This is a genomic window from Prevotella heparinolytica (genome assembly GCF_004342845.1).
GTDB classification, from domain to species: Bacteria; Bacteroidota; Bacteroidia; order Bacteroidales; family Bacteroidaceae; genus Bacteroides; species Bacteroides heparinolyticus.
In genome coordinates this window covers 1-57,671 of sequence record NZ_SLXB01000009.1, presented here as the reverse complement: position 1 = coordinate 57,671, position 57,671 = coordinate 1, and the positions used below count along the sequence as shown (strand labels likewise).

The window sequence follows — 57,671 nt, the reverse complement described above, 5'->3', positions numbered from 1 at the left end:
ACGGATGATTCTTGTCTCGTTCGTACATGTTCAGTGTACGATCGATGTGCGCATTCATGAAGAGTGAGTTATTTCCCAGAGTTCCTCCAAGACGAAGGTCGTAACCCATGCCGTGACTTTCAATGTTGGCTTCGTCGATTACGTACATGCCATATTCGTCGCAAAGCTCGTAGAAGCGCTCTTGTTGTGGATAGTGGCAGGTACGTATGGTATTGATGTTATATCTCTTCCAAAGCTCAAAGTCCTTTTTCATCAAATCCTCCGTGACATAATGTCCTGTATACTCGTTGTGCTCATGATAGTTCACTCCTTTCACGAGAATGGGCTGCCCGTTTATCAACAGTTGCTTGTTTTTTATTTCCACGGTGCGGAATCCCACTTTGCAGCTGGTGGCTTCAATCACGTCACCGTTCGGACGCTTCAGGCTGATGATGAAAGTGTATAGATTGGGAGTCTCGGCAGTCCATTGCAAAGGCTCTTTAATACTCTTTGTGGCAAACTCCACTTCGGTTTGTCCGATGCCCGTCTGTATGGAAGACTGTGCTACCTGTTGGTCTTTGTTGTCCAGCAACCGGTAGGATACGATCAAAGGAGAGTTTTGTCCGCTTTCGTTGGTAAACTGTGCCTTAACCTTCAGGACTCCATTTTTATAGTGTTCGTCCAAAGGAGTTTCCACTTTGAAGTTCGTAAGATGAACTTGAGGCTGGGCATAGAGATAGATGTCTCGCTCTATACCACTGATGCGCCAAAAATCCTGACATTCCAAGTAATTGGCATCGGAAAAACGATGTACTTGTATGGCTATGGTGTTTTTTCCCTTTTTAACAATGGTGCTGACATTGAAGCGTGCCGGTGTCTTGGCGTCTTTGCTCATGCCTACGAACTTGCCGTTGAGGTAATAGAAAGCGGCTCCACGTACGCCATCGGCACTCAGGAAAATGGATTTGTTCTCCCAATCGTTCGGCAGCGTGAATTCACGACGATAAGTTCCGGTAGGATTCCATTCCTTGGGGACATAAGGAGGATTGGGTTTATCCCAATAAGGAGCATAGCCTGCCGAGCAAAACTCATAAGGCAGGTTCACATAAATGGGAGTGCCGAAACCTTGCAGTTCCCAGTTACCGGGAACATTGATCTCGGGCCAGCGACCTACATCTGCCCGTTCTGCCATAAAATCCGTAGGACGGTCAGTAAAGTTCTCCACATAGTTGAATTTCCATTTTCCGTTAAGAGATAAACGGAATGTACCGTTCTTACGGTCATTGATGACAGCATCGGCTTCTGTAATGTAAGAAGTGAATGTGCTTCGTGCAGGCTCTCTGTTGATGCTTGTCAGATTAGGATTGGTTATGTCGTCGTAGCGATTGCTGCTCTGTGCTGATAAGGCAAGCGGAATTACTGCGAGGAAACCAAATAGTAAATGATGCATTCTCATAGAAATAATGTTGTTAAGTTAATGGAAAAACTATTATTTGGTTTTCATGGAAGATTTTATAAAGTAGCATATCAGGATGGCGTATGCGCCCAATGCCAGCACTTCCGACCATGTGTTCTGCACCCATGCCTCATTCACCAGATTGATTCCTCCGAAGCGCATGGCTGCACTTACCACGCCCATCAGAGCACCGCCTGCAATGAAGCCGGAGGCAAGCAATGTTCCTTTTTCTCCACGTTCAGCATTGAGAGCAGTGTCTTTGCTGCGACCGGTCACGTACCAGTTGACAGCACCGCCCACAACAAGCGGAACGTTTAGTTCCAGAGGGATGAACATGCCTAATGCAAAGGCCAGTGCCGGAATCTTGAAGAAGTTCAAAATAACGGCAAGTACGGCTCCGATGGCGTAGAGTAGCCATGGAGCGCCCACACCGTTCATCAACGGTTCGATAACGGCAGCCATGGCGTTAGCTTGAGGAGCAGCCAACTGTCCGCTGGTAAAGCCGTATGTCTTGTTCAGAATAATCATCACACCGCCTACGGTAGCAGCTGAAACAAGAGTACCGAGGAATTTCCATGTCTCCTGCTTGGCAGGTGTGCTGCCCAGCCAGTAACCAATCTTCAGGTCGGTGATGAAACCTCCCGCCATAGACAGGGCCGTACAGACAACACCGCCCATTACAAGGGCTGCCACCATTCCTTCAGGTCCTTTCAGTCCGACGGAAACCATTACTACCGATGCCAGAATAAGTGTCATCAGCGTCATGCCGGAAACGGGGTTAGTACCCACAATGGCAATGGCGTTGGCTGCCACGGTGGTGAACAGGAATGCAATGCCTGCCACAAGCAGGATGGCAACGACGGTATGTGTCAGATTGCCTTGCATCACGTCGAAATAAAAGAACAGAACAACCAGCAGCAAGGTGATGATGGAGCCGATGGCAATAATCTTCATGGAAATATCTCGCTGCGTGCGTTTTACTCCGGCCTCCGCATCTGCTTTTCCGCCCATTTCCTTTGCGGCCAACCCTACGGCACTCTTGATGATGCCCCACGACTTGATGATGCCGATGATACCCGCCATGGCAATGCCGCCGATGCCGATGCTCTTGGCGTAATACTTGAATATCTCTTCGGGAGACATTGAAGCTACGGTAGTCGTGATTTCAGGATTCCATTGGTTCAGCACTGAGTCTCCCCAAAGCAGAGACATACCAGGGATGATGATCCACCAGACAGCCAGCGAACCGGCGCAGATGATGGAAGCATATTTCAGTCCGACGATGTAACCCAGACCCAGTACGGCAGCACCAGTATTGACTTTGAATACCAGCTTGGCTTTTTCGGCCATCATTTCGCCGAAACCGCATACGCGGGTGGTGAAATTCTCGTTCCACCAACCGAAAGTGGCCACTACGAAGTCGTACAAGCCTCCGATGATACCTGCCATCAACAATGGCTTGGCCTGGTTGCCGCCTTTTTCGCCGGATACAAGTACCTGTGTGGTGGCCGTGGCCTCCGGAAAAGGATATTTGCCGTGCATGTCGCTAACGAAATACTTACGGAACGGAATGAGAAAAAGTATGCCCAGTATACCTCCCAGCAAAGAACTGACGAATACTTGAGCAAAAGTCACTGTAATCTCTTGGGGATATGTCTCTTGGAGAATATAAAGTGCCGGAAGGGTGAAGATGGCTCCTGCTACGATGACACCCGAACTTGCACCGATAGACTGTATGATCACATTCTCGCCCAAAGCATTCTTGCGCTTGGCCGCGCCTGATACGCCTACGGCGATAATGGCAATGGGGATGGCTGCTTCAAATACTTGTCCCACTTTTAATCCCAGATAAGCGGCTGCGGCCGAGAAGAGGACTGCCATCAGGATGCCCCACGTCACCGACCATACATTGACTTCTGCATACTTCTTTTCGGGACTCATCAACGGATTGTACACTTCTCCCGGCTTCAATTCACGGAACGCATTTTCCGGCAATCCGGTAATCGGTTCTTCTTGTTCTTGTTTCATAGGTTTTGTAGTTTGATGTTTTTCTTTTAAGCCTCCAAAGAAAGCAAAAAAAAAGGAGATTTAAAAAAATCTCCTTCATTCAATGTCGCAAAGTGTATTATTTCTCATTCTTTCGCGGTCATGTCTCCTTCAATAAACAGTCGCATGATTTCAGTTTTGGCATTGGTGCGCAAAGTGATGGACTTTTTGAAGTGTCCGGGGAATCTTCCGGCTCCGTTGTACGTCACTTTTACAGTTCCTGTTTTTCCGGGCAATATCGGTTCTTGCGAATATTCGGGAACCGTGCATCCGCAGGAAGCTACTGCTTGATGGATGACCAATGGTGCATCACCTATGTTGGTGAATTTAAAAGTATAGTTTACCACCGGGTTGTTTTCGGAGAATGTACCGAAATTATGTTCAGTCTTCTCAAATTTGATGTCTGCCTGACCTTGTGCATGAGCATGGCCGATACTCATCACTAACAACATTATATAAAAAGCGATTTTCTTCATATTCTTATTCCTTTTAATGATTATACGCGGCAAAGGTAAACCTTTTTCTCGAAAAATGTTTTTTATTATTGCGAAAATGTATTAATAGCTTGTTCCTTATCGGTGTTTTCCGATCGACGGACAATGAGCATGGAGAAGTAGGGGAACGGACGAGAAAGAATCTGGTCGGGGCATTTGAGATACACATCGTCAGCAGTGCCCACGTTTTCGAAATAGTGATAATCGTATTCCGGATACAGCCTGATGAGTTCGTGCATGTTTTGCGCGCACTTGGAGAGTTTCATGATGACGACGGCGCCTTCTCGTTCTATGCAGCGGGTCACTTCACCGGCTGTGGCTGTGCCGGGAAGTACGGTCAGCGTTTCAGTTCTGCTCACGAGGTGGATTCCTGCCCGTGCTCCGGCTGCAATAAATGCAGGCACGCCGGCAATATGCTCTACCGGGATGCCTCTTTTTCGCAGTCGCTCGTACACGTAATGTATAGAAGCGTAGAAGCCCGCATCGCCTTCGGCGGCTACGCATATTTTCTTTCCATCGGCATGCTGTTTCAGTATTTCCGCATAAAGACTGTCGTAAGCCGATAAGGCTTTGTCACGCTGCCTGCTCATCGGAATGTCAAAGCGGATGATACACTTTGCCTCGATTTCCAGTCGGTGAAGGATGGCGGCCGCACGCGAGCTGGCCGGGGATGTTGCGGAGTTTTTATTCATTGTCTCCGGACAGAAGATGCTGTCGGCGGCTTGCAAGGCTTTCAGCCCTTTTACGGTAATCAGTTCCGGATCGCCGGGGCCGAGAGATACGAATAGAACAGGATACATTTTGTCTTGATGGATTGAAAATTAAATGAAACGAAATCTTAAAAACGGCTACAAAAGTGGTGAAATAATTCATAGAAAACAAAATGTGGCATGGTTATCATGAACAAAATATGCTAACTTGCTGTTTGATGGGGAAATAAAAAAGATGTATCACTAAAAGTAAAAGAAAGATGAAAGAAAAATTGCAAAATTTGTTTGTAACTGCGTTGACTTGGGCTGCTTCGGCACAAAAAACAGGTATCAACTTGATTCGTGTGGCCATTTTGGTCATCTTTGTGTGGATTGGCGGACTGAAATTCTGGAATTATGAGGCGGAAGGTATTGTGCCTTTCGTAGCCAACAGTCCCTTTATGAATTTCTTTTATACGCAGGATGCGCCGGAATACAAGGATTATAAATTGCGAGAAGGTGAGTTTGACGAAGTAAAATACCATTGGCATGTGGAAAACAACACTTACGGTTTTTCTTATGGCTTGGGTATTCTTATCATGACTATCGGCGTTTTAACTTTCTTGGGAATATTCTTTCCTAAAATAGGTTTGGTAGGAGCCATATTAGCCATTGTCATGACCATCGGCACGCTCTCTTTCCTGATTACGACCCCCGAAGTATGGGTGCCCGATTTGGGAAGCGGGGAGCACGGTTTTCCTTTGCTGACCGGGGCAGGGCGTCTGGTCATTAAAGATACAGCCATACTTGCCGGCGCCATCGTTGCCTTGTCTGATAATGCAAAAAGCGTGTTGGGTAAGATGAAGCGGAACAGTTGATTTGTCCAGCTTCTCCATCGTAAAATTGATATGATGTCATTAGAGTTCGGAGAAAATCGATGATTTTTTCGGACGAAATAGTTATAAATCACATGGAGTTCTCCTATGAAGAAAATAACCCAAGACGATAATGCCCTTAAAAAGTTGCATTGAAAATGAGGGTTTTACACTTGTACAAGTGTTGCTTCTCACTTGTACAACCGTAAGCCTTCACTCATACAGGCGTATCCTCTCACTTGTACAAGTGTAACTTTATGCTTGTACAAGTGCTATTTCACATGCGTAAAAGCGCCTGCCCGCATCCTTTAGTTCTACGGAAAAATATTGATTCTTTCGTAAGATTTCCCGAAAAGATAATCATCTCTTTCTTTTGGCATAATCTTTATTGCTCTTATTGACAAAAACTCATTGCCGGATGCACGAAACAGGCACAGGTAGTAGGTTGTTTCCCATGTTGCTTATAGTGGGTTCAAGGTATCTCTTTACCCGTTTTTCCCGCATTCCATCGGGAATGGCTTTTGCTGGAGAAAGCCGAATATTAGTCGTTTTTATAAGGAAAGCTCTTGCGTATTTCCTCAAAAATGACGAATATTGTACTCGAATTTTATAAAGCTCTCATAATCATGATGCGAATATCGGCCATAGGCATTGCTTTTTGCAGTATTTTATGTATAACTTCCTGTGGATCAAAATCAAAACATGCTTCCGGACAAGATACCGCCGCGACAGATTATCTCGTTGCTGCGACAGACACGGCAGCTATTGTTACTCCCGTTTATGCAAAGGGATATGTGGTGAAACATCTTCCGGGAAATGTGCGTTTGGTCGATATACACGACCCTCAGAAAGAGAGCAGCAATACTTTTCACTATGCTTTGGTGCCCAAAGGGACGAAGCCTGCCGGCATTCCCCATGACTATACGGTCATCGAAACATCGGTGCGGCACGTCATCTGCATGACCTCGTTGCAACTCTCCAACTTCATCCGCCTGAATGCCTGCGATTGCGTGGCAGGCATCACCAGTACCCGGCATCTTTTCAACAAAGAGATGAACGAACGCCTGAAGACGGGCAAGACTGCTAAAATCGGCATCGAGGGGAATTTTGACAATGAGGTGATAATAAGCATGAATCCGGACGTTATCTTTATTTCTCCCTTCAAACGGGGAGGGTATGACGCCATGCGCGAAACCGGCATTCCGCTCGTTCCACATTTGGGATATAAGGAGATGACTCCGTTGGGACAAGCCGAATGGATTAAATTCATCGGCATGTTTATCGGGAGGGAGGCGGAAGCGAACGAGGTGTTCGCCGCGATAGAGAAACGATATACCGAATTGAAACAACTGGCTGCCGGCGTGAAGAAACGCCCGGTGGTGTTCAGCGGAGAGATAAGGGGAGGAAACTGGTATGCCGTGGGAGGGAAGAGCTTCCTTGCAGAGTTGTTTCGTGATGCCGGTGCGGACTATTTCCTGAAAGACGACCCCCGTTCGGGCGGTGTGACATTGGACTTTGAAACGGTGTACAGCCAAGCGGAAAGTGCCGACTTCTGGCGCATAGTGAACAGCTACGACGGTAAGTTCTCTTACGATGCCTTGAAGTCGCTCGATCCGCGCTATGCCGATTTCCGGGCCTTCCGCGAAAAAAAAGTCGTCTACTGCAACATGAGCGATAAACCTTTCTACGAGAGCATGCCCATGCAGCCCGAAGTGGTGCTCGAAGATTTGATACATGCTTTCCATCCCCATTTGCTGCCCGATTACAAACCTGCCTACTACGAACTGCTGAAAGAATGAAAAGACCTGTACTGCTGTCGATGCTGCTGATATTCGCGTCGATTCTCCTGTTTTTCCTGCTGAATCTGTTGTTGGGTTCCGTACACATCCCGTTCCGCTCGATATGGAGAATATTGTGTGGAAGCACGGACGAATCTGTGGTTTGGCAGAACATCATCTGGAAGTCGCGCGTGCCGCAGGCGCTGACGGCCTTGGTGGCAGGGGCGGGGCTCTCGGTCAGCGGGTTGCAGATGCAGACCGTGTTTCGCAATCCGTTGGCAGGGCCTTCGGTGCTGGGCATCAGTTCGGGAGCCAGCCTGGGAGTGGCTTGCGTGGTATTGTTGTCCGGTGCCATGGGCGGTGCGGCATTGAGCCGGTTGGGATATATGGGCGAGGTGGCATTGTCCGTTGCCGCCATTGTCGGTGCGCTGGCCGTCATGGCGCTCATCGTCTACGTATCCCGGAAAGTGAAGGGAAACGTCACGCTGTTGATTATCGGCGTGATGATAGGCTATGTGGCGAATGCCGTCATCGGTGTGCTGAAATATTTCAGCGTGGAGGAAGACATCCGTGCATACGTCATCTGGGGCTTGGGCAGCTTTGCCCGCGTCTCGGGCGACCAGATGATGCTGTTCGTATGTATCATGGCCGCATTGCTTCCGCTCTCTTTCCTGTTGATAAAGACGATGAACCTGCTGCTGCTGGGCGACGGCTACGCGCGCAATCTGGGACTGGACATCAAGCGGGCACGGTTGCTGGTCATCTCGTGTTCGGGTGTGCTGGTGGCCATTGTGACGGCCTATTGCGGCCCGATTATGTTCATCGGGCTGGCCGTGCCGCATCTGTGCCGTGCCATTTTCCACTCTTCGGACCACCGGATACTGATGCCTGCCAGCCTGCTGACGGGCGCCGCCTTGGCACTGGCATGCAATCTGATAGCCCGCATGCCCGGTTTCGAGGGAGCCTTGCCGGTAAACTCGGTCACGGCATTGGTGGGAGCGCCCGTAGTGGCTTCCGTGTTGTTCAGAAAGAGGAAAAGTGAAGAGAATGAATAGAATAAGTGGAAAAATGAGAATGAAGAACGAGACGATACATATAGAAAGACTTTCCATCGGCTATCCCGGCAAGGGAGATGTCAAGGTGGTGGCGGAGGGCATCTGCGCCGGAATCAACAGCGGAGAGCTGACCTGCCTGTTAGGTGCAAACGGGGTGGGGAAGTCTACCTTGCTGCGCACGCTGTCCGCCTTCCAGCCGAAGCTGGACGGGGAGATATTCATCCAAGGAAAAGAGATAGACACTTATACCGACAAGCAACTCTCGCGTGTCATCAGTGTGGTGCTGACGGAGAAATGCGACATACGCAATATGACTGTCACCGAGCTGATAGGCTTGGGGCGAAGCCCTTATACCGGTTTCTGGGGAACGCTCTCGAAAGAAGACAAGGCGGTGGTGGGCGACTCCGTCTCGCTGGTGGGCATTTCTCATCTGGCACACCGCATGGTGCACACCCTGAGCGACGGCGAGCGGCAGAAGGTGATGATAGCCAAAGCGCTTGCACAGCAGACGCCCGTCATCTACCTGGACGAACCGACGGCTTTCCTCGATTTCCCCAGCAAGGTGGAGATGATGCAACTGCTGCACCGGCTCAGCCGGCAGACTCATAAGACCATCTTCCTCTCCACGCACGACTTGGAGCTTGCCTTGCAGATTGCCGATAAAATCTGGCTGATGGACAAGGTGAACGGAGTGACTATCGGTACGCCGGAAGACCTCTCGCTGAACGGCAGCCTGAGCCATTTCTTCGCCCGCAAGGGCATCGTTTTCGATTTGGAGACGGGACTCTTCAGGGTGGACAACGAATACACCGATGAGATACGTCTGGCGGGGCACGGACAGAAGTACGCCATGGTGCGCAAGGCGCTGCAACGAAACGGTATCCTGGCAAACCGCAACGTGGAGTCGGCAACGTACATCGAAACCGGAGACTTGAAAGACGACGGCAGCTTTGTTTTGCACAGACCGGACAAGGAGCCGGCCACCGCACGTTCCATCGAAGAATTGCTTGAACTCGTGATACAGACTGTAGACATTAAATAGATATACTGATGAAAAGAATCGCATCCATCTTGTTTATTCTTATACTTTCGGCAGGAAGTGTATGTGCCGATAGTCCCGCCGACTCCATACGCCGGGAGATGAAACGCCTCGGGGGAAAAGAACTCTTGCAGGCGCACAGCGACCTTTGCCGCTTGGCGGCCATCCAAGACGATATGCAGTATGAGTTGCGCTGCATCCGCGAATATCTTGCGGAGGCCCTGAAACAAAAGGACGCGGAAGCCGAAGGGATGGCACGTGTCAGGCAGCTGTATTGCTACTACAACTACGACGAACCGGACAGCATCCTCTTCTACCTGCCGGAGTCGCTCAAGTCTCTGAAGAAAAACAAGACGTGGGACTATTACTACAATGCGTGGAGCGTCTTGGTGGAGAGGTATATTTACGAGGAAAAACTGCAGACCGCCTTGCTCGAGGCACGGAAGATGTATGCCGATGCGCACACTGCCAATAGCAACTACGGACTGGGCGTTTCCTCATACGATATGGGCAGCATCTACCAGACGATGGGACGCTTTCGCGAGGCCGAAAAATCCTTAACGGAAAGTATTGCCGCGCTGTCTAAGGAAGAAAACATCACGCAGCTGCTCTCCGCCTACAATGCCTTGGGCGAAACCCTCGACGGATTGGGCGAGTATGACAGACTGCGGGCAACAGCCGGGAAATGGAAATCCGTCATCGACAAATATCGGGAGGAGGCACTGCGCAAGGGCGATACCCCGCCGCTGAACGGGCGTTACCTCTACTGCACACTGGCTGCCGCCGTTGCCGAGATAGAGACGGCAAATTATTCAAAGGCCGACAAACTGCTGAAACAAGCAGAGATATACGCCGAGGGACGCAAGGCTGTCGCACGGTTCAAGCTCCTGCAAGTGAAGGCGCGCTACTATGCGGCGACAAGACAATATGACAAGGCGATAGCCTGCAACCGCAAGAACATGGAAATCATCGCTGCCTCGGGCGACTCCGTGAGCCTGCTCACCGTGCAGACCCAGCAGGCGGAATTTCTCCTGAAAGCCGGGCGATATAAAGAGGCGGCCGAACTCTACAAGGAGATACTTCCCCACAAGGACAAGCTGCGCACCACGGAACTTGCCAATCAGCTCGACGAACTGCATACCATCTTTGAGGTGGATAAGCTCACGCTGCGCAACGAAGTCATCACCACACGTTTTTACCTGTCCCTCGCCATCGGAGCGTTGTTGTTGCTTGCCGTCATTCTATACATTGTATATACGCGCAGGCTGCGCCGTAAGAACAGAGCTTTGTACGACTCCATTCTGCAATACCGGCGTGTGCAGGACGAAGTGGAGAGTTCGGCAAGAGCTATCCCCGAAGAACAACTCGACCGAGAAGGCAGGATTTATCGTCAATTGTGCGAATTGATGAGGACTGAGGAGGTTTTCAAGGATGCAGCCTTGAATCGCGACGTTTTGGCCGAACGACTCGGCACGAACTCCGTTTACCTTGCCGATGCCGTGCGCAAATATGCCGACGGCGCCACCGTCAACGAGTTTATCAATAGCTACCGCCTGCGCCGTGCAGCCTCCTTGCTGACCGGCAATCTCAATCTGAACATCAATGAGGTGGAATTCCAGTCGGGATTCAACTCCCGTGCCACCTTCAACCGATGCTTCCGGGCCTGTTACGGCATGTCGCCCTCCGAATACAAAGCCATCGCCAAAGAAAAAAAGGTAGAAAAGTAACAATTATATCTTCTTATATCTTCTTATATCTTCTTGTTTTGCAGCGTTTTCCATATATGATACACATTATTTTCAAATATGATACATCTCCTGTAAATTAGTTCTCTAATTTTGCGTCATCATCAAACGAGACAAGAATTGAAAAATAACATGTCGGGATATTTTGATGTAACTAATAATATGAAAATGAAAAAGCGAGTCAAAGCATCCTTAGTGATGATGGTATTCTGTCCGCTGATGGTTGAAGCACAAAAACAACAGATAAATCATCTTGCACTGACTTTAAAAAGTCATGCAAGATGTGTACATATCATTTCGCTTTTAGAAAGCCTGAGAAGGTGGATTTTTTTGTGGGGGGAGATGGCCTTATAACGTTTTGTTTTGTTTGAGTTAATAGCTTAAGGTTGCATCTCCCTCTTTTTTTATGATTTGTGCAGACTACAAACCTCTTCAACGCCAGAGAGAGGATGGTTTAATCGCTTATTCGTTGGCGGGGTCTATGCTGACAGGCCGGAATTGATAATATCTTTTGATAAAAGGGCAATGTGCCCTGTGAAATAAGTTTTCATGAAACTTCAATGAACTTCTGATTGTAAAATCGGATTTTACAGAAAAACTGGTGTTAGGTTCTCTCCTTTAATAGTATTGCCCATAAAATCGGGCGATACTTTGGAGGGGAGATGTTTTCAGATTTATATCGTCATCAATGGAGGAGGAGAAGAAGAATGAAGATAATGTATTGGGTATATATAACGGAGGATAACGAAGGCAAAATAACCATTGGTTTTTCTGCTGAAATGAACAAGACGTTCTTTGAACTTTCCGCGCGAGGAGGAAACTTTTCCTATCTCCGTTCCTTTTCCATTCTATTCGATGCTTTGGCACATAAACATCTGCTTGAGGCTCTCTCATTAAAAACAATCAGGAGATTTATACGAACCTATCAGGCGGAGACAAAGCGATGTCGCGACAGACTTTTAATTAATTATGATGAGAAGCAAACATTCTAAATTAAAACAAGATATGAATTATAAAAGAATCATGCCGGCGGTGCTGCTCGGAGGAGCGATTCTCCAAGCCTATGCACAGGAGGTTCTGAAAGAACCGACTACGGTTCGGGATTACCCAATGAGACCAATGAAACCAATAAAGAAACAACTTTAGTTATTCAACCCTATATTAATTTAACCAACATGAAGAAAAAGATTCTTTTCGCTGCCGCACTGGCAGCCGTTGCACTGGCAAGCTGCAACAACGACAACGAACAGGCGCAGTCGCAGACCAAGCCTGAGTACATCACCGTGAGCACCTCCATCGACAACCTGACGCGCGTTTCCACCACGGGAAACGCCTCCCGGTTCGACGAAGGCGACAAAATCAGTGTCTATGCCTGGACAGGCACGGCCGACGAGGTGGCCGCCACCAACCTCGTAGTGAACAACTCCGTCAACGAGCTGAAAGGCGGCAAATGGCTGCCTACGCCCCTCATGAAGTGGGTGGACATGGCCACGCCTCACTTCTTCCTCTCCGTTTATCCTGCACGCAACGTGGCCGACTTCAAGGCCGACCCCGTGAAGGTAGACCCTGCGAAGCAGATGGAGAGCGACCTGCTCGTGGCCGTCAATACGGGCCAGGGCAAAGCCGGGCTGAAAGCCACCGATAACCCCGTGCAGCTGCGCTTCGACCACATGATGTCCAAGCTCGTGGTGGAACTCACCTTCCGCAACGAGTTCGACGGAACACCCGCCGTGGCTTCGGTAAGCACGGAGGCCAAGAACCAAGGCACCATCGACTACCTCAAGGGCGTGATTACGCTCGGCGGGGCTGCCGCTCCATTCCACCTGCAGCCGCAGAAGGCCAACGAGGTATACGCCTCCGTCATCATGCCGCAGGAGGTGCAGAAGTTCACGATAGCCATCGACGGCAAGAACTACGTCTACACCCATCCCGCACCGCTCGCCCTCGTAAAGGGCAAGAAGCAGACCGTGAAGCTCATTGTGGGGCGCAACCGCATAGAGCTGGACCAAGTGGTGATAAACGACTGGGGAGCTGCCGAGGACATCACGGGCGGAGAAGCGGTAGATTGAATAGCACTGATTAAGAAACCAATTTCAAAGAAAAGAACATGAAGAAACTCTTTTTCATCTCGATGCTTGCAGCGGCGGCCCTCCTCGGGGGGCTGACCGCCTGCAACAACGAACTTGGCGAGCCGCAGGCAGACCGAGTTCCCGAAAATGCCGTGCGGATTACGGCAAGTATCCACAACCCCTTTGCCGCCACCCGCTCCATGCCGTTAGGCACGGAGGACGAGCAAACCAAGTTCAAGGCGGGAGACGAAATCTTGGTGAAAACCGACTACAGCGACCAGCGTGCCACCTATCGTTTCGATGGCTCTGCCTGGACGCCCAAAGACGGCAAGTACCTCCTTTGGAAATACGACTGGCCGGAGTCTTTCAGTGCCTTTTATACCGTCGAATATGGCTTGCCTACTGTTGGTGGGGCACCATATGTTTTTCCAACAGACCAGAGCAGTACAGACAAAATCGCTAAAGCAGATATAATGTTCGCGAATCTTAACCCAGAAAAGACGAAAGAGGTGTTGCACTTTACGATGCGACGCCAGACGGCACGCCTTATTGTCAAGATAGCCGGCTTCAACTCCGAATTTCCTGCCGATGCCAAGGTGGAGAACGTCGAGTTTCATAACAAGAGCAACGCAAGCGCCCCTCAAGTAACATACACACCCTATGCCGATGGCGAGGGCAAGGCGGGCAGCACCTACACGGTGCTTGTTCCCTGTGATGCTGCGAACCATACGGTTTCCCTTACCGTAGGTGGCAAGGCGATGACTGCCAAGCTGCAGGACTATTCGTATGATGTCGGCAAGAGCTACACCTACCGCCTCACCGTGGGCAAGGAGAAACTCGAGCCGGGCGAAGTGACCGTGGCCGACTGGACAGGCAGCACTGTCATCACGGGCGGAGAAGCCAAGGCGGATTAAGGCACCCTCGCGCCGGCACTTACAGTACGGCTACAGTCGAACTTACAGTACGGCAACAGTCGAACTTACAGTACGGCAACAGTCGAACTTACAGTACGACCACAGCCGAACTTACAGTACGGCAAGAGTCGAACTTACAGTACGGCAAGAGTCGAACTTACAGTACGGCAACGGTCGAACTTACAGTACGGCAACGGTCGAACTTACAGTAAAGAAAAACAAAGATATTAATCACCAAAAAACAGTAAAAATTATGTTGATTCATCAAGTTAAAAAAGAGACTGCCTATATAGGCAAGAACAAGGGTAAGACCGTTTACTACGCGGCCCCCATGGTACAGGACAAGATTACCACCCGCCAGGTGGAAGACCGCATCATCAACGCCACGGCGCTCTCGCGCGCCGATGTGCGCAGTGCCATCACCGCCCTTGCCGAAATCGTGCGCGAAGAGATGTTTGCCGGACGGGCGGTAGACCTCGCCGACCTCGGCTCGTTCAAAGTCGTTTCGATAGGCAAACGCGTGATGACGGAGAAAGAAGTCACAGCCGACACGCTGAAAGTGCCCCGCATACAGTTCTTCCCCAAAATGGAGATGCGCAATCAGGCCAAGAACATACAGCGCATCGTGCTGCGCAGCGGAGAGAGCGTACCCGAACAACCCGGCGGCACGCCTACGCCCGGCGGCACACCGTCGCCCACGCCCGGGGGAAATCCGTTGGGTTGACCCCCCGGAGAGGGAAAACATTTTTCATTCATCAACAGTAATCATTCAATAACAATAAAATAACAAAGAAAATGAAGACAATCAAGAATCTGGCAATGCTTGCCGTTGCCGCACTGACCGCTGCTTCGTGCAGCCACGACGAAAACCTCGTTGCTCCCGCCGACCACTTCCCAGCCGACGGCATCATCCGCGTAGCTACCGACGTAACCCGCCCGCAAACCCGTGCGGGAATGGAAACAGCCAACCTTCAGGCGTTCCGGCTGCGGGTAGAGAACACCGCCAACGCCAACTATTGCTACAACGCCCTGATGAAGCTGGAAAGCGGCGAATGGGTGAGTTACGATAACGCCGGCACCGATAAACTGAAGATGCTCTGGCAGAACAAGACCCAAAAGGTGAACGTAGCCGCCGTATGCATCCCCTCGGACATCACGCTGACCGACGAGAATTGGCTGGCCACCGGCGCCACGCCCGTGAACATCAAGGTAGAAGCCGACCAGAGCACTGACGACAAGCTGAACAAAAGCGACCTCCTCGCGATGAAGAACCACGTGGTAGACCCTGCCAACGACCTGACCCCGCAAGGCAAGATGAAAGTGGAACTCAAGCACCGCCTGGCCAAGCTCAACCTCACCGTGCAGCTCGGCACGCAGTTCAACCTGGACAACAACGGCAACGGCACCGCCACCAACCCCATCACCGCAGTGAGCGTGGAAGGCACGAAGACCGAGGCCACATGGAAACTCATTGAAGATGCCATGACCGAACAGGGCAGTGCGACCCCCGTCAAACCCCTGACGGGTATCTACACCCCCGGCCAGGGCGAAACGAAGAGTGCCGTGGCGAAGTACGAATGCATCCTCGTGCCGCAGACCATCGCCGCCAACGGCTTCCAGGTGAAGATTACCATGGCAGGCAAGACGTATACATGGAAGTCCCCGACCGAAGTCACCCTCGCGTCCGACACGCAGCACGGCCTCACCCTCACCGTGGGCAAGGACGTCGTAATCGTCGGCAGCTTCTCAGCCACCCCATGGACCGATGGCGGCACGCAGAGTATCGAAACGGAATAAACTTTTTGATGCAATGAGACTTAAAGTAACCATAACACTTGCAGCGGCGGCCCTCCTCGGGGGGCTGACCGCCTGCAACAACGAACTTGACGAGCCCCGGGCAGACCAAGTTCCCGAAAATGCCGTGCGGATTACGGCCGGTATAGCCAACCCCTTTGCCGCCACCCGCTCCATGCCGACAGGCACGGCCGAGGAGCAAACCAAGTTCAAGGCGGGAGACGAAATCTTGGTGTACGCTCCCAACAGCGACCAGCATGCCACCTATCGTTTCGATGGCACTGCCTGGAAGCCCAGAGACGGCAAGTACCTCCTTTGGAAAAGCGACCAGGAGGATTTCAGAGCCTTTTATCCCGCCGAATGGGGCTCGGTACATATAAGTGGGGCGCCATATGATTATCAAACAGACCAGAGTACTGAAGAAAACATCGCTAAAGCAGACCTAATGGTAGGGGATCTTAATCACCAAGCAAAGACGAAAGAACCGTTGCACTTTACGATGCAACGCTGGATGGCACGCTTCATTGTCAAGATAGCCGGCTTCAACTCCGAATTTCCTGCCGATGCCAAGGTGGATAACGTCAGGTTCCTTAACAAGATAGGCTCAAGCGGCCCTCTGGTAACATACACACCCTATGCCGAGGGCCGGGGCGAGGCGGGCAGCACCTACACGGTGCTTGTTCCCGATAATGCTTCGGACCATACGGTTTCCCTTACCGTAGGCGACAAGACGATGACCGCCAAGCTGCGGGATTATACGCCTGATCGGGGCAAGAGCTACACCTACCACCTCACCGTGGGCAAGGAGAAACTCGAGGTGGGCGAAGTGAAGGTGGCCGACTGGACAGGCAGCACAGTCATCACGGGCGGAGAAGCCGAGGCGGACTAAGGCACCCTCGCGCCGGAGTTGCCGTGCGGCTTCGGTCGGAGTTGCAGTGCGGCCTCGGTCGGAGTTCCCCGCGCTCCTCTCCCTTTCCGGCGGGAACAGCGTTACACAGGCAGCGTGGCCGGAGAAAACTCGCTTCAGCCCGCTTCCCGGTTTGAAACCTGAACCTCCTTAAAGGCCCCAAAAGAAAGAGTCGTACCATTGCTCGAAACAGCGCTTGGTACGACTCTTTCTTTGGTTTTGCAGTTATCATCTGCAGTTAAACGGTGCCCGTCGCCGGTCGGTGGTGCTGATTGCCGTCAGTCGGTACGCATGCCTGCCGCCGGTCACCGCTTACCGAAACCGGTATCCTAACGTGAAGAAAGAAGCGAAGTTCTTGGGCAGGTATTCCCTTGCTCCCGACAGTTCCGGCAGCCGGTTCATCTGCCTGTTCACCGTCACCAGCCCCACCTGCGCTTCCGCACCGAACTCGAATCTTTTGTATTCAAGAGCGATGTTTACAACAATACCGGCATCGAAACGATTATTACCTATCTTGCCGTCTATCATCTTGCCGAAAGTCTCTGCCTTGAAACGAGAGGCGGGACGACTGCTGCTGGGATTGTATATTTCGCCCGATGTTTTACCGCCCACGCCCAGGGCCGCGTATGGCCCCGCAGCCAACGAGGCATGATAGTTCTTGTCCAAGTGGAGGCGGGCTGCCAAAGTGACGGGCACTTGCAGATACAACTCGTTCATCCGGGCGTCATGTATATGTCCTATCTCGTCTTGTCCGCCTATGGAGACGAACTCCAGGGCCGACTGTACCACCCATGTCCTGTTCAGGGCATATTCCGCACCGATGCCAGCTTTGCAGGCTATCTTCGTTTCGCTGTTCGCGCCTTTCCCGTGGAAGCGCGACGTTCCTATCCCTGCCTTGGCATAGAAAGACAGGAGGCTTTGCGCCGGGCAGCCCGATGCAACGACCGCCATGCAGAGGATTGCGATTGTCTTCTTCATAAGTAAATATCTCCGTTTTCGTTTATAAGTAATACGGTCAGTTCTCCGTTCGGCAACAGCGGGGCGCAATACCGATGACAATGCTCCACCAGTATCCTGCCGAACTCTTTCAAGACGTCTTTCGGTATGATGTCCCACAGTTCGCGTGCCAGCGTCATTTGCCCGATGGCGGCCAGGGTTTCGCTTCCGCATCCGGCCCGGCGGGCAATGTCTTGAATGAACGCCTTGTTCATGGTCACTTTCTTGCTGTGGGTGTCCGGATTCCCCTCTGCCAGTTTCACTGCCTTGCCTATCATCACGCCGAGGACGACGCGGGCCACCTCTTTCTCGTCCGCTATTTTCAGAGTCTCGCCGATGAAGTTGCCGTAATGTACAAAGGCTTGGGGCGGGAGGTCGGGATAGCGGGCTTTGATGTGCCGCTCGCTCTTTGCTCCGGAGCTGATGACGATGCGAGGGCTCTTCGTTGCTTTGGCCACCTCCATGGATTTGCGGATGGAGTGGATGAAGGCTTCCGAAGAGAATGGTTTCACGATGCCTGATGTGCCGATGATGGAGATGCCTCCTTCTATGCCGAGGCGAGGATTGAAGGTACGTCGGGCTATCTCTTCTCCTCCGGGAATGGAAATGGTGACGACCAAAGGAAGAGACGGTTCGGCTAAATGAAGACGCTCAAGGCAGAGCCGGACGTTCTGCTTTATCATTTCGCGCGGCGTATTGTTGATGGCAGGTGCGCCCGGCTCCAGTCCCAAGCCCGGCAGGGTGACGGTGCCTACGCCTTCTCCGCCGCGGATGATGATGCGGGGAGCTTCTCGAGCAGTCTCTTCCCGCAAAGCGTCGGTCATGCAGGAGGGTGCGGCCACATGTGCCACAATCTTCATCCCGTCGGTGATGTCGGGGTCGTCGCCGGCATCCTTGATGACGGTGGCGCTTATTCCGCGGTAACTTTCCCCGTCGTCCTGCAATACCGGCCGGGGGGTATCTTCTTGAGGTTGCACGGGCACATAAATGGTTTCTCCGCTGGGCAATACCACCGGAAACTCTTCCGGGCGCTCTGCGGAGTTGCTGTTGAAGAGATCCCATGCGGCAGCCACAGCCGCAGCGGTGGCACATGTGCCGGTGGTCAGTCCGCTGTGCAGGGGGAAGAAGTCGGGCAGAAGCTTCTCGACCATGCGGCGCAGCCCGTGTTCACCGTTCACACAGATAAACTTGCGGGATGTGTCGGGGCGGCAAAGGGCGAAGATGCGTATGCCCAGTTGGCGGGCGGCTGCCACCTTCTCGTCGAATCCGCCGGACGTTCCGCTCTCTTTGGTGAGGATGGCTTCGGGGCGCAGTTGTTGCAGCAAGATGCGTTCGTCTTCCCCCTGACGGTAGTAAAAGAGACGCTCCGAGGGAAAACCTTGTTCATGAGCAAGTCGGCGCGAGCTGTCACGGTCGAGAATACGGAAGTAGCACTTGTTGTTGTTCTGCCAAAGCGGTTTCAGCTTTCCGATGGTTTGCACACCGGTAAGTACGAGTAAGGTAGCAATGTTTTCTGCCTCTATCCGCTGTATGGCATCGTCGTAATCCCTGCACCAAGTGATGTGCTCCTCATCCCGTTCGGGAAAGATGCGTTCAAAACGGATGACGGGAATACCTGTCTCCGATGAGACTTGCTCTAGCGTGTGGTGCAGCTGGGTGGCAAAGGGATGTGCAGCATCCACTATCAGTTTGATGTCGTGGCGGTGGCAGAATGCAATGGCCTGCCCCGCATCCATGGCTCCTTGCAGACGGATGCCGTTGTGCAGGAACACTTCCTGCTCATCTCCTTTTGTAGAGTAGTAGAAAGGTTTCCCGGCCTCTTCGAGCGTTTGGACGGAGATGCGTCCTTCGGTTGTTCCGCCGAATATCAATATCATAACGTGCAGTGGTTTTTATTTTCTGAACAAGTGCTTGAACTCGTGCGCATAGAGGCGCGACAGCCCCTCGCGGTTACCGATGGCTTCGCCCACCACAATCAGGGTGGTCAGTGTCAGCTCATTCTCTTTCACTATCTTGGCAAGGTCTTTCAATTCGCCCCGGAAAATACGCTCGTCTTTCCACGTCAGGTGGTAGCATACGGCCACGGGCGTGCTCTCCGGATATTCCTGCAGCAACTCTTCCTGCGCCTGAGAGGCAATGCCGGCACTGAGGAAGATGCACATGGTGCTTTGCGAACGCGCCATGAGGTGCAGCTTCTCCCGTTCGGGCATGGGGGTACGTCCTTCGCCGCGGGTCAGGATGATGCTCTGCACCTTCTCGGGGATGGTGAATTGCGATTTCAGGGCGGCGGCAGCGGCTTGGAAAGAAGAGATGCCGGGAGTGATGTGATAGCTCATGCCGTGTCGGTCGAAGTAGTTCATCTGTTCCTGAATGGCGCCGTAGATGCAAGGGTCGCCCGTATGCAGGCGCACGATGAAGAGACCTTTGTCATAGAATGCTTTCATCACCCGGAATTGCTCTTCCAAATCCATGGATGCCGAACTGAGCACGGTGGCGCCCGGTTTGGCGCAATGCGTCAGTTCGCGGGGAACGAGGCTGCCGGCATAAAGAATGAGGTCGGCTTTCTCTAATAATCGGCGTCCGCGCACGGAAATCAGTTCGGGGTCGCCCGGTCCGGCTCCTATAATTTCTATATGCCCCCGGCGCATCATGCGACCGTCGATGGCGGCGGCCACGGTATAGTTTTCTCCTTTCACCTTAGAAAGCAGCAATTGGGAGTTTGCTGCCGTCAGCAGTGCGGCAGCTTCGCAGACACTGGCTGTGCCCATGTGCTTCATCACGGTCGGGCTGGGGTGGGGGACTTCTATCGAGGCCAATTCTTCGGCTGTATAGAAGTTTACTGTATATTCTTGTTGTAAGGCTTTCACCACCGGCTCTTCGCTCTTGGCGTCGATGGTGGAGATGGAAGCGATGGAGGCGGGCAGTATGCCTTGCTCTTTCAGCGTTTCTTCTATGGCCCTCAGCACCTCCTGCGTAGGGCCGGCTTGCCGGGCAAGGCCGATGCCGAGGTGTACCGCACGGGGCATGTAGCATATCATGGGCGTTTCAGTGAAGCGGGGCACCTGGGGAGATACGCACACAATCAGTTCGAAGCGCGATGGCTCGATGTCTTCCGGACGATAAAACACCGTTACGTGCGACGGCAGGTGAGCCTCCATCCAGTCAGTGCCTTCATCCCGGACGGTGAGCAACAGGGCTGTGGGTTTGCCGGACACAAACAGGCTGATGTGCCTGTTCATACATGCTCTTTCTTTTTCGCCGGAGGGGAGGGCTGATGGCGGAACAAAGGAGGAAGAGGTGGGCACACTGACTACGGGAGTCCAGCCGAACCGTTGCGGCAGGGTATCGAGCGCCCACAATCCGGTACGGTCGCTTTGTGTGGTCACCACCGGTTCGGCGCCGAGGATGCCTGCCGCTTCGAGGGTCAGCTCGTTAGCTCCTCCGATGTGTCCGGAAAGAACCGATACGACGTACTTGCCCGTACTGTCTATGCACAATACAGCGGGGTCGGTATATTTGTCTTTGATGCAGGAGGTGATGGAACGGATGCAGATGCCCATGGCGCCGATAAAGATAAAAGCGTCGTAGCGGCTGAAGTTCTCGGCCGTAAAGTCGGCGGCAGAATCTATATGAGTACATCCTTCTTCGTGCCTGAGGGTGAAAACCCCGGATGCGGGAAGTTCGGCAAGCAGCGTTCGGGCCACATGCAGACCGGCTTCGGAAATCAGGATAATGGCTATTTTCATCATGAATGATATTTATTCTAAGAAAGCGTGGCTTTCATTATTTCTATGGGATTATATTCGTTCAGCGTGATGCGGATGGAAGGTTGGAGCAACATTCCGTGCCTTTTTACGGCTTGGCTGAATGCCTCCTTGCTTTCTGCGGACACAGAATTGAATACGATGCATCCCCCGGGCAGTAACACCTCCTTCAGTTTGCCTGTCATTTCTTCCAGATGTCCGCCGTGTCCGCCGATGAATACGGCATCGGGACGGGGCAGAGAGGCGGTTTCGGTTTGCAGAAAGTCGCCTGTCACTGCCGTAATGCCCGGAGCGCCGAAACGACGGCTATTTGTCTTCATCAGGTCTTCGCCTTCGGGACGTATCTCGAACGAGACGACCGTGAGATGGGTGAACTGCAACCGGGCTTCGATGGAGACGGAACCCGTACAGAAACCGATGTCCCAGAACACGCGCCGGCGGTTCAGCTCCAGCACCTGCAAGGTGAGCAGGCGGATGGGGGCTTTGGTTATCATCCGGGCGCGCCCGTCAAGGTGTGCGAAGGCTTCGTCCGGAATTCCGAAGGGGCGGGGAGGAAGGGGCGTACTTACCATCGAAGAGCCGGCGGGCACAGTGGAGTGCAGCAACAGGTTATTGGGATGCCGGAACGTCTCTTGCACGGCTTCCTCGAGAGAGAACTTGCGCACACGTTCCTTTTCGGGATGACCGAGGTGTTCGCCTACGTACATGGTATAATGCGAATAACCGTACTCCAGCATGCGGGCGGCAATGGCCGACGGGGTATGCTCGCGGTCGGTGAGGACGCCTATCTTGGGAGCACGCTCCATCAGTGCGCGGTCGAACTCCTGCCACGGCCGCCCCGTAAGCGAAACCGTACGCATATCATCGTAGGGCATGACGAGCCGATGCGCCAGCATCTGCAATGAGTTGAATACCGGATAAAGGCGTATGTCTGCTTCGGGAAGCTTTCTTCTGACAGTATTGGCAAAACCGAAGAAGAGTGGGTCACCCGAAGCGAATACAACAATGAATCGGTCTGAAGACATATTTTTCAAACGGGCGAAGGCCTCTTCATATTGCGCGAATACATTATCCAAGGGGACGGTGATGGAAATCCATTCGGCTTGCTCCGGCAGCAAGTCATTGACAATCTCCTTATGGCGTATGCCGCCCGAAAACACTTTTCCCTGCCTTATCCATGCCAATGCTTCCGGCGGGAAAAAAGGTTTCCGGTTGTCGTCCGTTCCTATGATTATGAATTTTCGTTCCATACAGTTTGATTGTTTGAATGCGGAGATTCAGACATCTCGTCCCGGCCACAACTGCTCCGCATCGTTATAGCACAACACGGCGTTGACCAGCGTTGCCGCGAGGTTGCTTCCGCCTTTGCGTCCTTCTACGATTATCTTGGGGATATGCACGAAAGGCTTCACCATGTGTTTGGATTCCTGCACGTGCACGAATCCTACAGGCGCGGCGATGATGCCGGCCGGATGTGCCTTGTCCTTCCGTATCAGTTCGCAAAGCTCCATGAGTGCTGTCGGTGCATTGCCGAATACGAACATTGCGTCGGGGTGCTCTTCTACGGCCAGACGGATGCCTGCCTGTGTGCGGGTGATGCCTTTTTCCGTTGCCATCTCCGCCGTGCGGGGATCGCCGAGATAACATTTCACTTCTATGCCCAGACGTTGCAAGGCTCCCTTGCGAATGCCGCTGGCGGCCATTGTCACATCGGTCACGATGGTTTTTACTTTGCCTGCCTCTATGCTTTGATAGAGCGACGCCACAGCACCCTTGTCCGTGTGCAGCAGATGCTCCATATCAAAATCGGCCGTGGTGTGTATGGCATGCAGCAACGCCCATTTATGGTCGGGCGTAATCTCTTTATTCTTCAGTTCCTTCTCGATGGTGCGGAAACTGCGGATCATGATATCCTGCCCCTTGTTCGCAGGCTCTTCATTTCCTGTTCTTTCCTTTCCGTTTTCCTCCGGATAATATCCTCGCGGAGTGATGAAGCAGCCGTTCCACTCGTACGATTGCGAGTTGCCTATCAGTATCACGGTGAACATGTCCGCCTCTTCGGGATTGAAATCTTGAAGTGTGGTGATGTGCACCTCTTGTTCCGGACGTCCTGCCTGACGTACATAGCCTACGGGCGTTTCGGGCGAGCGGCCTTCCTTCAGAAAAAGCTCTTTCAGGCGGTAGAGCTGCCAGTAGCGGCCTTCGCTTTTGGGATTATAGACGGCTGTGACAAAGTCGGCTGTGGCTGCCGCGAGGATGCGCTTTTCAATGCGTTCCCACGGCGTCATCAGGTCGGACAGGGAGATGACGCAGAAGTCGTGCCCCACCGGAGCACCCAGCAGCGACGCCGCTTTCTGAAAAGCGCTGATGCCCGGCAACGAAACCACTTCTACCCGGCTGTTCCGTTCGCGCTTCATTTCATAAATCAGGGGCGTCATGCCGTAGATGCCGGCATCGCCGGAACTGATGACGCAAACCGTTTTTCCCTGTTCCGCCAGTTCAAAAGCCTGTTCGGCACGGGTGCGTTCGCGCTTCATGCCGGTGTCTATACATTCCGTTCCGGGGCGGAGGTGGGGAGTTACGAAGCGGAAATAATATTTATACCCTACTACGGCATCCGATTCCTGCAAGGCCGAAATCACGGCAGGCGTTATGTCTGCCTCGCTGCCCGGACCGATGCCGGCAACTATTATTTTAGGTTGTTTCATATCTATGTGTATTCTATTAATTGAGGTATCGTGCAGGTTGGCGGTGTAATCGTCGCCTTCACGTTCTTACCCCGTTATGGCAGACAAAGATAAAGTTTTAATCCGAGATGCCTTTATGCATAATCCGTATTTTTGCATGCTAATCACATAAATCATAATACAGATGTTAGGATTCCTATTCAAATTCAAGAGAGCAGAGATTGCAAAGGAGAGCAGTACGAAGAAGTCAAGAGCAAGTAAAGAGCGGAACGCCGTCCCCACGCTTTCGGTTTTCACCGATGCGGCATCCCGTGGCTTAAGCCGCTCCACTGCCGACAACTACCGCACGGCGGTGCGCTCGTTCGTCCGCTTCAACGGCGGCAAAGACCTGCCGCTATCCGCGCTGGATGCCGAAACCCTGCGCCGCTACGAGCGTTGGCTTCGCGAAGGGGGCGTATGCCCCAACACCTCCTCCTGCTACCTGCGCTCCCTGCGCGCCATCTACAACAAGGCGGCCGTGAAGCGGCTCGTGAAGGACAGGGCGCCGTTCAAGGGCTTGTTTACGGGCAACGAGCGCACCGTCAAGCGTAGCATCGGGGCGGAGGAGATGCGCAGGCTGGTCCTCTCTTCTTTTCCCCCTCCCTGCGGGGGAGGAAAGGAGAAAGGGGCCGCACCGGCTCCGGGGGCTTCGGCCCTCGACCTCTTCCTCTTCTCCTTCTACGCCATGGGCATGCCATTCACGGACCTGGCGCATTTGAGGAAGTCGCAGGTAAAGGACGGGGTGCTGACCTACCAACGCCGCAAAACCGGCCGGCAGGTCAGGGTGACGCTGGAACCCTGCATGCTGCATATACTTGCCAAGTATAAGACGGAGGGCACGGACTATCTCTTCCCTATATTATATAAGGTGAAGGACGGACGGATATGCCCCGTCTCATATCCCTGTGCCCTGAACCGCTACAACCGCTCGTTGAAGCAGCTTGCCCGGCAGGCGGGGATTGCGGTGAACCTCACCTCCTACGTGGCGCGCCACTCGTGGGCGAGCATCGCCTACGAGCAGGGCGTCGACCTGCCCGTCATCTCCAAGGCGCTGGGGCATACCGATACCAAGACCACGCTCATATATATCGAAGGGATAAAAGACGAACGGCTGGCGGAGGCCAACCGTGAACTGCTGAACAGGCTTTCCGATGCCACCTCTTGCTAAGAGGTGTGGAAGGAAGGGCCAAAGCGGGAGAAGGAAGGCCTTACAGACAGGCGGTACAAGCCGGAACGATGGTGGAGAAAGCGGTCGGGCCTCCAAGGAAAGAAGGTCGGATGCACAGGCGAAAGGAGGGGAATGGAAAAGGGTATGGGGATACTCGGATATGGGTACCCGTGTGAAAGAATATACAAGTTTCTGTCAAAAAGCTTGCTTGTATGGAATAAAAGACGTTAATTTGCAGGCGCTTACAAAGATTGGTACACCTCTTAGCAAGAGGCGGGTTCCGGGAGCGTTTTCTTCCCGCTTTCGGCGATGCGCTATCCTCCCCTCCCTCTTAGCAAGAGGCAAGTCTCTGTAATACATGTATTAACCCTTTATTCACAGGCAATGAAAAGACCCTTTATTCTTCTGCTTCTCCTGCTTACCCTGGGGCATTCCCATGGTCAGGAGCCCGGCACTCGCCGGGGTACGGACTCCGTCCGTGTCTATTTCCGTCAGGGCGAATCGACCCTCGACCCGCTTTTCCGGGAGAACGGTACGCGACTGCGTGCCTTCACCGAACGTTTCCGAACCCTGCTTCAGGACCCCTCGCGTCGCATCCTCGGCCTGCGCGTCACGGCCGGGGCTTCCCCTGAAGGGAGTACGGTCATCAACCGCCGTCTCTCCGAGGAGAGGGCGGAAGCCATCCGAAGGTTGGTGTACGACTACTTCCCCCGTGAGGTGGGCTGGCTTGCCACCGTTCCCAAAGGCATCGACTGGGAAGGGCTGGAACGGCTGGTGGATGCCGACCACTCCATCCCCTACCGCTACGAGGTGCTGGAAATGCTCCGCCACACGCCCGAGTGGATCACGCAGGGAGGCGTCGTGACGGACGGTCGCAAGCACCGCCTGATGCTGATGAACGGAGGCTCCGTGTGGAGATACCTCGACAGGTGGTTCTTCCCCGAACTGCGCGCCTCCACCCTGCACGTGTGGTACGAGTCGGACAGACAGCCGGCCGCGGCGCGCGACACGCTCTATATCTCCCTGCCTGCCCGCGAGCCGGAGAGGCAGCGGGACACGGTGTACGTGCCCGTGCCCGCCGGGGGGAACACGGCCGTCAACAACAGCTTCTACGGCACGGCTCCCGCCGCGCAGGACAGCCCGCTCCCCGCCCCGCGCAAGCCTTTCCACATGGCCGTGAAGACGAACCTGCTCTACGACGCCGTCGTGGTTCCCAACCTCGGGCTGGAGTTCTACTTGGGACGGGGCTGGTCCATAGCGGGCAACTGGATGTACACATGGATCAAGGATGACAACCGCTACCGCTACCACCGCGTCTACGGCGGCGACCTCGAAGTGCGCCGCTGGCTGAGCTACGGCCGCAAGCCGCTGACGGGGCACCACATGGGCGTCTACGGCCTGCTGCTGACCTACGACCTCGAATGGGGCGGCAAGGGGTACTTAGGCGACCGCTGGAGCTACGGAGGCGGCATCTCCTACGGCTACTCCGCGCCTGTCGGACGCCGTCTCAACCTCGACTTCACGCTCGGCATCGGCTATTTGGACGGGGAGTATTACGAGTACGTCCCGCAGGAGGGTCATTACCTCTGGAAAGCCACCAAGAAGAGGCGCTGGTTCGGCCCCACCAAGGCCGAGGTGTCATTGGTGTGGCTGCTGGGGCACGATAACGTAAACAAAAAGAAAGGAGGCAAACGATGAAAACGAAGGAAATGAAGGAAACAATGAAGGCCGTGGCTGCCGCCGCCATACTGACGGCCTGCGCCGCGCTCATTGCGGCGGCCGTCTCCGGCACGCTCTGCTCGTGCGAGCACAAGGAGCTGGGCATACCCGCCGCAGAAGGGGCGCAGGTGAGCGTACGCTTCGACCGGAGCGGGGCTACGGGAGCCCAAGTCTCGGGAATGGCCCTCTGGCTCTTCCCCGAGGAGGGCGGGAAGCCCATCCCCTACGACTTCGACAACCCGCAGGGCGGAACCGTCACCGTTCCGTGGGGACGCTACCGGGCGCTCTACATCAACAACGACACGGAGACCATCCTGATGCGGGGGACGGAGAAGTACGCCACCTTCGAGCTGTACACCCGCCCGAGCAGGCTGCTCGAACTGCTCAACCTCCCGGGGACGCTGCCCGAGGGTGCCAACCCGGCGGGCGAACCCGTGGTACTGGCTCCCGAAGCCGTGTGGGGAGGGAGCCGCACGGACATCGACCTGCAGCCCGGGGCGGAGACCTACACGCTGGTGCTGCCCGTCTACCCGCGGGTGTGCACTTACAGCTTCGAGCTGAAGGGGATAAAGAACCTGAAATACGCCTCTGCCGTGAGCGCCGCCTTCTCCGGAACGGCCGGCTCGCTCTTCCTTGGCGGAGACAAGCCCGCCGAAGGGCGGAGCATGGTTCCTTTTCCCGCGGCATCGGACGGCAAGGAGACGGTCACGGGCCGTACGTTCGTCTTCGGGGCATCCACGGGTACGGACACCTCGCGCGCCCTCACCCTCGTCTTCGTCCTGGCCGACGGCAGCAAGCACTACTACCGCTTCGACGTGAGCGACCGGGTGAACAATGCGCCCGACAAACGCAACGTGCACATCCTGCTCGAGGGCCTCACGCTGCCCAAGCCCATCGTCAACGGAGGAGGGTTCCATCCCGACGTGGACGAGTGGGAGACGGAAAACGAAGAGCTGAAGATGTAAAAGATAAACAAAATCGTGATGCGGGCCTCCGGCCCGATAATAAGTGAATAAATAAATAATCAATCAACTAACTCTAAATGAATGAAAGTATGAAAACTATTAAGACAATGAGACAACTGTTCTGCGCGGGCCTCGCGCTTCTGGCGCTGGCCGCCTGCTCGCAGGACGAAACCACCCGGGCGGATCGAAGCGGTGCCATCGGCTTCCGCACCATGCTGGGAAAAGCCACCCGTGCCGTGACCACCAAGGCCAACATGGGTAAGTTCAACGTGACGGCCTTCCCCACCGGAGGGACCAACTACTTCACCAACTTGGAGGTGGCCTCGCCCGACAACGGCTCCACCTGGAACACCGCTGCTACCTACTACTGGCCTGCAGGGACACTGAACTTCACGGCCTACGCGCCGGCTGACGAGCTCAAACCGCTGGTGACCATCGACAAGGACGGGCAGAAGATAGCCGCCTACTCGCCCGTGCAGAAAGTGGCCGACCAGAAGGACATCGTGGTAGCCTTCAACGCCGGAGGCAAGACCACCTACGGAGCCACGGGCGTGCCGATGAACTTCAAGCATGCCCTCTCGCAGATAGAGGTGAAAGCCCTGTGCACCAAGGACAACCTGAAAGTGAAAGTGATGGGCGTGAAGCTGGGAGCGGTCAACTCGAAGGCGGACTTCGCCTTCCCGCAGACGGAGACAGCCGCAGCTTACGTCGTACCTCGCGCCAATTGGTCGAACTTGTCCACTCCAAAGGACTATCTGGCCGAAGACGCTGCCGGCACCGGATTGACGCTGACCGCTGCTGCACAAAGCATCATGTTCGGTTCGGACAACTTCCTGATGATTCCCCAGCAGCTGGAGGCCTTCAGCAAGACCAAGCTCGGAGGGGCGTACATCGGTGTGTTCTGCCAGATTTCCAGCGACGACGGCGAGGGCAACCTCACGCAGATTTATCCGGGCGGAGGTGCCAACGCCTACGCCTTTACTGCCGTGGGCATCAACACCGAGTGGCTGCCGGGCAAGAAGTACATCTATACGCTGACCTTCGGCGACGGTGGCGGCATCGTTCCGCCCAACCAGGACAACCCGAACCCGGGAACGCCCAACAACCCTACGCCTCCGACGCCTCCCAACCCGAGCACGCCGGGCGACCCCATCCTGGACAAGCCCATCAAGTTCACGGTCAACGTAGAGAACTGGACGGACCAGACGGAGGGCCTGAACATGTAAAGGCCGCGTGAGTAACCCGCATCACGAAACCGGGCGGAAAGGTCGGGACCGGAACGGACTTCTTCTTATCCAATGACCTTTGTGAGTCTTTCCGGGGAGGGCGCGGCGCAGGGAATGCGCGCAAGCCCTCCATACCTTTCCGTCCACGTAATATAGCGGTTAACACTAATCACTAATCATTAACGCCAAATAATATGGAAAAGAAACATTTCATGGGTATGCTTGCCGCGGGTGCGGCGGCATTGCTGTTATCGACGCTTCCCGCCGGCTGCACGGACGGGCGGGATGAGATTCCCTCCACGGGAGGGAGGATAGGGTTTGCGGTCGACCTCCGGAAAGATGGGGATGCGGCGCAGGCCGCACTGACAAAGGGTGCACAGACAAAAGGCGGTGCAACGCAGCCGGACACGCTGCCCGCCGTGAGCGTCATCGCTCTGGAGGGGGATGCCTCCGGAGACGGGAAACCGCTCTACCTGCACGCCGAGACGACCGACGGCATCGGGGACGACGCAACCCCGCAAACCGGCGGTGCACGTACCAAGGCCGCACCCGTGGACAATGCCACGATGTACGACGAGATGTGCGTCACGGCCTTCGTCTATCCGGCGGCGCAGGGCTGGCCGGCGGCCTTTACGGGCGGCAGCGCCACAAGCTACATGCGCACCGTCAGGGTGAAGAAGAGCGATGCCTGGAGCACCGAGTACCACTGGCCTGGAGCCGCACGGCGCATCTCCTTCTTCGCCGTGGCGCCCTACGACAGCCCGGGGCTGACAAGGCTGACCGACGGCTCGGGAAGCACGCTGCCCTACCTGAGCTATGCTGTGCCTGCCGATGTGGCCGACCAGAAAGACCTCTTGGTGGCTGCCTCGACCGACAAACCGGGGAATACGAACACGGCCGAGGCTCTGGCGATGAAGCATGCGCTGACGGCCGTGCGCTTTGTCACGGGCGACGACATGCTGGCCGGAACGGTATCGAAGATCACGCTGAAAGGCGTGCATAGTACGGGCAGGCTGCCCCTGCAGGCTTCGGCCGCATGGTATGATTTGGGCGGGGCGAGGAACTTCGAGCTTACCCTCTCGCCCGCCGCCACGGCGCCCGACCCGCAGCTGCCCGACACGCCTCTGACGCCCGAAGCCGCCACCTTCATGATGCTGCCCCAGACCCTGCCCGCCGGGGCGAAGATAGAGGTGAGGTACACCGACGGCCTGACCAACACGCAGCGCACCCTCACGGCGAATATTGCCGGAAAGACCTGGCCCATGGGAAAGACGGTGACCTACCGCATCAGCACGAGCAGCATCGTGATTACACCTACATTGGAGGTGACACCGCCGGCTGACTACACCTACCAAGGGGGAAACGGCAGCTACACCGTGAAGAGCTACGCCTCCGTGGCGGGCGGAGGGAGCACGGCGAACGTGCCCATAGCCTGGGAAGTGGAATACTCCGAAGACGGGGTGAGCTGGAACAGCACCAAGCCCGCATGGCTCACGACATTCACCGAAAGCGGCGCGGGCGGAACTTCGCCCTCTACATACACCGCCACCGTGGCGGCGCAGGTGAACAGCGGCACGGCTAACCCGCACACCGAAGCACTGAAGAATGCCTCACCGGTGAACGACGGGACAAACACCGACATATACGACCTCTCCACCCACGACGGGCAGGGTAACACCGCCCCCATGCGGACAGCCAACTGCTACATAGTGAACGCCGCCGGGAGGTATAAATTGCCGCTGGTGTACGGAAATGCCGTGGATTATGTCAAGGTGCCCGCAACGGGGAAGAATACATCGGCATATATCGCCGGGGTAAGTGGCAGCAATATATTGAGACCCTTTATCAACCACCAAGGATCAGCTATTACCGACCCGTATATTTACAACAATACCAATTGTACACCGGCAAGTTGCACGCTGGTTTGGCAGGACGAGCCGAACCTTGTTACGAACGTGGCCCTCTCTTCCGACGGGCACTACCTCGAGTTTACTGTGGGGCAGGCCACCATTCACCAAGGCAACGCCGTGGTGGCGGTGCGCGACGCAGCGAACACCGTGCTTTGGAGCTGGCACATCTGGGTGACGGACTACAAGCCCGGAACAACGGGAACAACCACACCCGACAAGGAAATCACCAATTATCAGGGCTATAAGTATAAGCTTATGACCGTCAGCCTCGGCTGGTGCGACGGAAAGGAGGAGGCCTACGCCGAACGCACCGTGCAGGTGCGCTTCAAGCAGAGGTCTACGGCCGGATACACGCCGGCGGCGACACAAACCATCACAGTGAAACAGAAAGCACATACCATCACTTATATAGGCAATAATACTTACTACCAATGGGGACGGAAAGACCCGTTCGTGGGGGCATTGGAAGGAATAAATGGAAGCTCGAACAGCATCAATAAGACCTGGTATGATGCCGATGGGAATGTTAAGACCAACCAGCTTCCCCCGATAAGCGGTTTCTCATACAATGATTGCATCAAATCGGGTATCATCAACCCTAATACGTTCTGTACTAATACTTCCATGGACAATAAATACGCCAACCTCTGGAGTGCGAACAACACCGTCTACACAGCCAACGACAACCCTGTTGTTAAGACTATCTACGACCCTTGCCCCGCAGGCTACAAACTGCCTCCAAGCAATGTTTACACCGGCTTCACTACAACCGGAAGCAATACAAGTACTCCCGGCCAATTCAATGTAAGCGGTGCTTGGAATCACGGTTGGAACTTCTATTGCGACCCAAGTAAGACCCAAACCGTCTTTTTCCCCGCTTCGGGCTATCGGAACAGCGGTTCCGCAGTGCCCTACGGCGTGGGGAGCAGCGCCTACTATTGGACGGCGGGGCCGAACTACACGAACTACGGGAGGCACCTGAACTTCAACCCGGGCAACGTGAACCCGCTGAACAGCCTCAATCGGAGCTACGGCTTCGGGGTGAGGGCGGCCCAAGAATAAAAAGGGAGCGAAGCGACCGCGTTGGTTTCATTTGTTTCATTTGTTTTATTCTCCTGCGGCTTGCAGCCGCAGGAGCACACATACCGGCGAAGCCGGTCGAAAATTATTTTTAGTTTTTCACTTCATACGTAACTATTATGGGATATACAAGTCGTGACTTTATGGATGCGGAGCGTGACAACACCGGCCGCATCATCCTGTATCGCGAGGGGCTTTTCCGCAAAGCCTACGAATGTTCGGCCTATGCGCTGTGCACGCAGGTGCACCCGCTGAAGACGACAAAAAGGTTTCTGAAGGTTGTTGGCGGCGAGATGGTGTCGGTGGGCTTCCCGCAGAGCGGAGACGCAAAATTCATCGGCGGGCTGGAACGGGTGGAAGAGACGGAAGAGAGGCTGGTGCTGAAAGCGCCGGCGCGCATCGACCCGCAGGGCTTCGAGGCATGGAAAAAGGCCCTGCCCCTGCAACCGCCCCGGGCGGCCCCCAAAACCCCCGCTCCGGTTCCTGCCCCAAAGGAGGGGGGAAGCGACGGCGGGGAAAGGAAAGAGGGTGAAGCAACGGCAGTGATGCCGGCCGAGAGGGTGGTTGCCGAACGCCTCCGCCTCTTCGACTTGGCCGGACGCACGCCGATGGAGTGCATGCTGTTTGTGGCCGAGCTGAAAAAAAGGCTGGCCGAAGGCTGAGGGCGAAAGGCGGAAGATTATGGCAAACTACGACCACCTGCCCGTGTATAAAGCGGCCTACGACTTGCTGCAATGCATATACCGCGAGATGGGGCACGTGCCGCGCGACGTGAAGTTCACGTTGGTGGAGACCTTGAAGAACGAACTGATGGAGATGATAGTGCTGATATACAAGGCCAACGCCACCACGGACAAATGCCGGCACATAGAGGCGGCACGCGAGCTGACAGTGAGCACGAAGGTGCGCCTGCGCCTGCTGTACGACCTGCACCACATCAGCGTGAGACTGTATGCAAGGATGAGCGAACAGGCGGAAAACCTGTCGAAGCAGCTTGCGGCGTGGCACGGGTATGCAACAAAGAAGAACGGACCGGAGTCGGCGGGTTACTCCATACAAAGGGGTTCCGCAGAGTGTGTCCGGTAAATTCAGTGACCCACTGCCGGAGTAAGAAAGTCGCGGCGGGCAAGGCTGCAGGCCGGGTTCCGCGCCGTGCATCCGGCAGTAATGACAAACCAAATCTGACGAGGGGCTTCCGGGCCACGGATTCCCCCCGGCATTTAGAGAGCGGTCACTCTTTTTTCCCCGCTTCGGGCTATCGGAACAACAATTCCGCAGTGCCCTACAACGTGGGGAGCAACGCCTACTATTGGACGGCGGGGCCGAACAACACGAACAACGGGAGGAACCTGAACTTCAACCCGGGCAACGTGAACCCGCTGAACAACAACAATCGGAGCTACGGCTTCGGGGTGAGGGCGGCCCAAGAATTTACCAACCTTTGCAGGAAGAGGGCGGTGGTCGGCGATTAACGGTTAACGATTAGTGAACAGGAGATGAGAGAGACTGGAGAAATGAAGCATCCGCGCAATCCGCGCCGGAAAAACAAGACGGGAGAGAAACAGGCGAAGAGGCACGAGGGGCATCTGCTGACAGACCTTTTCAGGGCTTACTTCGAGGCGCGGAAGAACAAACGGAACACGCGCGGACAGTTGGCTTTCGAGATGGACTTGGAGCACAACCTGATAGAACTGTATGAGGAGATACGCGACAGGACGTACCGGCCCAAGCCGTGCATCTGCTTCATCGTGCACCGGCCGGTGAAGCGGGAGGTGTTTGCCTCGCAGTTCCGCGACAGGGTGGTGCACCACCTGCTGGCGGGCTATCTGGCGCCGTTGTTCGACAAGCGGATGATATACGACAGCTATTCGTGCCGCAAGAAGAAGGGCACACGGACAGGAATAGAGCGGATAGAGCACCATATACGCAGCTGCACGGACAACTACCGCCGGAAGGCCTACATCCTGAAGATGGACCTGAAGGGCTACTTCATGAGCATAGACAAGAAGCTGCTGTATGACATCATCACGGACGACCTGAAACGCTTTGCCCGCAAACGGGACGAACGACGCATGCCCGACCCCGGACTGACGGACTTCCTGCTGCGGAGCATCCTCTTCAGAGACCCCACGGCGGACTGCCTGATGCACGGCCGGCCGGAAGAGCGCGAAGGCCTGCCGCCGTCGAAAAGCCTGTTCAGCTCGGCGCCGGGCACGGGGCTGCCCATAGGCGACCTGACCTCGCAGCTCTTCAGCAACATCTTCCTTGGACGGCTGGACGAGTATGTGAAGCGTAGGTTGGGCTGCCGGCACTACGGGCGGTATGTGGACGACTTCTACATCGTGGGCCGCCACCGGAGCCGCTTGCTGGGCCTTGTGCCGTTGCTGCGCACGTTCCTGCGCAACGAGCTGCGGCTGGAGCTGCACCCGCACAAGACGGAGCTGCAACCCTGCACGAGGGGGATACGCTTTCTGGGTGCCTGCGTGAAGCCCCACCGCCGCTATCCGTCGAAACGCACCGTGCGCCTGATGCGCGAACGGCTGGCCGAAGTGGAGGGTCGCTGCAAGGACGCCAAGACGCCGCCGCCCCACGAGCTGGAGCGGATGCTGTCGGTAGCGAACTCGTATTGCGGCTACCTGCGGCAGTTCAGGGCGCACAGGCTGGCGGAAAGGCTCTTCGGGAAGTCGCCGCTGAAGAGGTTCTTCCGCATCGAGGGCGACTACAAAAAGCTGAAACCGAAACCTCGCTACCGCCTCCGGGAACCTTGCCGCAGCCTCCGGGAACCTTGCCTCCGTAGGGAGGGAAGTGCAGTAATAGACCTGCTGCTGGACGAACTGCTGCACGGTCGCCGGATTTTAAGTCTGACACGGGAGGAGAGAGCGGAACGGGACATGCGTCTGCTGCGGCAAGCGACAGATTTTCAGACGCGGACGACGCGGATATTTATTTTACCGGAATCCAATGTCCCGATGCCCGATGGCCTGATGTTTGCTACACGCACAAGGCCGAGAGGGCCGCATATGCGAAACGGGCGGCGTCACCGCAGTGAGGCAAGCGACGTCACCGCAGTGAGACCAGCGATGAGACCGCAGTGAGATGATGAACGTCACCGCAGTGAGACAACAGATGTCACCGCAGTGAGGCAAGCTGCGTCACCGCAGTGAGGCAATCGCCTTTCCTGCGGTGACATTCAAACGAATTAAAAGAAAAGGCGTACACACGCCAACTGTGAGTTATTATCATTTAATTATCAACCAAAAACTTTTATCATTATGAGTATCAGTTACAAATTGGTGCAGAAGAAGCACCCGATGAAGAAGAACGACCCGGCCAAGTGGTATGCCGTGCCCAACAGTGCAAGACCTTTGTCTCCCAAAGCCTTGACCCGTGCCGCCACGGCACACACCACCACCGCACCCATCGAACTGGAGGCCGCCATGGAGTTGCTGGCAACCTTTATCCCGCAGCAGCTCAAGCAGGGTCACACGGTGAACATGCCCGGGTTGGGCACGTTCCGCATCACCTTCAAGAGCGAGGGCGTGGAAGACATCGACAAGTTCAACGCCGGGCAGATGATAAAATCGCCTCGCATCGTCTTCACTCCCACCAAAGAACTGCGTGACAGCATTGTCCGCGACCTCCGCTTCGAGGACGGAGGCGTATTGGAAAACAAAATCAACTATGCCTCGATGGCGGACTACCGCAAAGCCAAAGGACTGCCGACGCCTGCACCGGGCGGCAGTGGTGGAACGGGTGGCGGCAGCGGCTCGGGCGGCACAGGCGGTAGTGGCTCGGGCGGCCAAGGAGAGAATCCGCTCGGTTAGACGTTAGACGTAAGAGGTCAGACGTTAGAAAAGAGTAACACCGGATCAGGGTATGGGGCACGGAACCATATGGGAAATAAACACGACGCGTTTAATAGGAGAACTCATGACGACCATGTGGCCCGTGCCCTTAACCTCTTCCCCGCACCAATACTACTAATGCTTCAATTCCAATCCTTATACCCTGATGACACCCACTAATTCACTACCATCCATGAAAATCTATCGAACCATCAAAAGAATACGTGCGGCGGAAGTCCGCAAAAACAGCCTTATAAACATCGACATGACGGGCGCATCGCCCACAGCCTACGACCGCTCGGCCTTGATATTGCACGCCATATACCCTCAACTGCCGTTGCGGCACGTGACCGGCGAAGACGGAAGGATGCGGCCGATGGTGACGGACATCCCGCAGAGAATCATACTCGAGGTGTGCCGCAAGTACCGGTTGGTGGAGGCGACGGCAGCGCTAACCGCTAATCACCGCTTTTAACGTCTGAACGCACGGTATTTTCTTCGCACATAATTCACACTCAGTGCCATGCCCGTGACGGAAACTGCCGTGCCTCCGAGCAGCAATATCCAGAGCACGGTTTTGCGCAAGGTGGCGTTGGAGTTCAGCCCCGGCAGACGCATGCGGTGCAAAGCGGTATAGCACCAGTATCGCCAGCGCGAGGAGGTGTCGACGTAGCGGACAATGCCGGTTTCGGGCTGGATGTAGTAGACGCTCCGGTCGGGGTCGTTTACAGCCACTTTCCATACAGGCAGTTGGGGACGCTCGCGGTACATGCCGGTCATGTCGCGGTAGTAGGTCTCGAACCGATCGAGCCGTGTCATGCGCATTTGCGCAGGGTGATGCCGGAAAATGCTGTCGGCGGCATATATGCTCTCCACTCCGTTTCGGATTTCTTTTTCGGTAAGCAGAAGGGGGTGCGGCAGCGTGTCGGTTGCATCGATGTATTGCTCCGTGGTTTCGTTTCTTATAATATAATAAGGATGGTCGCGAAAATTGCTCCATTCTATCTGCTTTGTTTCGGGATGGACGGCGATGAGCGTCCGGTAATCGAGCGGATAGGCCTCAGGTTTAGTAGCACGGGCACGAAGCGCATGCACGGGATTGCCTTTGAAGGCAGGCTTATGAATCCATTCGGGAATGTCGGCCACGGACATCATGCCGCTAAAGGTAAACGTAAGGACGAAGACGCCGAAAAAGATGCCGCTGACGTAATGCCAGTGATACCACCTTTTGCGGTAGGGGGAAAAGAGCCGACGACGGTTGCGGCGTGTTTTGCGCCATACGTCTGCCGTGACCCAGATGCCGGCAACGAGCATCAGGCAGCCCAGTCCCGATAACCAGATGACCGTCTTGCTCCATAGTTCGGCGTTTTGTCTGAGCCGGGTGAAGTACACCCAATGGGGAATGGCTCCCAACCATGCCCAGAAACGTTGGCTTTTGTCGGACAATTGCAGCACTTCGCCGTTTCGGGAACTCAGATATAGCTGTGTGCGGCCATCATCGGCAAAGTGTATCTTATAGATGGGCATCTCTTTTTTCAATTCGCCGAAGGGTATCCACTGATCTAACGACTGCAAGGTGTCGATGCGGGCAATGGGGGCGTCGCACCACAAGGAAGCTGTACGGCAAATGTGTCCGTAGTCCGTTGGCTGCAAGGAGTCGGAGGGAGCAGGCAGCAGACGGCGGGTGCCTTTATCGGTGCGGATGTGGAAAACGGTTTGTCCCAAAGAGCGTTCCAGCGTGAGCTTCTTTACTTTCTCTCCGTGGGGGAGGCGTGCCATGACGGACGCGATGTCGGGCAACGAATCGGCGGTTGCCGAAAGTTGCTCCAGCCTGAGCAATTTCTCTTTGGCACTGACACGGGGAAAACGGTGGTACATCATCACAAAGGCGGAGACGAACCATATAAGGAACAGGATGCAGAGCAAAGTGCCCAGCAGCCTGTGAATGGTGTACATCAGTCGGGTAATCATATTCATTTCGGCCGGATTTTTTGCAAAGGTACAAGATGATTCGGAAACTTTGAATACCTGATGCCAGGTATTATTCCACATCCTTTCCGGCAGCATAGGCCGCCTTCTTTTCCATGATGCCGGGCATGCGGTGCTTCAGCCCGAAACGGATGTGCCCGATGAATGTCTCTTGTATCTCGGGCATTTGTCCCAAGCCTTCGAGACGTACATTGACGGTGAAGCCTTCTTTTTCGAGCATTTCTTTCCACTCGCCGGCAATGTCGTTCTTGGCATGGTCGCCTGCAACGAACATGAAGGGAACGAGGGTCACGCGTTTGGCTTTTGCCGCCTTCAGTTGTGCCAGTACGGTGCGAAAAGTGGGGTATCCTTCGATGGTGCCCACATGGAAATTTGTCAGTCCGCCGGCTTTCAGCATATAGTCTATCTGGCTGTAAGCGGCGGTAGCGGGAGTGTAAGTGCCGTGGCCTACAAGAACGAAGTGCTCTTTGGCGGCTTCCTTTTCGGGAAGCGTTGCCTTGAGGCGGCGTCCCAATATTTCCACCACCTTTTCGGCATCTTCCACGGAATAGAGCAGGGGAGTGCCTACCCGTATCTCCTTAAAGAATGGCAACACGGTTTCCACATCGCGGCGGAGCGATTCCATTTCAACTCCGTCGATGATGTTGGTGCTTTGTACGATGACGTGGGTATAGCCTTCTGCACGCAATTTCAACAGCGCGTCCAAAGGCGTGTTCTTTTCGATTCCGCGTTCCTTGAGGCGGCGGATGATGATGCGCGATGTATATGCTTCGCGGAATGCCGGTTCGGGAAACGCAGCTTGCGCTTGGGCGTTGATGGCATCGATGGTAAGTGCGCGCGTGTCGTCGTGCGTAGTGCCGAAATGAACCATGAGCAGGGCGGCCTTTTCGCCGGGTTTCATGCTTGCCAGCATGTCGCTGTGTTCGTAGTGGTCTCCCTCGTGCGCATGGCAGAGGAGGGAGAGTGCACTGAGAAATAGAGTGATTAAACTATGTTTCATAGGATTGAACAGACTGTTGTCAGGGTGATGTTAAAAGAGAGTCAATCGTTCTCGATGACGCGTATCATATCGAAGAAGAAGCTTCCGCCCACTTCCGCACCTTTTTCTACACTGCCGGTCTTGATGTCGTAAATGTAGATGATGGAGTTGGCGTCGTCCTTCGTGTTCACGCCGATGTAGGCCTTGTTGTTGAAGATAACGGAACGCTGCGAGAAGCGGCCGCCGCTATATGCAATTTCTTTTCCGTTGTATTTCAGGCGTTCGCTTTGTCCGGTGGAGAGGTTCACAATCACGTAATAATGGCTGTAAGAGTCGATTTTCGTGCCTTGAGAGTCGTTGCGGACATATGCCAATGCTTTGTTGCCTCCCAGATATTGAACGGTGAGCAGTTTGCCTTCCGTGTTCTTATAGCCGTTGTATGTAGGGTCGATGTCGCTTTCGCCTTTCTTGATACGCAGCAAGCACCCCTCTTCCACTTTACCGATGTTATTGAATGCAGCCAGATAGAGGTTGCCGTCTTCATCATACATCACGCAGTTCTGCATCAGCTCTCCGTAGGCGCTTCCTGCCATTTCGTGTGCTTTGGTGTTCATCTTCTTGCTTTCTACGGCCATTGTTTCGGGATTGAGAACGGCGGTATAGAAGTTTGTGGTGGCTTTGCCGCTTGCCCCTGAAGCTCCGTTTTTTCCGAAGTAGAAATAGTAGAGTTTGCCTGCCTTTTCATTATAGGTAAGAATGCCCGATGTGGTGAACTTCTTGGTTTCTTCCCCCTCCAAAATGGATGCGGGCAGAGGGAGAGCCAGCGTGCCTTCGCCCGATATGCTCATGTCGTCGGTATTCAGTTTGGTCCAGATGATTTTGTCGGCTTTTCCGTTGGCGGACATGATGACGAGTGTGTTGTCGTTCAGCCACGCGTGCGTGTATGAACGTGCTTTGTAGCTATTGGCCTTGAACGGACGCTCTTTGATGGTTTGAACGGAGTTGTTCTTGATTTGATACTTCACGAAGCGGTCGGCAGTGGAAGGAATCTGGTAATAGTATTTTCCTTTGGAGATGGACTCCATGGAGAAGTCGTTGAGTTCGGCTCCCTCTCTTTTGATGGTGATGACACCCTTGTCGGCAGCCAGCGAAGCGGTGCTGTTGACAATCGTCGTGTTTTTGCTGCTCATGCCGCCATGTTTATCGACAGTGACGAAGAGGTCGAAGTGATATTTTCCTTCGTCGATTGTCGGTACATCGGGAGTGGATTCCGGTTTGTCGTCAGAGCAAGCTGTGAATGAGAATACTGTCACGGCTGCCATAAAGGCAAGAAGTGAGAATCTGATCTTTTTCATACTGTTTACTGTTTTATTGGTTTAAACGATTTATTGATTTATCTGCTCGGTATGGTTTGTCCGCATCACTCGATGAAGAGCCTGAACTTGGCCATAAAGGCTCGTCCCGGTTTTTGCAGCTTGTAATTGTCGTAGGCTGTCCGGTTCAGGAAGTTGCTGCACTCCAAGGCTATGTTGTAGCGTCCGCGATTCCATGAGTATGTGACGTCGGCGTCACAAATATGCTGGGTGGGGATACGGGCCTTGTTTTCGTAACTTCCGTAGGCTTCCCAAGTAAGGAAATACCAATGCACCCACCGGTAAGTACAGTTCAGGCGAAGCTTGCCGTGAGGCAACAGGGGATTGCTGAAAGTATAAGAGGCTTCGGCGTTGCCGAACAGCCACGGGCGGTTGGGCACACGGTTGTTGTAGGTGGCCGAGGGTTTCCCGTCGCTCTTCAGCTTTTGCTGATCGCGTGCGTCCTGATAGCTGATATTGCCGGCAAGCAGGAGCTTGGACTGCCAGTCATAGCGCACTTCTCCTTCCAGCCCTTTGATATGTACTGCCGGAACGTTGGTGTATTGCATCGTTCCCTCTTTTTCGGTTATGGTGGTTTGGATATAGTTGTTTACGTTTCGCAGAAAAGCGCCGGCTTCGTAATAAACCGTATGTCCGGCATAGGGATGCCATGTGCCGAAAAGTGCGACGTTGAGGTTGTCGCTGCTTTCGGGTTTCAAGGCTACGTTGGCATAGATGGTAGTGCCGTTTCCAAGCAGTTCGCGGGCCACCGGCAACCTTACGCTGTGTTCGTAGGATGCTTTGACGGACAAAGGTTCGGCCACGGTATACCTTGTTCCGGCTCCGTAACCTATATAGTTCCGGGTGGTGGCGCCTTGCACTTTTCCGGAACCTGTGACACTGGGCTGGTCGGTCTGTCGGATGTTCGGGTGGTTGATATAATCTTTTACAAAGAACACATTGCTCATTTTTCCATCAAACAGCAGTTGGTTGTAAGAAAGGGCTATGATGTGTTTGGTCACGACATCGTTTGAAGGTTTGAATTCTTCGTCCGTTTCGTCGTACCGGTCGTTTCCGATTCGGATCAGGTGATAGTTGAGGTTTAGGTTATGGCGGTCGTTCAGCCGATAATCGAGGTTGGTACGCACAATGGTCAGAGGTCTTTTGTAATGGCGCATGGAAGGTTGTTTGCCCATAATTTCGTTGCGCTGGGTCACGATGTAGCCGCCATCCCAGTAATACTTGCGGTAGGCGGTGTCGACGGTCAGAGAATGATCCCAAGTGCGAGAGAGGGAGGCGCTCAACTGCATGTTTCTCAGGATGAAGTGTTGTTTGCGGTAGCGTGCCGCTATGTTCCATGCATCCGATTTTCTTTCGGCCATTCCGTACACCTTATTCTGTACGGAGCCGGTTTGCAATTCCTTGTCTGTTTTGGAGTAAGAGGCGGAAACGAAGAACTCGTCAGCCCATTTTTTTCCGGTTACTCCGGCTTCTATCTGTCCCCACAGAGAGAAGTAGGCGTCGTGAAAACGTTTGGGGTTGCCGATGATGAAGTTGTCTCCGCTTTCGTCGCGCATCTCTACGTTTTTCATCCGATAATCGTTCTTCGAATAGTTCACACCCACGGTGGGCCTGATGATAAGCCCCGTCTTCGGTTCTACAATTTGCGCGTTCAGGTCGGCTCGGTGGCTATGGAAAGAGCCGATGCTGTAAGAAGCGTCCAGAAAATGTTTCTTTTCCTGCTTCGTGATGATATGGATGGCGCCACCCAACGCGTCGGTTCCTAAAACTGCCGGAACCACTCCTTTGTATATTTCGATTCTGTCGATGATATTGACCGGCAAATTTGCCAATGAAACACCGCTTCCTTTTGCATCCAACGGCATTCCGTCCAAGAAATAGCGAATGGAATTGCCGGACATCCCGTTGATGGAGAGGTCGAAATCCGAACCGACCCCGCCTTCCTCTCTGACCTTGATGCCTGTTGTACGGTTCACCAGATTATTAAGGTTATTCAACGAATTTACCGTTGATTTCACGTCGAGCGCATTGACGGTGAAAGCCCCTTCCTTGATTTTTTGCGTTTGGGTTTTGCCATAGACTTCTACGGTGTTCAGCTCCACGGCACTTTCTTGCAATGTGAAATTGAGCCTTTTGTCCTGCCGGATGTCGAGCGACTGCTTCACGGTGCGGTAGCCCAAAAAAGAGACGACAAATGTATGTCTCCCCGGAGACACTTGCAGTGAATACCTGCCGCGGTCGTCCGTATAAGTTCCGGACGTTGTTCCCTCGATGGCAATGGTGGCTTGAGCGATGGGGGTTCCGTTCCGGTCTGCAACTTTCCCGGACAGGGTGGCTTTATTCTGCGCCGCCATATATGCAGGCAGCAGCATGATGAGTATCAATGACAGATATGCGGTAATTCTCATTCCGATTCCTTTAAGCATTCGTAAACTTGCTTTCACGGAGAGAAGAAAAACAAAGAGAAAGATTCCTTGTATCGATATAGGTAGGAATACCTCGACTCGATGTTTTGCGGCTTTATTCCCCCGAAAGCACAAAAACCATATCGTCTTGGCAGGTCTTCTGACTTGTCCCTCTTTGAATGCCTTCCCATCCCTTTTTTTGAAGACAGTGGCTTGCAGAATACTCAAAGATATCGAAAGGACTTACAGCAGCGGGTCTGTTCAGGATTTGCACCTGATTCCCTTTTCATCGCATTTCTCTCTTATGGAATGGAGGATGCGAACCAAAATCGGCAGCAAAGATAAGAAAAAAAACACTATCGGATGCTTTCTTTTTTAATTCACTAATGCTTTCTTCTGATTGCGGTGCTCTTGGCATGATTTCAGGATAGCCCTGTATAGCTTTACGACAGATGCTCTATGAGTCATGTTTTTTTATCATGACGTGTCGATGCTTTATGCCTTCTCTGTTTCTTCTTCCACCCCTCTCAGAAGTACTTCTGAGAGGGGGTAGAATCAGTCGGCGACTGAAATGGTTTCAGTCCCTGACTCAAATGGTTTCAGTCGCCGACTGAATCACATTCACTCAGTGACTGAAATAAGTTGTGTTGGAAAGCCATCGGGGTTTCCGTCTGTTTTGTAAAATAAAATAGATAAAAACACGCGTGAAGGAACCTTTGTCGATGAGACGAGCCGGTCGCTTTCGAAAAAAAACGGCCGTTTTTTTGTATTGCTTCCGATTTCCATTATCTTTGTGCCTGAATTGGTTTCGGATGAACGTTTCCGTCATTCGGATTAAAAGGGAATCGGGTGCAAATCCCGGACAGTCCCGCTGCTGTGAAGCTCTGTTGAAATCTTGAAAAGAACCTTTGCCACTGATACGTGCGCTGTATGTATCGGGAAGGCTTCAAGATTAGGAGTCAGTCAGAAGACCTGCCATTCGTTAAATGCTGCCTTTGCTCGTGGGATTAGGAAGACAGCGCGTAAAAAACAAATAGTCGACATTCGGATCTGGAAGAGGTATGCTTGTGACAAGGTATGCCTATGACGCAGTGCATTGTCGGGGCATGTATGTGCCGGCAGTTGTATCGGACTAAGCTAAAACACGGCAATATGCCCATATAAATAGCTGTTTCAATGTGTAAAGTGCGTATCCCCGGAGAAGTGATTTCTGTGGGGATACTTTTAAAAAGATCTCAAAGCCCGATTATTGATTGTTTTACCATCTATATAACCAATGTAGCAACTATGGAATTATTAAGGAATCTTTTTGAAGGTTATCCCAATCTTTGGGGAGGCGGAGTGGCACATTCCGTTCTTGTTTTGTCGCTTGTCATCGCTTTCGGCATTATATTGGGAAAGGTGAAAGTGGCGGGCATTTCGTTGGGTGTCACTTGGATATTGTTTGTAGGCATTGTTTTCGGACATTTCAATTTGAATTTGAACGAACATCTGCTACACTTTCTGAAAGAATTCGGGCTGATTCTCTTTGTATATTCCATCGGCCTGCAAGTGGGACCCGGTTTTTTCTCCGCCTTCAGGAAAGGTGGGCTTACGCTGAACATGCTGGCGGTGCTGGCTGTTTTCGTCAGCGTGCTGACTACCGTCCTGCTTCATTTTCTTACGGATATACCCATTACCACAATGGTCGGCATCCTGTCCGGAGCAGTGACGAATACTCCCGGTCTGGGCGCCGCCCAACAAGCCAACAGCGACCTGACCGGAGTAGATGCGCCCGAAATAGCTTTGGGCTATGCCGTGGCCTATCCGTTGGGTGTCATAGGGTGCATCCTGTCACTGCTGGCGCTGAAATATCTGTTTCGCATAGATGCGGGCAGGGAAGAGGCGGAAGCGGAGTGCGGGTTGGGACATCAGCAGGAGCTGACGGTCAGCCCCGTCTCTGTGGAGATACGCAATGAAGCCATAGACGGCAAGAAGATAAAAGAGGCAAAACCGTTGCTGAACCGCGCGTTTGTCATCTCCCGCATACGCCATCACGGAGGCAACGGAGAAGCGGAACTGGCAAGTGCCGACACCGTGTTGCATGTAGGGGATGAGATTCTCTTCATTGCCGACCCCAAGGATGTGGAGGCCATTATTGCCTTTCTGGGCAAAAGAATCACGGTGGAGTGGGAGAAGGTGGACAAGAAACTGATATCCCGCCGTTTTCTTATCACGAAGCCCGAACTGAACGGGAAGTCGCTGGCGCAACTGAAGATACGCAAGAATTTCGGAGCCAGCATCACGCGTGTGAACCGTTCGGGCGTCGACTTGGTGGCTGCTCCGAACCTGCAATTACAGATGGGCGACCGGGTGACGGTTGTGGGCAGCGAGCTTGCAATGGGGCATGCCGAGAAGGTGCTGGGCAACTCGCTGAAGCGCCTGAACCACCCAAATCTGATTCCCATCTTTTTGGGCATTGCACTGGGTTGTATATTGGGAAGCATCCCCTTCATGTTTCCCGGCATTCCGCAACCCGTGAAACTGGGACTGGCAGGAGGGCCGCTTATCGTCTCCATCCTTATCAGTCGTTTCGGCCCGCGCTACAAACTGATAACCTATACTACGATGAGCGCAAATCTGATGATACGCGAAATAGGCATTTCACTCTTTCTGGCGTGCGTGGGACTCGGAGCAGGGAAAGGTTTTGTAGATACCATTATCCATGAAGGAGGTTATGTATGGATTGCCTATGGAGCCATCATTACAGTAGTCCCCCTGCTCATTGCCGGTATGGTGGGACGTTATTTCTGGAAGCTGAATTATTTTACGCTCATCGGTGTGCTTTCAGGCTCGAATACCAATCCGCCCGCACTGGCCTACTCTTCGGAACTGACCTCTTGCGATGCTCCTGCCGTAGGATATGCCACGGTTTATCCGTTGACCATGTTTTTGCGGGTGCTCACGGCGCAAATGCTGATACTGGCATTGGGATAAGGAGGTTTGAATTAAATGTTTTAGGGGAATCTGTCATCAATGAATCCAATAAAACAACGTGGAGAAGAGGAATACCAGCAGAATCATCAAAACCTCCGTGCGACGGTTGATACGGATGGCCGGCCGCATATCTTCTGTTGTTAACATTCGGGGGGTGATTCCGATGTAAGGTTTCCACACTTCTTCGCCAAAATAATCGTGAGGACCTCCGAAACGGCAGTTCAAGATACCTGCAAGAGCGGCTTCCGGATAGCCGGAGTTGGGACTGGCGTGCTGCTTGCCATATCGAGCTACGAAAGCAAGCAAAGAAAGTCGTCCGGCAACAAGTACCATCAGAAAAGCGGTCAGACGAGCAGGAATGTAATTGGCTACATCGTCCAGACGGGCGGCAAAACAGCCGAAGCGGCGGTAATGTTCATTCCGATAGCCTATCATGGAGTCCAATGTATTCACCATCTTATAGGCGAGCATGCCGGGAACACCCAGCAGCAGATACCAGAAAAGAGGAGCTACCACCCCGTCACTGAGATTCTCGGCCAGCGTTTCGAGGGCAGCCGTACGTACCTCTTGTGCCGAGAGCCGGGAAGTGTCGCGTCCTACAATACGGGCTATTTGCGTTCTTCCTTCCTCCAAAGAGCTATCCACAGCCCGGAATACCATGCGGACTTCACGAATCAAGGTAGTGCCTGCCAGACAATAGAATATCAAAAGGATTTGTAGGCTTAGGAGTAGTCCCGAAGAATAGAGGGCACTGAAGCGAAGCAGGAACAGCGTAAACAAGTAGACACCCACTACAAGAAACAGCGTGACGAGCATTCCTTTCAGACGTAAATGTGAACCATGATTCATCCGATGCTCAAGAAAAGAGATAGCTTTGCCGAAAGCTACTATGGGATGTGGAAGCCAAAGCGGATCGCCCAACAGTCGATCGACCAACCAAGCTGTGAGCAAAGGCAAATTCAAATTAAAGGAAATACCTAAAAAAATCAATAACTCTTCCATTTTCTACACGCATTGAGGTTCTTCTTCAATTATATTTTCATTTTCAGGATCGATTCATTCTTCGGCAAACCATTGCTCTATCGCTTTCACCAGTCGATCGTTCTCTTCGGGTGTTTGCGTAGCTATGCGGAAGAAGCGTTCGTCCAGTCCGTCAAAATTGGAAGCATCGCGAATCAAGATGCCATGCGCTTCGGCAAGATAATCTTTCAAGGCAGAAGCCTTGCCCGAACGGAGCCGTATCAGCATGAAGTGGGTTGCCGTGTCCCACACTTCAAGCCCTCCAAGAGTTTGGAGTGCAGCGTGCAAACGGCGCGTTTCTTGCAGATAAGTGGAAACGTCCGGAGCATCGGGAGCATCGTGCTCCAATAGATACAGTCCGGCTTCGATGGCTATCCGGTTCACCGACCAGGGCATGCGATTGGTGCGCAAGCGATGCAGCAGGTTGGAGGCTCCGGTGACATAGCCCAAGCGCAAACCGGGCACGGCATAACGCTTGGTCATGGAGTGAAGCAACAACACGTTGGGCCAAGCCATCGTCTCTGCCGGAGAGAAGAGGGGCTTCAATGTGAAGTGTTCGTAAGATTGGTCGATGACGAAGCACACTTGCCCATTGTGTTCGATGAGTTTCGCCAGATGCTCTTTCCCGACGACTTCCCCCGTGGGATTGTTTGGATTGCACAGCCACAGCATGCGCACCTCTTTTGGCAAGAGGTAATCCTCTTTTTCGTCAGGAATCCGATAAAGCGATACGACCCGATGCCCGTGCATGCGGCAGGCATCGGCATACTCGCTGAAAGTGGGCTGCAAGATAGCGGTATGCGTCCCTCTGAAAGTCTGGGCAATGAGATAGATGGCTTCGGTGGCGCCGTTTGTCACGCATACGGCATCGGCAGGAAGGCCATGGCGGGCGGTAAGGCGTGCTTCGAGGGTATAGGGTTCCGGTTCGGGATAAGACGAAAGGCAATCATCCGGCGCCTGCATGCCGCTTCCACGGATGCAATCGCACAGATGGGCTTTCAAGGCAGACAGGTCAGCCTTGCCGTATATGTTTGAACTGAAATTGGCCGTTATCGGGCGGTTGTATTTATATGAATCGTCTCCGTGTCCTTCAATCATGGTTTTCTGTCAGTATTTTGTAGACAAGCGTCATGTCGACATGACGGCGCACGTAGTCGGCCAGCTTATCGTATTGTTCTTCTTTAAATTTACGGTAATCGAATGCTTCGGTGGTTGCAGACAGTTTGCCGGCAAAGCGGTGCAACAGCAAGTCGATGAACTCCGGATTATCGAGTATGCCGTGAACGTATGTACCCATGCAGGTGTCGTCAACGGAGTATCCGTCGGCAGTACCGTCTTCCAGCAGGTTCAGAGGCGAGGCGAAGGCCCCTTTCACAGGGACTGTAGCTCCCATGTGAATCTCATATCCCGATAGCGGAAATCCCTCCTCCCTTCTCTGTTTTCCGTTTTCCGTTTTCCATTTTCCGGCTACCCTGAGTCGTATCTGTCTCGTCACCTTCTCTGCTGTCATGCGTGTGCTTACGGGCAGCAGTCCGAGGCCGGGCAGACGTTCTATGTCGCCTTCCACGTGTTCTGGGTCGAGCACCTCTTGGCCCATCATTTGATAGCCGCCGCATATACCCATGACGGTGGCTCCTTCGCGATGGGCGCGGATAATGGCGGCAGCCACACCGTTGCGACGCAGTTCATAGAGGTCGTCGAGCGTACTCTTGCTGCCCGGCAAAAGAATGATATCGGCTTTGGACAATTCATCCACATTATTGGTATAAAACAGATGTACGCGCGGGTCGCGTTCAAGCACGTTGAAATCGGTAAAATTACTGAGATGCCGGAGCAGGATTACGGCCACGTTCACCTTTCCTTGTTCGGCACGTACCGACTTGGAGGCCAATGCCACACTATCTTCTTCTTCAATATAGATATCTTTGTAATAGGGAACCACACCTATTACGGGGATGCCACAAAGCTCCTCCAGCATCTTGACACCCGACTCGAACAAGCGGATATCTCCGCGAAACTTATTGATAAGGATGCCCTTGATGCACCGACGTTCGTGAGGCCGAAGCAGCATCAGCGAACCGTAGACACTGGCAAATACGCCCCCCCGGTCGATGTCGCCCACAAGAATCACATCGGCTCCGGCATGCAATGCCATTGGGAGATTCACAAGGTCTGTATCCCGAAGATTGATTTCGGAGATACTGCCTGCACCTTCCAGTACCACCGGATTATAGCGGGCGGCAAGGCGGTTGTAAGCAGCGCAGACTTCACTGCGAAGCTCTTCGCGCCCTTCTTTGCGGAAATAGTCGTAAGCATTGCGGTTACCTATGGGACGGCCGTTAAGCACCACCTGCGATGTATGGTCCGATTGCGGTTTCAGCAACAGCGGATTCATATCCGTGTGACAAGGCACGCCGGCAGCCTCGGCTTGCACGGCTTGTGCACGTCCTATCTCCAGTCCATCGGGGGTGGCATAAGAATTCAGAGCCATGTTCTGTGCCTTGAACGGTGCCGGCCGGTAGCCGTCTTGCTTAAAGATGCGGCAAAAGGCGGCGGCAATGATACTCTTTCCTACGTCACTGCCTGTTCCGGCAAACATGATCGGATGAAGTTTCTCCATATTTTTCTGTTTAGGGAGGACAAAGATAATGGAAAGAAATGAAAGGGAAGGTGGAGCATGGGGAAATTTTAAACAGACTCTCAAGTACATAAACTTTATTGTAAATTTGAAGACTACGTTTAAAATATGTATTTTTGCCGACCGTTTGGATAAATCAACGAAAACTTTAAAAACAAAATAGAATGGCAGTAGAATTGAAAGACCTGACCAAGCGTAGTGAGAACTATTCTCAGTGGTATAACGAGTTGGTGGTAAAGGCCGATTTGGCAGAGCAATCGGCTGTGCGCGGCTGTATGGTGATTAAGCCTTACGGATACGCTATCTGGGAGAAAATGCAGCGTCAACTGGACGATATGTTCAAGGAAACGGGACACGTCAATGCTTATTTCCCCTTACTTATTCCGAAATCATTCCTCAGCCGCGAGGCGGAACATGTGGAAGGTTTTGCCAAAGAGTGCGCCGTAGTGACGCATTATCGCCTGAAGAACGACCCGAATGGCGGTGGAGTGGTAGTAGACCCTGCCGCGAAGCTGGAAGAAGAGCTCATTATCCGTCCCACGTCCGAAACCATTATCTGGAATACTTATAAGAATTGGATCAATTCATACAGGGATTTGCCTATCTTGTGCAACCAATGGGCCAACGTGTTCCGTTGGGAAATGCGTACCCGACTGTTCCTCCGCACTGCCGAGTTCTTGTGGCAGGAAGGGCATACGGCACACGCCACCCGTGAAGAAGCCGAGGCCGAAGCGGTAAAGATGCTGAACGTATATGCCGACTTTGCCGAGAAGTATATGGCGGTGCCCGTGGTAAAAGGTGTGAAATCGGCTAACGAACGTTTTGCCGGTGCGCTGGACACTTATACCATCGAGGCGATGATGCAGGACGGCAAAGCCTTGCAAAGCGGTACGTCCCACTTCCTCGGACAGAACTTTGCCAAGGCATTCGACGTGCAGTTCGTCAATAAGGAGAACAAGCTGGAATATGTGTGGGCTACCTCTTGGGGTGTTTCTACCCGGCTGATGGGTGCTCTTATCATGACCCATTCCGACGACAACGGACTGGTATTGCCTCCACATCTCGCCCCCATACAGGTAGTCATCGTGCCCATCTATAAGAATGCCGAGATGCTGGCAAAGATTGACGAGAAGGTGGCAGGCATTGTATCTAAGTTGAAGGCGATGGGCATCTCGGTGAAGTATGACAATGCCGACAATAAGCGTCCGGGCTTCAAGTTTGCCGATTATGAGGTGAAAGGTGTACCCGTGCGTCTCGTGATGGGTGGCCGCGACTTGGAGAACAATACGATGGAGGTTATGCGTCGTGACACACTGGAGAAAGAGACGTGTTCGTGCGAAGGGATCGAGGAATACGTAAAGAATTTGCTTGAAGAGATTCAGGCTAACATCTACAAAAAAGCCCTTGACTATCGCAACAGCCGTATCAGCAGTGCAGACAGCTACGACGAATTCAAACAGAAGATTGAAGAAGGCGGTTTTGTACTGGCTCATTGGGATGGTACCACCGAGACGGAGGAGAAAATCAAGGAAGAGACGAAAGCCACCATTCGTTGCATACCGTTCGAATCCTTTCTTCCCGGCGACAAAGAACCGGGCAAGTGCATGGTAACGGGCAAGCCTTCGGCCTGCCGTGTGATTTTCGCACGTTCCTATTGACACGATTTTTATTTCAGAAGCTATTCTTGAAGTATAAAATTCCGGCATTGCCGGTGTAGTATGCCTCGCGATATATGACAACTTCATTGAGATGTATCAAAGTATCTTTATGTTTTTTTAGTTACGATATATAACACAAGATGTTTTGCCGGAGATAATTCAAAATGCGGGGCACTTCTGAAAGGTTGTCGGTTGATTATATCCCTTTCTGATTATACCCCTTACTTGTTGTAGGCTTACGCTTGTACAAGCGCAGGCCTACACTTATACAAGTAAGGGGCTGTCTGAATGAACTGCACCCCAAAAGTTAGACACAAAACTTCTGGGGTGCAGTTCATTCAGACACTTTCTTTCTTATTTGGGAGCTTTTCTGTACAAATAAAACGCAATGAAAGCGTACAGCAGATTAGGAATCCAAACTGCAATAATTGGAGGCACATTTCCATTCACGGCGAAGGTAGAAGCAATGGTCTGGAAAAGGATATAAGAAAAACTCAGAGCCAAGCCTATTCCTAAATGCAATCCCATTCCTCCTTTTGTTTTCTTTGAAGACAAAGAGACACCTATCAGAGTTAAAATAAAAGAAGCAAACGACATGGCAACTCGTTTGTGGTATTCTATCTCAAACTCTTTGATGTTGGCAAACCCTCGTTGCCGTTGGCGATCTATGTATTCGCTCAGTTGAGGACTGGTCAACATCTCCTGCTGATTCTTCATGATAAGAAAATCGGCAGGTTCCATAAAAAGAACAGTATCTATTTGATCACCTTTTGTGATACTTTCCTTCATGCCATCCATTTGGCGAATCATGTAATCTTTAACAGTCCATTTATGTACGGAAGTTGTGTCATACGTGATGGAACGTGCCGTAAGATGAGAAATCAACTGCTTGTCATTGAACTTATCCAAAGAAAAGCGATAACCGGTTTTACTATAATCTTCAAAACGTTCGATATAGGCTATAACTCCCGTATCCACTTCTAACTGAATGTTTCGTGCCGTATTTGCTTTACGGGATTTATAATACTTATCTTCAAAATTGATACGTATCACACTGCCTTTAGGAATAACATAAGAACCTAAACCGAATGTCACAACCGCAATAATGGCCGCCGACACCATATACGGACGCAACATACGCTTGAAACTCATACCCGTGGAGAACATGGCAATGATTTCGGAATTTTCGGCCAACTTGGAAGTAAAGAAGATGACGGCAATAAATACGAACAGCGGACTGAACAGGTTGGCGAAATAGGGAATGAAATTTAAATAATAGTCGAAGATAATGGCACTCCACGGAGCTTCGTGAGACATGAAACGGTCCATCTTCTCATTAAAGTCAAATACCACCGCAATTGAAATAATCAATGCAATGGCAAATACGTATGTACCGAGAAACTTCTTGATGATGTACCAATCCAGCCGCTTCAAGAATTTACCTTTCGGCAGCTTTATATCTTCCCAGATTTTCCGATGCGTCTTTTTCATAATCTTGTCGATACACGTTTTACCATCATTGGTTTCCATGTAGCGAAGTCGCCGGCAATGATGTGTTTACGAGCTTCGCCCACCAACCACAAGTAGAATGCCAAATTATGAATAGATGCTATTTGCATGGCCAATAATTCTTGAGCATGAAACAAGTGGCGCAAATAAGCTTTACTATATAAAGTATCTACGTATGATGCACCGTCAGTTTCGATAGGAGAGAAGTCTGTTTCCCATTTTTTGTTGCGCATGTTGATGATACCGTCTTTAGTAAACAACATGCCGTTACGTCCATTGCGGGTAGGCATTACACAGTCAAACATATCGACTCCGCGCTCGATACCTTCCAGTATATTCACCGGTGTTCCTACTCCCATCAGATAGCGCGGTTTGTCTTTGGGAAGAATCCCGTTCACCAACTCTATCATTTCGTACATCTTATCTACGGGTTCGCCTACCGCTAATCCGCCGATGGCATTTCCATCGGCATCTTTGGAGGCCACGAACTCGGCAGATTGTGTGCGAAGGTCTTTATAGACACAACCTTGTACAATGGGGAATAATGATTGTCGGTATCCATATTTCGGCTCGGTCTCATTGAAACGTTTGATACAACGATCCAGCCAGCGATGTGTCAAGCCCAAAGATTTCTTGGCATATTCATAGTCGGAATCTCCGGGAGGACATTCGTCAAAAGCCATCATGATATCCGCACCGATAGTTCGTTCTATATCCATCACTTTTTCCGGTGTAAAGATGTGTTTGCTACCGTCGATATGAGAACGGAACTCTGCACCTTCTTCGCGTAGTTTACGAATGCCGGATAGCGAAAACACCTGAAAGCCACCGCTGTCCGTCAGCATAGGACGGTCAAAACCATTAAACTTATGCAGGCCGCCGGCTTTTTCAATCACTTCCAGTCCCGGACGCAGGTAAAGATGATACGTGTTGCCTAATATGATTTGCGCCTTTATGTCATCTTTCAATTCGGGTATGTGTACGCCTTTCACAGTCCCCACCGTACCCACAGGCATAAAGATTGGTGTTTCAATCTGTCCGTGGTCGGTCGTAATCAATCCGGCACGAGCATTCGTTTTGCTGTCTGTATATTGTAATTCGAACGTCATTCTTCTTTCTTCTCTTTTTTTATGGACAAGTCAATGGCATCGGCTACCTTTTCATCGGTCAAGGCAATGGCAAACACCTCTTTTATGTCTTTCACATAATGGAAAACAAGTCCTTTCAGATATATGTCTTGTATTTCGTCTATGTTCTTGCGATTCTCATCGCTTAAGATTATTTCTTTGATGCCGGCGCGCTTGGCAGCTAAGATTTTCTCTTTGATGCCGCCCACCGGAAGCACTTTGCCTCGTAAGGTTATCTCTCCTGTCATTGCAAGATTGGCTTTCACTTTTCTTTGCGTAAGTGCAGACGCCAGAGAAGTCGCCATCGTGATACCTGCCGACGGACCGTCTTTCGGAATGGCTCCTTCGGGCACATGTACATGAATATTCCAGTTATCAAATATTTCTTCTTCAAGATGCAATAGGGATGCATGTGCTTTAATGTATTCCAGCGCCAACATGGCAGACTCTTTCATCACATCTCCCAAGTTTCCGGTTAGTGTCAGACGTCCGCCCTTGCCACGGCTCAGGCTGGTTTCCACAAAGAGAATTTCGCCACCCACGGCTGTCCATGCCAAGCCGATTACCACGCCGGCATAATCATTGCCTTGATATTTGTCGCGAGTGTATTCCGGTGACCCAAGAAATTCATATAAGTCTTCCGGTTTTATTTCGGCCTTCGTAAAGTAACCGTCCGTAGCATATTGACGTGCTGACTTGCGAAGAATCTTTCCGATTTTCTTTTCCAATTCACGCACACCGCTTTCACGAGTGTAATTCTCTATGATGCTCTCCAGCGTATTCTTCGGAATCTTGATGTCGTTCTTCTTCATGCCATTGGCTTCCAACTCTTTCGGAACCAAATGACGGCGAGCGATCTCTATTTTCTCTTCAGTGATGTATCCGCTCACCTCAATCAGCTCCATACGGTCGAGCAATGGTGCGGGAATGGTATTCAGGTTATTGGCTGTGGCAATGAACATAACCTTTGACAGGTCATAATCCACATCCAAGAAGTTGTCATGAAACGTTGTGTTTTGTTCCGGATCAAGTACTTCAAGCAGGGCAGAGGAGGGGTCTCCTTGACGGTCGGCTCCCACTTTGTCTATCTCGTCCAAAATAAATACCGGATTGGAAGAACCGGCTTTTATCAAGCTTTTGATGATTCGTCCCGGCATTGCTCCGATATATGTCTTGCGATGCCCTCGAATCTCGGCTTCATCGTGTACTCCTCCTAAGGACATGCGGATATATTTTCGTTTCAAAGCTGCTGCTATAGAACGTCCTAAAGATGTTTTTCCCACGCCCGGAGGTCCATACAGACAGATGATGGGGGCTTTCATATCACCTTTCAACTTCAGTACGGCAAGATGCTCCAGAATACGCTCTTTCACCTTTTCCAGACCGTAATGGTCTTTGTTCAGCGTTTTTTCGGCATTGGTAAGATTCAGATTATCCGCGGTATATACGCCCCACGGCAGAGAAAGCATTGTCTGCAAATAGTTCAGTTGCACGCTGTAATCCGGAGATTGTGAATGTGTCCGTTCCAGTTTATCTACTTCTTTCAGGAAAACATCCTTCACTTCTTTACTCCACTTTGTGGTCTCTGCTTTCTTGCGCATTTCTTCAATCTCCTGCTCCTGACCACTGCCTCCCAGCTCATCTTGGATGGTTTTAATCTGTTGTTGCAAGAAATATTCGCGTTGCTGCTGGTCTATGTCTTCCCGTGCGCGCATTTGTATCGATTCCTTTATCTCGGCCAACTGAACTTCACGATTCAGTATTTCGAGCAAGCGATAAGAACGTGCTCGCAATGAGTCGATATGCAACAGTTCTATCTTTTCATCTTTCTTAAGCGGAAGATTCGTGCAGATGAAGTTGACAAGGAACATGGGATTGTTGATATTCTTGATGGCAAATGCAGAGTCTTGCGGAAACATCTCGGACGATTTGATGTAGCGTACGGTTAAATCTTTGCACGCCTCTACCAACGCCTGAAACTCTTTATCCTTTTTGTCCGGTAACTCATCGTTCAATGCATCTATGCGTCCTTTCAAGTAGGGAACCGTATCCGTGATTTCTTTCAATTCCATGCGTTTGGAGCCTTGAAGAATGACGGTAGTGGTCTGATCCGGCATTTCAAGTACACGGACTATCTTGGCAATAGTGCCTACGGTATGCAAATCTTCAAACAATGGAGCCTCTGTCTCGGCTATCTTCTGGCATACTACGGCTATGTAGGAGTTTCTTTTTTCGGCTTCACGTACCAACTTGAGAGACGACTTTCTCCCCACAGATACCGGCATAAACACGCCCGGAAACAATACCATGTTCCGGAGAGGCAATATCGGCAATATTTCCTTAACCTCAATATCCATCAATTGCTCTTCGCTCCCTTCAAAATCGGCAATTACAGAGAAAGCGTTTTCACTTCTATTTTCGATATCACTCAGATAATCTCTTTTCTTCATTTCTTTCTTTTTAGTTTATGTCATACTGACAGGCCAATAAAGCGCCTGCAAAGTTAATCTATTTCTTCATAATAGGAAGTTATTCGTTCTTTAAAAAGACAAAAACCGTACCATTTTTGCGGCGGTTTTATAGGCTTTGATTATTTTTGAGCCGGATTTTAAGAAGATAGATATGTCGAATTCGTCTTTTCAGTTCAAAGAATTTACTGTTTTACAAGATAAATGTGCCATGAAAGTCGGTACAGACGGTGTGCTTTTAGGAGCCTGGGCACCGATGAACGATGTTAAATGTGTACTGGACGTAGGAACCGGTACAGGCTTGATTGCCTTGCAATTAGCTCAACGTAATAAGCAGGCTAGAATTATAGCCCTCGAAATCGATTTTGCCGCTGTAACACAAGCCACAGAAAATGTATTCCGTTCTCCGTGGGCCGACAGAATAAAAGTAATATGCCATGATTTTCAAACATACAATCCGGAGAATAAATTTGATCTCATAGTATCTAACCCTCCTTATTTTGTAGATGCCATGAAATGCCCTGACAAGCAACGATGTATGGCGAGACATGCAAGCGGATTGAACTACATCTCACTCTTCCGGAAGGCGGCACGTTTATTGACAGAAGGAGGAATGATAAGCATCATCATTCCATCAGAAGCAGAAAAGATGGTGATGGATGCGGCATGGGACAGTCGCCTTTTTCCATTGCGCCGGATGCTGGTTTTCACCAAACCCGGAAAACCATGTCGACGCATTCTGTTAGCCTTTAGCTTTCAAGAAAAAGAGTGTGTACAAGAAAGCCTATGCATCGAAACAGAGTATAATGAATATACAACAGAATATATCGCTCTGACAAAAGACTTTTATCTGAAAATGTAGATAGAATCTTATCCTGCGCATATCCCGGGTTTCGGGTACATATAAAGCTGCAATTCGGGATAAGATATATTAAAAAGAAAGTCACATATTGACAAAGAAAAAGTGTTCTGCCGGAATCGGTTGCAAAACCATTCATGCATCCGTACAAGGAGTCTTGTATATAAAAAATACTTCATGATATCTCTCTTGATTTGTCGTTACTAAAAGCTCTCTTGATTTTTACTAAGAAGTGATTTAAACTAATTGATCAAATGATAAACAGCGTACTAATAGCTAAAATTGTTATATTATGGGTGAGCAAACTCATTCATAACAACATCCCCATGTACGCTTTGTTGGACAAAGATACAATAAAAAGTGAAATATTGCCTCATTTATGTGTGGGCAAACGTGGTTTCGTAACTCAAAGTAGTCTTGTTGAAATCGTA

Annotated in this window: 44 protein-coding genes, 1 pseudogene and 2 riboswitches (1 of these 47 running past the window's edge); of the genes and pseudogenes, 26 read left to right on the top strand and 19 right to left on the bottom strand. The window is 52.3% G+C overall.

The features are described 5' to 3' along the window. The 4 genes from EV202_RS06325 to EV202_RS06310 form a co-directional block, all read right to left on the bottom strand. Positions 1-1,435, bottom strand: the start of a protein-coding gene (locus EV202_RS06325; RefSeq protein ID WP_131926180.1) for a glycoside hydrolase family 2 TIM barrel-domain containing protein. Its footprint begins 1,787 nt before the window's first position; 1,435 of the gene's 3,222 nt are visible here — the first part of the coding sequence; it begins with the start codon at positions 1,433-1,435; its stop codon lies beyond the left edge, outside the window. Between the two features lie 33 nt (positions 1,436-1,468). Further along, positions 1,469-3,463: an OPT family oligopeptide transporter gene (locus tag EV202_RS06320; protein WP_131926178.1), complete on the bottom strand. Its 1,995-nt coding sequence runs from the start codon at positions 3,461-3,463 to the stop codon at positions 1,469-1,471. A 104-nt stretch (positions 3,464-3,567) separates the two neighbouring features. Further along, positions 3,568-3,957: a DUF1573 domain-containing protein gene (locus tag EV202_RS06315; protein ID WP_106068697.1), complete on the bottom strand. Its 390-nt coding sequence runs from the start codon at positions 3,955-3,957 to the stop codon at positions 3,568-3,570. 65 nt (positions 3,958-4,022) lie between these two features. Next, positions 4,023-4,775: a precorrin-2 C(20)-methyltransferase gene (locus EV202_RS06310; RefSeq protein WP_131926176.1), complete on the bottom strand. Its 753-nt coding sequence runs from the start codon at positions 4,773-4,775 to the stop codon at positions 4,023-4,025. Between the two features lie 170 nt (positions 4,776-4,945). Between EV202_RS06310 and EV202_RS06305 the strand changes: the two genes are divergently transcribed. From EV202_RS06305 to EV202_RS06250, 11 genes are all read left to right on the top strand, one after another. Next, positions 4,946-5,542 carry a DUF417 family protein gene (locus EV202_RS06305; protein WP_131926174.1) on the top strand — a complete coding sequence of 199 codons (597 nt, stop codon included), beginning with the start codon at positions 4,946-4,948 and terminating at the stop codon, positions 5,540-5,542. A 623-nt stretch (positions 5,543-6,165) separates the two neighbouring features. After that, positions 6,166-7,338, top strand: a complete 1,173-nt coding sequence (locus EV202_RS06300) for an ABC transporter substrate-binding protein (protein WP_131926172.1) — start codon at positions 6,166-6,168, stop codon at positions 7,336-7,338. Beyond that, positions 7,335-8,372: an iron ABC transporter permease gene (locus tag EV202_RS06295; protein WP_106040312.1), complete on the top strand. Its 1,038-nt coding sequence runs from the start codon at positions 7,335-7,337 to the stop codon at positions 8,370-8,372. The genes EV202_RS06300 and EV202_RS06295 overlap by 4 nt, the downstream gene beginning before the upstream one ends. A 19-nt stretch (positions 8,373-8,391) precedes the next feature. Next, positions 8,392-9,414, top strand: coding sequence for an ABC transporter ATP-binding protein (locus EV202_RS06290; protein ID WP_131926241.1), 1,023 nt, complete (start codon positions 8,392-8,394; stop codon positions 9,412-9,414). 8 nt (positions 9,415-9,422) lie between these two features. Then, a complete protein-coding gene (locus tag EV202_RS06285; protein WP_131926170.1) occupies positions 9,423-11,138 on the top strand; it encodes a helix-turn-helix domain-containing protein in 1,716 nt (571 codons plus the stop codon). 138 nt (positions 11,139-11,276) lie between these two features. Further along, entirely contained in the window at positions 11,277-11,510 is a 234-nt protein-coding gene (locus tag EV202_RS06280; protein WP_106068703.1) for a hypothetical protein, read from the top strand. Positions 11,511-12,331: 821 nt separating this feature from the next. Next, entirely contained in the window at positions 12,332-13,225 is an 894-nt protein-coding gene (locus EV202_RS06270; RefSeq protein WP_131926166.1) for a fimbrillin family protein, read from the top strand. 38 nt (positions 13,226-13,263) lie between these two features. Next, on the top strand, positions 13,264-14,139 hold the full coding sequence (locus EV202_RS06265) for a fimbrillin family protein (protein WP_131926164.1): 876 nt from the start codon (positions 13,264-13,266) through the stop codon (positions 14,137-14,139). A 253-nt stretch (positions 14,140-14,392) separates the two neighbouring features. After that, entirely contained in the window at positions 14,393-14,863 is a 471-nt protein-coding gene (locus EV202_RS06260) for an HU family DNA-binding protein (protein ID WP_131926162.1), read from the top strand. Positions 14,864-14,934: 71 nt separating this feature from the next. Next, positions 14,935-15,936, top strand: a complete 1,002-nt coding sequence (locus EV202_RS06255) for a fimbrillin family protein (RefSeq protein ID WP_131926160.1) — start codon at positions 14,935-14,937, stop codon at positions 15,934-15,936. Between the two features lie 13 nt (positions 15,937-15,949). Continuing rightward, on the top strand, positions 15,950-16,822 hold the full coding sequence (locus EV202_RS06250) for a fimbrillin family protein (protein WP_131926158.1): 873 nt from the start codon (positions 15,950-15,952) through the stop codon (positions 16,820-16,822). 330 nt (positions 16,823-17,152) lie between these two features. Here the strand turns inward: EV202_RS06250 and EV202_RS06245 are convergent, their stop codons facing one another. The 5 genes from EV202_RS06245 to cobJ are packed head-to-tail and all read right to left on the bottom strand — an operon-like array spanning position 17,153 to position 24,308. Continuing rightward, the gene (locus tag EV202_RS06245; RefSeq protein ID WP_131926156.1) at positions 17,153-17,818 is read right to left on the bottom strand and encodes an outer membrane beta-barrel protein; all 666 of its coding nucleotides are present in this window, start codon (positions 17,816-17,818) and stop codon (positions 17,153-17,155) included. Beyond that, positions 17,815-19,713, bottom strand: coding sequence for a cobalt-precorrin-5B (C(1))-methyltransferase CbiD (gene cbiD, locus EV202_RS06240; RefSeq protein WP_131926154.1), 1,899 nt, complete (start codon positions 19,711-19,713; stop codon positions 17,815-17,817). Before cbiD ends, EV202_RS06245 begins: the two co-directional genes overlap by 4 nt. A gap of 15 nt (positions 19,714-19,728) precedes the next feature. Then, entirely contained in the window at positions 19,729-21,582 is a 1,854-nt protein-coding gene (gene cobM / locus EV202_RS06235; RefSeq protein ID WP_131926237.1) for a precorrin-4 C(11)-methyltransferase, read from the bottom strand. A 17-nt stretch (positions 21,583-21,599) separates the two neighbouring features. Beyond that, complete coding sequence (cbiE, locus tag EV202_RS06230; protein ID WP_131926152.1) at positions 21,600-22,850, bottom strand: precorrin-6y C5,15-methyltransferase (decarboxylating) subunit CbiE; 1,251 nt, start codon at positions 22,848-22,850, stop codon at positions 21,600-21,602. 27 nt (positions 22,851-22,877) lie between these two features. Beyond that, positions 22,878-24,308 (bottom strand): precorrin-3B C(17)-methyltransferase, encoded by a 1,431-nt coding sequence (cobJ, locus tag EV202_RS06225; protein WP_131926150.1) that lies wholly within the window; start codon positions 24,306-24,308, stop codon positions 22,878-22,880. Positions 24,309-24,471: 163 nt separating this feature from the next. Here cobJ and EV202_RS06220 point away from each other — a divergent pair, with 163 nt between their 5' ends. From EV202_RS06220 to EV202_RS06170, 11 genes are all read left to right on the top strand, one after another. Continuing rightward, positions 24,472-25,494 carry a tyrosine-type recombinase/integrase gene (locus tag EV202_RS06220; protein ID WP_131926148.1) on the top strand — a complete coding sequence of 341 codons (1,023 nt, stop codon included), beginning with the start codon at positions 24,472-24,474 and terminating at the stop codon, positions 25,492-25,494. A 384-nt stretch (positions 25,495-25,878) separates the two neighbouring features. Next, positions 25,879-27,192 carry a DUF3575 domain-containing protein gene (locus EV202_RS06215; protein WP_131926146.1) on the top strand — a complete coding sequence of 438 codons (1,314 nt, stop codon included), beginning with the start codon at positions 25,879-25,881 and terminating at the stop codon, positions 27,190-27,192. Next, positions 27,189-28,178 (top strand): DUF5119 domain-containing protein, encoded by a 990-nt coding sequence (locus EV202_RS06210; protein ID WP_131926144.1) that lies wholly within the window; start codon positions 27,189-27,191, stop codon positions 28,176-28,178. Before EV202_RS06215 ends, EV202_RS06210 begins: the two co-directional genes overlap by 4 nt. 77 nt (positions 28,179-28,255) lie before the next feature. Continuing rightward, positions 28,256-29,404: a fimbrillin family protein gene (locus EV202_RS06205; protein WP_317127780.1), complete on the top strand. Its 1,149-nt coding sequence runs from the start codon at positions 28,256-28,258 to the stop codon at positions 29,402-29,404. Between the two features lie 194 nt (positions 29,405-29,598). Beyond that, a complete protein-coding gene (locus tag EV202_RS06200) occupies positions 29,599-32,376 on the top strand; it encodes a fimbrillin family protein (RefSeq protein WP_131926142.1) in 2,778 nt (925 codons plus the stop codon). Between the two features lie 137 nt (positions 32,377-32,513). Beyond that, positions 32,514-33,056, top strand: coding sequence for a hypothetical protein (locus EV202_RS06195; RefSeq protein WP_106068720.1), 543 nt, complete (start codon positions 32,514-32,516; stop codon positions 33,054-33,056). 19 nt (positions 33,057-33,075) lie between these two features. Continuing rightward, complete coding sequence (locus tag EV202_RS06190) at positions 33,076-33,480, top strand: four helix bundle protein (RefSeq protein ID WP_106068721.1); 405 nt, start codon at positions 33,076-33,078, stop codon at positions 33,478-33,480. Next, positions 33,468-33,866 (top strand): hypothetical protein, encoded by a 399-nt coding sequence (locus EV202_RS06185; RefSeq protein WP_131926140.1) that lies wholly within the window; start codon positions 33,468-33,470, stop codon positions 33,864-33,866. Before EV202_RS06190 ends, EV202_RS06185 begins: the two co-directional genes overlap by 13 nt. Before the next feature lie 42 nt (positions 33,867-33,908). Then, entirely contained in the window at positions 33,909-35,489 is a 1,581-nt protein-coding gene (locus tag EV202_RS06180; RefSeq protein WP_165899401.1) for an RNA-directed DNA polymerase, read from the top strand. 177 nt (positions 35,490-35,666) lie between these two features. Continuing rightward, a complete protein-coding gene (locus EV202_RS06175; RefSeq protein WP_131926136.1) occupies positions 35,667-36,218 on the top strand; it encodes an HU family DNA-binding protein in 552 nt (183 codons plus the stop codon). Between the two features lie 214 nt (positions 36,219-36,432). Further along, positions 36,433-36,714, top strand: a complete 282-nt coding sequence (locus EV202_RS06170) for a hypothetical protein (RefSeq protein WP_131926134.1) — start codon at positions 36,433-36,435, stop codon at positions 36,712-36,714. Here EV202_RS06170 and EV202_RS06165 read toward each other — a convergent pair. The 4 genes from EV202_RS06165 to EV202_RS06150 form a co-directional block, all read right to left on the bottom strand. After that, positions 36,711-38,216, bottom strand: coding sequence for a PepSY domain-containing protein (locus EV202_RS06165; RefSeq protein ID WP_131926132.1), 1,506 nt, complete (start codon positions 38,214-38,216; stop codon positions 36,711-36,713). The genes EV202_RS06170 and EV202_RS06165 overlap by 4 nt on opposite strands. A gap of 64 nt (positions 38,217-38,280) precedes the next feature. Next, positions 38,281-39,228, bottom strand: a complete 948-nt coding sequence (locus tag EV202_RS06160) for a sirohydrochlorin cobaltochelatase (protein ID WP_131926130.1) — start codon at positions 39,226-39,228, stop codon at positions 38,281-38,283. 41 nt (positions 39,229-39,269) lie between these two features. After that, positions 39,270-40,562: a hypothetical protein gene (locus EV202_RS06155; protein WP_131926128.1), complete on the bottom strand. Its 1,293-nt coding sequence runs from the start codon at positions 40,560-40,562 to the stop codon at positions 39,270-39,272. 65 nt (positions 40,563-40,627) lie between these two features. Next, complete coding sequence (locus tag EV202_RS06150) at positions 40,628-42,988, bottom strand: TonB-dependent receptor (protein WP_131926127.1); 2,361 nt, start codon at positions 42,986-42,988, stop codon at positions 40,628-40,630. 130 nt (positions 42,989-43,118) lie between these two features. Further along, positions 43,119-43,328: riboswitch (cobalamin riboswitch) on the bottom strand. 443 nt (positions 43,329-43,771) lie between these two features. After that, a riboswitch (cobalamin riboswitch) is annotated at positions 43,772-43,979 on the top strand. A 293-nt stretch (positions 43,980-44,272) separates the two neighbouring features. Here EV202_RS06150 and EV202_RS06145 point away from each other — a divergent pair. Continuing rightward, complete coding sequence (locus EV202_RS06145) at positions 44,273-45,961, top strand: putative transporter (RefSeq protein ID WP_106068727.1); 1,689 nt, start codon at positions 44,273-44,275, stop codon at positions 45,959-45,961. Positions 45,962-45,997: 36 nt separating this feature from the next. On the opposite strand, the gene cbiB is transcribed toward EV202_RS06145, so the two are convergent. From cbiB to EV202_RS06130, 3 genes are read right to left on the bottom strand one after another with little or no spacing between them, the layout of a single operon-like run. Further along, a complete protein-coding gene (gene cbiB / locus EV202_RS06140) occupies positions 45,998-46,963 on the bottom strand; it encodes an adenosylcobinamide-phosphate synthase CbiB (RefSeq protein ID WP_131926125.1) in 966 nt (321 codons plus the stop codon). A gap of 54 nt (positions 46,964-47,017) precedes the next feature. Continuing rightward, positions 47,018-48,079, bottom strand: coding sequence for a threonine-phosphate decarboxylase (locus tag EV202_RS06135; RefSeq protein WP_131926123.1), 1,062 nt, complete (start codon positions 48,077-48,079; stop codon positions 47,018-47,020). Continuing rightward, positions 48,072-49,601 (bottom strand): cobyric acid synthase, encoded by a 1,530-nt coding sequence (locus EV202_RS06130; protein ID WP_131926121.1) that lies wholly within the window; start codon positions 49,599-49,601, stop codon positions 48,072-48,074. Before EV202_RS06130 ends, EV202_RS06135 begins: the two co-directional genes overlap by 8 nt. A gap of 182 nt (positions 49,602-49,783) precedes the next feature. Here EV202_RS06130 and proS point away from each other — a divergent pair, with 182 nt between their 5' ends. Beyond that, a complete protein-coding gene (proS, locus tag EV202_RS06125) occupies positions 49,784-51,277 on the top strand; it encodes a proline--tRNA ligase (protein WP_106068731.1) in 1,494 nt (497 codons plus the stop codon). A gap of 354 nt (positions 51,278-51,631) precedes the next feature. Here the strand turns inward: proS and EV202_RS06120 are convergent, their stop codons facing one another. From EV202_RS06120 to lon, 3 genes are read right to left on the bottom strand one after another with little or no spacing between them, the layout of a single operon-like run. Beyond that, positions 51,632-52,768 carry an LptF/LptG family permease gene (locus EV202_RS06120; protein WP_106070455.1) on the bottom strand — a complete coding sequence of 379 codons (1,137 nt, stop codon included), beginning with the start codon at positions 52,766-52,768 and terminating at the stop codon, positions 51,632-51,634. Next, on the bottom strand, positions 52,765-53,895 hold the full coding sequence (tgt, locus tag EV202_RS06115) for a tRNA guanosine(34) transglycosylase Tgt (RefSeq protein WP_125240134.1): 1,131 nt from the start codon (positions 53,893-53,895) through the stop codon (positions 52,765-52,767). Before tgt ends, EV202_RS06120 begins: the two co-directional genes overlap by 4 nt. Beyond that, the gene (gene lon / locus EV202_RS06110) at positions 53,892-56,363 is read right to left on the bottom strand and encodes an endopeptidase La (protein ID WP_131926119.1); all 2,472 of its coding nucleotides are present in this window, start codon (positions 56,361-56,363) and stop codon (positions 53,892-53,894) included. The genes tgt and lon overlap by 4 nt, the downstream gene beginning before the upstream one ends. 172 nt (positions 56,364-56,535) lie before the next feature. Here lon and EV202_RS06105 point away from each other — a divergent pair, with 172 nt between their 5' ends. Together EV202_RS06105 and EV202_RS15255 are read left to right on the top strand one after the other, a co-directional pair. After that, the gene (locus tag EV202_RS06105) at positions 56,536-57,243 is read left to right on the top strand and encodes a tRNA1(Val) (adenine(37)-N6)-methyltransferase (RefSeq protein WP_106070456.1); all 708 of its coding nucleotides are present in this window, start codon (positions 56,536-56,538) and stop codon (positions 57,241-57,243) included. A 251-nt stretch (positions 57,244-57,494) separates the two neighbouring features. Then, positions 57,495-57,671 (top strand): annotated as a pseudogene (locus EV202_RS15255) (IS5/IS1182 family transposase); the annotation flags it as partial.

Bases quoted from the DNA above. Each gene is read 5' to 3' on its own strand.
- EV202_RS06320 (WP_131926178.1), bottom strand. From the start codon at position 3,463: ATGAAACAAGAACAAGAAGAACCGATTACCGGATTGCCGGAAAATGCG.
- EV202_RS06315 (WP_106068697.1), bottom strand. From the start codon at position 3,957: ATGAAGAAAATCGCTTTTTATATAATGTTGTTAGTGATGAGTATCGGC.
- EV202_RS06310 (WP_131926176.1), bottom strand. From the start codon at position 4,775: ATGTATCCTGTTCTATTCGTATCTCTCGGCCCCGGCGATCCGGAACTG.
- EV202_RS06305 (WP_131926174.1), top strand. From the start codon at position 4,946: ATGAAAGAAAAATTGCAAAATTTGTTTGTAACTGCGTTGACTTGGGCT.
- EV202_RS06300 (WP_131926172.1), top strand. From the start codon at position 6,166: ATGATGCGAATATCGGCCATAGGCATTGCTTTTTGCAGTATTTTATGT.
- EV202_RS06295 (WP_106040312.1), top strand. From the start codon at position 7,335: ATGAAAAGACCTGTACTGCTGTCGATGCTGCTGATATTCGCGTCGATT.
- EV202_RS06290 (WP_131926241.1), top strand. From the start codon at position 8,392: ATGAAGAACGAGACGATACATATAGAAAGACTTTCCATCGGCTATCCC.
- EV202_RS06285 (WP_131926170.1), top strand. From the start codon at position 9,423: ATGAAAAGAATCGCATCCATCTTGTTTATTCTTATACTTTCGGCAGGA.
- EV202_RS06270 (WP_131926166.1), top strand. From the start codon at position 12,332: ATGAAGAAAAAGATTCTTTTCGCTGCCGCACTGGCAGCCGTTGCACTG.
- EV202_RS06265 (WP_131926164.1), top strand. From the start codon at position 13,264: ATGAAGAAACTCTTTTTCATCTCGATGCTTGCAGCGGCGGCCCTCCTC.
- EV202_RS06260 (WP_131926162.1), top strand. From the start codon at position 14,393: ATGTTGATTCATCAAGTTAAAAAAGAGACTGCCTATATAGGCAAGAAC.
- EV202_RS06255 (WP_131926160.1), top strand. From the start codon at position 14,935: ATGAAGACAATCAAGAATCTGGCAATGCTTGCCGTTGCCGCACTGACC.
- EV202_RS06250 (WP_131926158.1), top strand. From the start codon at position 15,950: ATGAGACTTAAAGTAACCATAACACTTGCAGCGGCGGCCCTCCTCGGG.
- EV202_RS06245 (WP_131926156.1), bottom strand. From the start codon at position 17,818: ATGAAGAAGACAATCGCAATCCTCTGCATGGCGGTCGTTGCATCGGGC.
- cbiD (WP_131926154.1), bottom strand. From the start codon at position 19,713: ATGATATTGATATTCGGCGGAACAACCGAAGGACGCATCTCCGTCCAA.
- cobM (WP_131926237.1), bottom strand. From the start codon at position 21,582: ATGAAAATAGCCATTATCCTGATTTCCGAAGCCGGTCTGCATGTGGCC.
- cbiE (WP_131926152.1), bottom strand. From the start codon at position 22,850: ATGGAACGAAAATTCATAATCATAGGAACGGACGACAACCGGAAACCT.
- cobJ (WP_131926150.1), bottom strand. From the start codon at position 24,308: ATGAAACAACCTAAAATAATAGTTGCCGGCATCGGTCCGGGCAGCGAG.
- EV202_RS06220 (WP_131926148.1), top strand. From the start codon at position 24,472: ATGTTAGGATTCCTATTCAAATTCAAGAGAGCAGAGATTGCAAAGGAG.
- EV202_RS06215 (WP_131926146.1), top strand. From the start codon at position 25,879: ATGAAAAGACCCTTTATTCTTCTGCTTCTCCTGCTTACCCTGGGGCAT.
- EV202_RS06210 (WP_131926144.1), top strand. From the start codon at position 27,189: ATGAAAACGAAGGAAATGAAGGAAACAATGAAGGCCGTGGCTGCCGCC.
- EV202_RS06205 (WP_317127780.1), top strand. From the start codon at position 28,256: ATGAATGAAAGTATGAAAACTATTAAGACAATGAGACAACTGTTCTGC.
- EV202_RS06200 (WP_131926142.1), top strand. From the start codon at position 29,599: ATGGAAAAGAAACATTTCATGGGTATGCTTGCCGCGGGTGCGGCGGCA.
- EV202_RS06195 (WP_106068720.1), top strand. From the start codon at position 32,514: ATGGGATATACAAGTCGTGACTTTATGGATGCGGAGCGTGACAACACC.
- EV202_RS06190 (WP_106068721.1), top strand. From the start codon at position 33,076: ATGGCAAACTACGACCACCTGCCCGTGTATAAAGCGGCCTACGACTTG.
- EV202_RS06180 (WP_165899401.1), top strand. From the start codon at position 33,909: ATGAAGCATCCGCGCAATCCGCGCCGGAAAAACAAGACGGGAGAGAAA.
- EV202_RS06175 (WP_131926136.1), top strand. From the start codon at position 35,667: ATGAGTATCAGTTACAAATTGGTGCAGAAGAAGCACCCGATGAAGAAG.
- EV202_RS06170 (WP_131926134.1), top strand. From the start codon at position 36,433: ATGAAAATCTATCGAACCATCAAAAGAATACGTGCGGCGGAAGTCCGC.
- EV202_RS06165 (WP_131926132.1), bottom strand. From the start codon at position 38,216: ATGAATATGATTACCCGACTGATGTACACCATTCACAGGCTGCTGGGC.
- EV202_RS06160 (WP_131926130.1), bottom strand. From the start codon at position 39,228: ATGAAACATAGTTTAATCACTCTATTTCTCAGTGCACTCTCCCTCCTC.
- EV202_RS06155 (WP_131926128.1), bottom strand. From the start codon at position 40,562: ATGAAAAAGATCAGATTCTCACTTCTTGCCTTTATGGCAGCCGTGACA.
- EV202_RS06150 (WP_131926127.1), bottom strand. From the start codon at position 42,988: ATGAGAATTACCGCATATCTGTCATTGATACTCATCATGCTGCTGCCT.
- EV202_RS06145 (WP_106068727.1), top strand. From the start codon at position 44,273: ATGGAATTATTAAGGAATCTTTTTGAAGGTTATCCCAATCTTTGGGGA.
- cbiB (WP_131926125.1), bottom strand. From the start codon at position 46,963: ATGGAAGAGTTATTGATTTTTTTAGGTATTTCCTTTAATTTGAATTTG.
- EV202_RS06135 (WP_131926123.1), bottom strand. From the start codon at position 48,079: ATGATTGAAGGACACGGAGACGATTCATATAAATACAACCGCCCGATA.
- EV202_RS06130 (WP_131926121.1), bottom strand. From the start codon at position 49,601: ATGGAGAAACTTCATCCGATCATGTTTGCCGGAACAGGCAGTGACGTA.
- proS (WP_106068731.1), top strand. From the start codon at position 49,784: ATGGCAGTAGAATTGAAAGACCTGACCAAGCGTAGTGAGAACTATTCT.
- EV202_RS06120 (WP_106070455.1), bottom strand. From the start codon at position 52,768: ATGAAAAAGACGCATCGGAAAATCTGGGAAGATATAAAGCTGCCGAAA.
- tgt (WP_125240134.1), bottom strand. From the start codon at position 53,895: ATGACGTTCGAATTACAATATACAGACAGCAAAACGAATGCTCGTGCC.
- lon (WP_131926119.1), bottom strand. From the start codon at position 56,363: ATGAAGAAAAGAGATTATCTGAGTGATATCGAAAATAGAAGTGAAAAC.
- EV202_RS06105 (WP_106070456.1), top strand. From the start codon at position 56,536: ATGTCGAATTCGTCTTTTCAGTTCAAAGAATTTACTGTTTTACAAGAT.